The sequence below is a fragment of the Bacillus timonensis genome, from assembly GCF_004799755.1.
Classification (GTDB): domain Bacteria; phylum Bacillota; class Bacilli; order Bacillales; family Bacillaceae_L; genus Ferdinandcohnia; species Ferdinandcohnia timonensis_A.
In genome coordinates, this window is sequence record NZ_SLUB01000017.1 from 1 (window position 1) to 57,671 (window position 57,671).

Annotated in this window: 43 protein-coding genes and 1 pseudogene (1 of these 44 running past the window's edge); 41 read left to right on the forward strand and 3 right to left on the reverse strand. The window is 40.9% G+C overall.

Annotated elements, in window-relative coordinates:
- A partial coding sequence (locus E1I69_RS11075; RefSeq protein WP_207308538.1) for an IS91 family transposase occupies positions 1-534 on the forward strand: 534 nt, incomplete at its 5' end.
- Positions 535-853: 319 nt separating this feature from the next.
- Here E1I69_RS11075 and E1I69_RS11080 read toward each other — a convergent pair.
- Positions 854-1,738, reverse strand: coding sequence for a LysR family transcriptional regulator (locus E1I69_RS11080; RefSeq protein ID WP_136379679.1), 885 nt, complete (start codon positions 1,736-1,738; stop codon positions 854-856).
- 173 nt (positions 1,739-1,911) lie between these two features.
- Here E1I69_RS11080 and E1I69_RS11085 point away from each other — a divergent pair, with 173 nt between their 5' ends.
- From E1I69_RS11085 to ftsX, 37 genes and pseudogenes are all read left to right on the forward strand, one after another.
- Positions 1,912-2,736, forward strand: coding sequence for a sulfite exporter TauE/SafE family protein (locus E1I69_RS11085; protein ID WP_136379680.1), 825 nt, complete (start codon positions 1,912-1,914; stop codon positions 2,734-2,736).
- 186 nt (positions 2,737-2,922) lie between these two features.
- The gene (locus E1I69_RS11090; protein WP_136379681.1) at positions 2,923-4,086 is read left to right on the forward strand and encodes a galactokinase; all 1,164 of its coding nucleotides are present in this window, start codon (positions 2,923-2,925) and stop codon (positions 4,084-4,086) included.
- Positions 4,087-4,178: 92 nt separating this feature from the next.
- The gene (galE, locus tag E1I69_RS11095; RefSeq protein WP_136379682.1) at positions 4,179-5,168 is read left to right on the forward strand and encodes a UDP-glucose 4-epimerase GalE; all 990 of its coding nucleotides are present in this window, start codon (positions 4,179-4,181) and stop codon (positions 5,166-5,168) included.
- A gap of 10 nt (positions 5,169-5,178) precedes the next feature.
- Positions 5,179-6,666 carry a UDP-glucose--hexose-1-phosphate uridylyltransferase gene (gene galT, locus E1I69_RS11100; RefSeq protein ID WP_136379683.1) on the forward strand — a complete coding sequence of 496 codons (1,488 nt, stop codon included), beginning with the start codon at positions 5,179-5,181 and terminating at the stop codon, positions 6,664-6,666.
- A gap of 12 nt (positions 6,667-6,678) precedes the next feature.
- Complete coding sequence (locus E1I69_RS11105; protein ID WP_136379684.1) at positions 6,679-7,710, forward strand: aldose epimerase family protein; 1,032 nt, start codon at positions 6,679-6,681, stop codon at positions 7,708-7,710.
- 334 nt (positions 7,711-8,044) lie between these two features.
- Positions 8,045-9,031 (forward strand): LacI family DNA-binding transcriptional regulator, encoded by a 987-nt coding sequence (locus E1I69_RS11110; RefSeq protein WP_136379685.1) that lies wholly within the window; start codon positions 8,045-8,047, stop codon positions 9,029-9,031.
- A gap of 209 nt (positions 9,032-9,240) precedes the next feature.
- On the forward strand, positions 9,241-10,233 hold the full coding sequence (locus E1I69_RS11115) for a LacI family DNA-binding transcriptional regulator (RefSeq protein ID WP_136379686.1): 993 nt from the start codon (positions 9,241-9,243) through the stop codon (positions 10,231-10,233).
- Positions 10,234-10,394: 161 nt separating this feature from the next.
- Entirely contained in the window at positions 10,395-11,666 is a 1,272-nt protein-coding gene (locus tag E1I69_RS11120; RefSeq protein WP_136379730.1) for a sugar ABC transporter substrate-binding protein, read from the forward strand.
- Between the two features lie 99 nt (positions 11,667-11,765).
- Positions 11,766-13,022: a carbohydrate ABC transporter permease gene (locus tag E1I69_RS11125; RefSeq protein WP_136379687.1), complete on the forward strand. Its 1,257-nt coding sequence runs from the start codon at positions 11,766-11,768 to the stop codon at positions 13,020-13,022.
- A gap of 3 nt (positions 13,023-13,025) precedes the next feature.
- Complete coding sequence (locus E1I69_RS11130) at positions 13,026-13,877, forward strand: sugar ABC transporter permease (protein ID WP_136379688.1); 852 nt, start codon at positions 13,026-13,028, stop codon at positions 13,875-13,877.
- A 91-nt stretch (positions 13,878-13,968) separates the two neighbouring features.
- Complete coding sequence (locus E1I69_RS11135; RefSeq protein ID WP_136379689.1) at positions 13,969-16,041, forward strand: beta-galactosidase; 2,073 nt, start codon at positions 13,969-13,971, stop codon at positions 16,039-16,041.
- Between the two features lie 696 nt (positions 16,042-16,737).
- Positions 16,738-17,898: pseudogene (locus tag E1I69_RS25455) on the forward strand (arabinogalactan endo-1,4-beta-galactosidase); the annotation flags it as partial.
- 21 nt (positions 17,899-17,919) lie between these two features.
- Entirely contained in the window at positions 17,920-18,897 is a 978-nt protein-coding gene (locus E1I69_RS25460; protein WP_431731877.1) for an Ig-like domain-containing protein, read from the forward strand.
- Positions 18,898-19,575: 678 nt separating this feature from the next.
- Positions 19,576-19,926: a hypothetical protein gene (locus tag E1I69_RS11145; RefSeq protein ID WP_136379690.1), complete on the forward strand. Its 351-nt coding sequence runs from the start codon at positions 19,576-19,578 to the stop codon at positions 19,924-19,926.
- A 67-nt stretch (positions 19,927-19,993) separates the two neighbouring features.
- On the forward strand, positions 19,994-20,272 hold the full coding sequence (locus E1I69_RS11150) for a hypothetical protein (protein WP_136379691.1): 279 nt from the start codon (positions 19,994-19,996) through the stop codon (positions 20,270-20,272).
- 79 nt (positions 20,273-20,351) lie between these two features.
- Entirely contained in the window at positions 20,352-21,572 is a 1,221-nt protein-coding gene (locus E1I69_RS11155; protein WP_136379692.1) for a hypothetical protein, read from the forward strand.
- A gap of 11 nt (positions 21,573-21,583) precedes the next feature.
- Positions 21,584-22,372 carry a hypothetical protein gene (locus E1I69_RS11160; protein ID WP_136379693.1) on the forward strand — a complete coding sequence of 263 codons (789 nt, stop codon included), beginning with the start codon at positions 21,584-21,586 and terminating at the stop codon, positions 22,370-22,372.
- A gap of 36 nt (positions 22,373-22,408) precedes the next feature.
- Entirely contained in the window at positions 22,409-22,786 is a 378-nt protein-coding gene (locus tag E1I69_RS11165; protein WP_136379694.1) for a hypothetical protein, read from the forward strand.
- A 41-nt stretch (positions 22,787-22,827) separates the two neighbouring features.
- Positions 22,828-23,286 (forward strand): DUF5085 family protein, encoded by a 459-nt coding sequence (locus tag E1I69_RS11170; RefSeq protein WP_136379695.1) that lies wholly within the window; start codon positions 22,828-22,830, stop codon positions 23,284-23,286.
- Complete coding sequence (locus E1I69_RS11175; RefSeq protein WP_136379696.1) at positions 23,279-23,743, forward strand: DUF5085 family protein; 465 nt, start codon at positions 23,279-23,281, stop codon at positions 23,741-23,743. Before E1I69_RS11170 ends, E1I69_RS11175 begins: the two co-directional genes overlap by 8 nt.
- 55 nt (positions 23,744-23,798) lie before the next feature.
- Entirely contained in the window at positions 23,799-28,409 is a 4,611-nt protein-coding gene (gene essC, locus E1I69_RS11180; RefSeq protein ID WP_136379697.1) for a type VII secretion protein EssC, read from the forward strand.
- The gene (locus E1I69_RS11185; protein ID WP_136379698.1) at positions 28,402-28,653 is read left to right on the forward strand and encodes a methyltransferase; all 252 of its coding nucleotides are present in this window, start codon (positions 28,402-28,404) and stop codon (positions 28,651-28,653) included. The genes essC and E1I69_RS11185 overlap by 8 nt, the downstream gene beginning before the upstream one ends.
- A 159-nt stretch (positions 28,654-28,812) precedes the next feature.
- Complete coding sequence (locus tag E1I69_RS11190) at positions 28,813-29,505, forward strand: hypothetical protein (RefSeq protein WP_136379699.1); 693 nt, start codon at positions 28,813-28,815, stop codon at positions 29,503-29,505.
- Positions 29,506-29,509: 4 nt separating this feature from the next.
- A complete protein-coding gene (locus tag E1I69_RS11195; RefSeq protein WP_136379700.1) occupies positions 29,510-30,913 on the forward strand; it encodes an Mbeg1-like protein in 1,404 nt (467 codons plus the stop codon).
- Between the two features lie 24 nt (positions 30,914-30,937).
- Positions 30,938-31,129 (forward strand): hypothetical protein, encoded by a 192-nt coding sequence (locus E1I69_RS11200; protein WP_136379701.1) that lies wholly within the window; start codon positions 30,938-30,940, stop codon positions 31,127-31,129.
- A 907-nt stretch (positions 31,130-32,036) separates the two neighbouring features.
- The gene (locus tag E1I69_RS11210) at positions 32,037-32,339 is read left to right on the forward strand and encodes a WXG100 family type VII secretion target (protein WP_116353249.1); all 303 of its coding nucleotides are present in this window, start codon (positions 32,037-32,039) and stop codon (positions 32,337-32,339) included.
- 40 nt (positions 32,340-32,379) lie between these two features.
- Positions 32,380-32,682: a pore-forming ESAT-6 family protein gene (locus E1I69_RS11215; RefSeq protein WP_116353248.1), complete on the forward strand. Its 303-nt coding sequence runs from the start codon at positions 32,380-32,382 to the stop codon at positions 32,680-32,682.
- 290 nt (positions 32,683-32,972) lie between these two features.
- Entirely contained in the window at positions 32,973-34,229 is a 1,257-nt protein-coding gene (locus tag E1I69_RS11220; RefSeq protein ID WP_136379703.1) for a DUF6382 domain-containing protein, read from the forward strand.
- Between the two features lie 17 nt (positions 34,230-34,246).
- A complete protein-coding gene (locus E1I69_RS11225) occupies positions 34,247-35,014 on the forward strand; it encodes a PP2C family protein-serine/threonine phosphatase (protein ID WP_136379704.1) in 768 nt (255 codons plus the stop codon).
- Positions 35,015-35,266: 252 nt separating this feature from the next.
- Complete coding sequence (locus E1I69_RS11230) at positions 35,267-37,210, forward strand: serine/threonine-protein kinase (protein ID WP_136379705.1); 1,944 nt, start codon at positions 35,267-35,269, stop codon at positions 37,208-37,210.
- A 58-nt stretch (positions 37,211-37,268) separates the two neighbouring features.
- Positions 37,269-37,856 carry a hypothetical protein gene (locus E1I69_RS11235; protein WP_136379706.1) on the forward strand — a complete coding sequence of 196 codons (588 nt, stop codon included), beginning with the start codon at positions 37,269-37,271 and terminating at the stop codon, positions 37,854-37,856.
- A 174-nt stretch (positions 37,857-38,030) separates the two neighbouring features.
- Positions 38,031-42,929 carry an Ig-like domain-containing protein gene (locus E1I69_RS11240; protein ID WP_242634582.1) on the forward strand — a complete coding sequence of 1,633 codons (4,899 nt, stop codon included), beginning with the start codon at positions 38,031-38,033 and terminating at the stop codon, positions 42,927-42,929.
- 757 nt (positions 42,930-43,686) lie between these two features.
- On the forward strand, positions 43,687-48,390 hold the full coding sequence (locus tag E1I69_RS11245) for a lamin tail domain-containing protein (protein WP_136379708.1): 4,704 nt from the start codon (positions 43,687-43,689) through the stop codon (positions 48,388-48,390).
- Between the two features lie 192 nt (positions 48,391-48,582).
- The gene (locus tag E1I69_RS11250) at positions 48,583-49,449 is read left to right on the forward strand and encodes a YitT family protein (RefSeq protein ID WP_136379709.1); all 867 of its coding nucleotides are present in this window, start codon (positions 48,583-48,585) and stop codon (positions 49,447-49,449) included.
- Positions 49,450-49,504: 55 nt separating this feature from the next.
- Entirely contained in the window at positions 49,505-49,849 is a 345-nt protein-coding gene (gene cccB / locus E1I69_RS11255) for a cytochrome c551 (RefSeq protein ID WP_136379710.1), read from the forward strand.
- Positions 49,850-50,248: 399 nt separating this feature from the next.
- Positions 50,249-50,935: a cell division ATP-binding protein FtsE gene (gene ftsE / locus E1I69_RS11260; RefSeq protein WP_136379711.1), complete on the forward strand. Its 687-nt coding sequence runs from the start codon at positions 50,249-50,251 to the stop codon at positions 50,933-50,935.
- Positions 50,925-51,818 carry a permease-like cell division protein FtsX gene (gene ftsX, locus E1I69_RS11265; protein ID WP_136379712.1) on the forward strand — a complete coding sequence of 298 codons (894 nt, stop codon included), beginning with the start codon at positions 50,925-50,927 and terminating at the stop codon, positions 51,816-51,818. Before ftsE ends, ftsX begins: the two co-directional genes overlap by 11 nt.
- Positions 51,819-51,981: 163 nt before the next feature.
- On the opposite strand, the gene E1I69_RS11270 is transcribed toward ftsX, so the two are convergent.
- Together E1I69_RS11270 and katA are read right to left on the reverse strand one after the other, a co-directional pair.
- Positions 51,982-52,398, reverse strand: a complete 417-nt coding sequence (locus tag E1I69_RS11270) for a Fur family transcriptional regulator (RefSeq protein WP_136379713.1) — start codon at positions 52,396-52,398, stop codon at positions 51,982-51,984.
- 88 nt (positions 52,399-52,486) lie between these two features.
- Positions 52,487-53,947 carry a catalase KatA gene (katA, locus tag E1I69_RS11275; protein WP_136379714.1) on the reverse strand — a complete coding sequence of 487 codons (1,461 nt, stop codon included), beginning with the start codon at positions 53,945-53,947 and terminating at the stop codon, positions 52,487-52,489.
- A 326-nt stretch (positions 53,948-54,273) separates the two neighbouring features.
- Between katA and E1I69_RS11280 the strand changes: the two genes are divergently transcribed.
- The 3 genes from E1I69_RS11280 to E1I69_RS11290 all read left to right on the forward strand — a co-directional run.
- Complete coding sequence (locus tag E1I69_RS11280) at positions 54,274-55,896, forward strand: catalase (protein ID WP_136379715.1); 1,623 nt, start codon at positions 54,274-54,276, stop codon at positions 55,894-55,896.
- Positions 55,897-56,130: 234 nt separating this feature from the next.
- Positions 56,131-57,504 carry an ABC transporter substrate-binding protein gene (locus tag E1I69_RS11285; protein WP_207308539.1) on the forward strand — a complete coding sequence of 458 codons (1,374 nt, stop codon included), beginning with the start codon at positions 56,131-56,133 and terminating at the stop codon, positions 57,502-57,504.
- A 125-nt stretch (positions 57,505-57,629) separates the two neighbouring features.
- A protein-coding gene (locus tag E1I69_RS11290; protein WP_136379716.1) for a carbohydrate ABC transporter permease crosses the window boundary here: on the forward strand, positions 57,630-57,671 show its 5' end (the start). 900 nt of this gene lie beyond the right edge of the window; 42 of the gene's 942 nt are visible here — the first part of the coding sequence; its start codon is at positions 57,630-57,632; its stop codon lies off the right edge, out of view.

Here is a 57,671-nt window from a genome sequence, read left to right on the forward strand (position 1 = left end):
AATCAATTACACTTTTACAATGAAGCTGAAAAATACAAAGATCCAAAACAGTTTCAGAATTTGATCGACCAGTGTTATTCGGTAAATTGGTATAGTTACACGAAACGAACATTTTCAGGTCCATTAGCGGTGATAGAATACCTCGGTCGCTATACACATCGTATCGCCATAACAAATCAAAGGATTCAGTCGGTCACAAATCATACAGTAACCTTTGGTGTGAAGGATTATAAAAATAATAGCCAGAAAAAGCAGGTAACCTTAAGTTCGGAAGAATTTATTCGCCGGTTTTTAATGCACGTTCTTCCCGTTGGATTTGTGAAAATGAGGTACTACGGATTACTAGCTAATCGAGTCAAGAAAGGTAAGCTATCTCGTTGTAGAAAACTTTCCAAAAGCCCTTTATATAAATCAATATTCGAAGGATTAAATTTCACAGAGATTCTTTCTATTATTCTTGGTAAAGATGTCACACTTTGCCCAGGTTGTAAAAAAGCCCATTTAAAATCAGTTCTACCAGGAGATTCTTCGTGAGTGTATCAAACAGAATATTTTCAAAAAAGCCTCTTAGTTGGGGAGGGGGAAGTTATGCCCAAAAGTAATATAGAGAAGACAAATGGACAATGATCGCTGTAAAAATGAACTAAAAAGAGTTCAAACTCCGAAGGAGGCAAAGATTGAATTCCCATAGGCCGGGGACCGCGACTTCATTCTTCTTGGGCAATCAAAAATTTTGCGTATAAGAACTAGGAATGAATCTAAAAGAAGGCACAACGAGCGTAAATAACCGCTAGTTGTGCCTTCTTTCGCGCAAAACTTCCGATTGTCCCCTTAGAGAACCGTCCCTCTGGTTCTACTGATTCCGGATAAAATCGACAAAATGCTGCAAGCCTATTTTGGGGAAGCGATGTGGTTTTTGCACCATCCATAGTGCACGCGTGAGTGAAAAATCGGTCACATTGATTTGACTTAATGTACCAAGTTCAAGTTCCTTTAAAACGGTAATCTTTGGGAGAATGCTGATTCCCAGGCCTGCTTCAACGGCACTTTTGACAGATTGAATACTCCCGAGTTCCATTTCACTCTCAATGTCGTCAAGGATTCCATATTCACGAAGGTAGTTCTCAACAATCAAACGTGAACCGGATTCTGGCTCCCGCCAAATCATTTTTTCCTCAACCAATTCACTTATTTCTATCGTTTTGCGCTGCTTCCAACGGTGTTCATTCGAAGTCACTAAAATAAGCTCATCTTCGGCAAACTTTTCAATAGTTAAAATCGGATTTTCCACATGACTTTCCACAAGCGCGATATCGATTTCGTTGTTTTCTAGCATAGCAATCATATTTGGGGTATTTCCAATCGTAAGACTGAACGTTATATGCGGATATCCTTTTTTTATCATTCCTAAAATTTGAGGCAATAGATATTCACCGATTGTTAAGCTTGCGCCTATATGTAAATTCACTTCTTCATTGCCTGTCATTTTTTGAACCGCATCAAATGATCTTTTGATATTTTCAATCACTTCTTTCGCATATGGATAAAGGACTTCCCCGGTCTTTGTTAGTTCAAGTCTACCACCGTTTCTCTCAAAAAGTAGGGTCCCATACTCATTTTCAAGCTGGCTTATTTTTTTAGTCACAGCTGGTTGAGAGATATAACTCATTCGGGCAGCAGTTGTGATACTACCTTCTTCAACCACGAGGCAAAAGAGTTTAAGATTCTCAATGTTCATGGTATCACCCCTTTCAATAGTAGCTTTTAATTTCATTATATAAGAACGGGTACGTATTATTCTACATCGTCAGCGATATTACGTTTTGTTATGCCCTATTATACATTGTTATTTTACTAAAATTAGAAAGTTTGATAGGTTAGTAGGGAGTCATACATAGGGGGAACGTAATTATGGATATTGTAACAGGCGTTTTACTTGTGGCCATCGGGATATTTGCCGGCGGCTATGGGGCCATTGTAGGGGCTGGGGGAGGCTTTCTATTTGTACCGGCACTTTTGCTTCTCTTTCATGTCGATCCCATTATTGCCGCAGGAACAGGACTAGTCATTGTATTAATTAACTCATTATCAGGTGTATTTGGATATGCCAAACAAAAACGGATTGATTACCGAACAGGAATCCTATTAGGGATAGGTGCGTTCCCGGGAACATTTATCGGTGTAAAACTTCTGCAATCCTACTCTTCTACCTATTTTTATTTTTTCTTTGCGAGTGTACTCGTCTTTTTAGGATTGTTTTTAGTGATAAAAAATACGAATCTGCTTAAAAAGAGGAATGTAATTAAGGAAGCAAAAACTGAAGCTGCAGCAACTGGGGAGTCAATCAGTAACATCACCTTTAATCCCCAGTCAGCCACAAGATTACAAGCTAAATGGCTGATTCCGCTCGGTTTTTTCATGGGAATTCTCTCAAGCTATCTTGGAATTGGCGGGGGCTGGATGCTTGTCCCGATATTGGTGTACATCTTTCGTGTACCAACCCATATCGCAACCGCAACCTCCATTTTTTCCCTATGCCTGTATTCATTTGTTGGTGTTATTCTTCAGGTCTGGCACGGGAATATCGACTGGATGATTGTTGCATTCGGAGGAGCGGGGATCATCGTGGGCTCACAAATAGGCGTCATCCTCTCACAAAAAATCCCAAGCCGAGTCATCATGCAAATGCTATCCTTTTTGCTGATTGTGATAGGGTTTCGTATGTATTTTCATTGAACCACAGGGACGGTTCTATTGGTCCCTTTGGTTCTTTTTTTGCGTGGGACCACGAGAACCGTCCCTGTGGAACCTAAATTTATACATCGATAAATTTTTAGTAAAAATTTAACTGAAATTTGTTGACGCATTTTACTCAAACCTCTACAATAAAGATAGACACAATAGTATTGGAGGCAAACTACCATGGATCTCAAGCAACTATCAGATAAATTTACTGCAATTTTTAACGTAAGCGATTACAGAAGCTTCTTTGCGCCAGGACGTATTAACCTCATTGGGGAGCATACCGACTACAATGGTGGTCATGTGTTCCCGGCATCCATCACAAAAGGGACCTATGCGCTTGCTAGAAAGCGCGAAGACAACAAAATCAGAATGTACTCAATGAACTTTGAAAACCTTGGGGTAATTGAGTTTGACATCAATAATCTTGACTACAACAAAGCTCATGATTGGGCGAATTATCCGAAAGGCATGCTTCGTTACCTCAAAGAAAAAGGCTATGACATCCCAACTGGTGTGGACGTGCTTTTTTACGGGAATATTCCAAACGGCGCGGGTCTTTCTTCATCAGCATCCATCGAACTCGTATCAGGTGTAATGTATGAAAAACTATTCGATCTTGAAATCGGCCGCGTGGAGCTTGTAAAAATTGGCCAACTTGTGGAAAATAAGTTCATTGGTGTCAACAGTGGCATAATGGACCAATTTGCCATCGGAATGGGTAAAAAGAATGCAGGAATTTTACTAGATTGTGATACATTAAAGTATGAATACGCACCACTGGAACTTGACGAGCATCTCATTTTAATCATGAACACAAACAAGCGTCGTGAGCTTGCGGATTCCAAATACAATGAGCGTCGCAGTGAGTGTGAGCAGGCACTTGCCCAGCTTCAAAAAGCACTTGATGTTCAAGCGCTTGGTAATATTTCGAGCGAACAATTCGAACAGCACAAGCATCTAATTGAAAATGAAACACTAAAAAAGCGTGCGAAACATGCGGTATATGAAAATGAAAGAACATTAGATGCACTAAAAGCGCTCAAAGCGGGTGACTTAACAGAATTCGGCCGCTTACTCAACGCATCACATACATCATTACGTGATGATTATGAAGTAACGGGCAAAGAGCTTGATACTCTCGCAGAAACAGCATGGGCGCAAGATGGTGTGCTTGGTGCGCGCATGACTGGTGCCGGCTTCGGTGGTTGTGCGATTGCCCTTGTCGAAAAAGAAAAAGTGCAACAAATCATCGAAAACATCGAAAAAATCTACGAAGAAACCATCGGCTACCCAGCTTCTTTCTATAAAGTAAGCATCGGCGATGGCGCAAAAGAATTATAAGAGGGACACAGGGACAGGTTCACTGTCCCACTTGACTATCTAATTGGGACGAGGGACCTGTCCCCTTGTCCCAACAAAGGAGCGATTCTAGTATGAGTATTTTAGTTTTAGGTGGAGCAGGTTATATCGGTTCACATGCCGTTTATCAGTTAATTGACGCAAACGAAGAGGTTGTGGTTGTTGATAATCTTCAAACGGGCCACAAGGGGGCGGTTCATCCGAAGGCGAAGTTTTACCAAGGGGATATTCGTGACCGTGCCTTTTTACAATCTGTCTTTGAAAATGAAAACATTGACGCGGTGATTCATTTTGCGGCAAATTCACTTGTTGGTGAATCAATGGTCGACCCATTAAAATACTACGACAACAATGTGTACGGAACACAGATTGTACTTGAAACCATGAAGAACAACAACGTGAAATACATTGTATTCTCATCAACAGCAGCAACTTACGGTGAGCCGAAGCAGGTGCCAATCACGGAGGACATGCCGACGGTTCCAACAAACACTTACGGCGAAACAAAGCTTGCGATGGAAAAAATGATGAAGTGGTCTGAGATGGCGCATGACATTAAGTTTGTGTCTCTTCGCTATTTCAATGTGGCAGGTGCGCGTGCAACTGGTGAAATCGGTGAAGATCATGATCCAGAAACACATCTCATCCCAGTCATTTTACAAGCGGCTCTTGGAACTCGTGAGTTTATCACGATTTTTGGTGAGGACTACGATACTCCAGACGGCACATGCATCCGCGACTACATCCATGTGGAGGACTTAATTAACGCACATATTTTAGCATTGAAATACCTCCAAAATGGTGGGGAGAGCAACTATTTTAACCTTGGAAGCAATAGTGGTTTCTCTGTTAAAGAAATGGTTGAAGCCGCCAAAGAGGTTACTAAACGTGATATTCCTGTAAAGCTAGGTGACCGACGTGCGGGTGACCCAAGCATTCTTATCGCTTCCTCTGGAAAAGCAAAGGAAGTATTGGGCTGGGAGCCAAAACGTACTTCAATCAACGAAATCATTAAGGATGCGTGGAACTGGCATGTAAACCACCCAAATGGGTATGAAAGCTGAGGGGATCAACATGAATATTTACAGAAGCGTACAACAGCTAACAGAGCAAGCGATCAAAGTCGGTCTTATTGAAAAAGAAGATAAAATTTATGTTCGCAACCAGGTGCTTTCTTTGCTGGGTCTCGAGGACTTCGTGCCGACCGAACATGTATCACCTAAAAAAGACATTCCAACTTTGGTCGAGGATGTAGTAGAGTATGCGTGTGGAAATGGAGTCATTGAGGATTATTTTGATGCAAAAGAAATTCTCGCGAGTAAAATTATGAACACGATGATTCCACTTCCGTCCGCGGTGACGCGTCATTTTTATGACCTTCATGAAAAAGACCCGGCAAAAGCGACGAACTATTTTTATGAGTTAAGTAAAAATAGCAATTACATTCAAATGAAGCGAATCGAAAAAAACATTGAATATAAGGTTGCAACGGAGTATGGCGAGTTAGATATCACGATTAATCTTTCAAAGCCGGAAAAGGATCCAAAGCAAATTGCGCTTGAAAAAGAGACGAAAACGACTGGTGAGAAGTATCCAAAGTGCTTACTGTGTGTGGAAAATGAAGGCTATGCGGGTCGCATCGGGCATCCGGCTCGCTCCAACCACCGCATCATTCCAGTTCCGCTTGGAGGGGAAAATTGGTATCTCCAGTACTCACCATATGTGTACTATAACGAGCATTGCATCGTGCTTTGCGAGGATCATCGGGATATGGTAATTAGCAAGGATACGTTCGCAAGATTACTTGGTTTTGTTGAAAAATTTCCGCACTACTTCCTTGGTTCGAATGCGGACATCCCAATTGTTGGGGGCTCCATTTTAACCCATGATCACTACCAAGGTGGAAATTACGAATTCGCGATGGCAAAAGCCGAAGATGCGATGACATTTACGTGGGATCGTTATGAAAAAGTCGAATTTTCAACGGTAAAATGGCCGATGTCAGTTCTTCGTCTAAGAAGCAGTGACATGGAATCATTAGTTGAAGCAGGTGACCATATTTTACAAGCGTGGCGTCAGTATAGCGACCCTGATGTTGACATCATCGCGTTCACCGGGGATACCCCACACAACACGATCACACCAATTGCTCGGAAACGAAATGGGAAGTACGAACTTGACCTTGTGCTTCGCAACAACCGTACAAACGACGAGCATCCACTAGGCATTTTCCATCCGCATGCTGATGTGCACCATATTAAAAAGGAAAACATCGGTCTCATCGAGGTAATGGGATTAGCGGTACTTCCGGCTCGACTCAAAACCGAGCTACAAGAGGTCGAAAACTACCTAATAGGTGAAACAAATTCGGTCAACCCAATTCACCAGGAATGGGCGGACGAACTAAAGGTGTACAACCCAACAAAAGAAAACGTTCACGAGCTTGTGAAGCGTGAAGTCGGTAAAAAATTCATGCGCGTCCTTGAAGATGCTGGTGTGTATAAGCGCGATGAAGCGGGTCAAGCGGCGTTTAAGAGATTTATAGACCATTTTACGAGTTAGGAGATTATGAAAATGGAAGTTAACACACATTTGTACGGAACGTTTGAGAATCAAGAGGTCCAAGCTTTTACATTGAAAAATGACCACGGGCTAAGCGTGACCTGTATTGATTACGGCTGCATTATCACGGAAATTATAGCACCTGACCGAAATGGTAATTTAGAAAATGTCGTACTTGGTTTTGATGATCTTAACGGGTATCTTACTGATACAAGTTATCAAGGTGCCATTGTTGGTCGTACCGCAGGTCGTACTAGAGGCGGAAAATTTGATTTAAACGGAACCACTTATTCCCTTGATCAAAATGAAAATAACAATCATATCCATGGTGGAGTAAAAGGGTTCAGCAAGGTTGTGTGGGATTCACGGATTATTAATGAAGAAAATAGAGTCGGAGCTGAATTTACGTATGTGAGCGAGGACGGTGAAGGGGGCTACCCTGGAACTGTCGAAATGACTGTAACATACACACTCAACAACGATAATGAATTTGTGATTACGGGGAACGGAACACCTGACACGGACACCATTTTAAACATCACAAATCATGCGTATTTTAATCTATCAGGAGACGTGAAAAATGACGTTCTTGATCATGAGCTTACGATAAAAAGTAGTAAGTTTCTTGAACTGGACGAAGATTTCCTTCCAACAGGTAAACTGCTGGATGTCGCTGGAACAGTATTTGATTTTCAAAATGGTCGTAAAATCGCAGACGGCCCCAATTCAAAGGATGAGCAAATTGCACTCGTCGGTCAAGGCTACGACCACCCATTTTTACTAGATGAAAAAGTAGTTCAACTTTACGATGAAGCATCAGGTCGCCAATTAGTAGTAGAAACAAACCAACCGGCAGTCGTCGTTTACACAAGCAACACGCTAAAAGGCTTCAACATGCGTGGTGGCGAAGCCCGACCATACTTAGGCGTTTGCCTAGAAACACAAGGACTACCAGACGCAATCCATCACCCAAACTTCCCATCCGTTGTAATTAATAAAGGTGAAGAATATCGATGGGAAACGAAGTATACGTTTTTAACTTAGGGACCACAGGGACGGTTCTCTTGGTCCCTAAATCCAAAATGAGTTTGTTAGAGGCAAGATAACGTGGGGTAGACGCAAATGTGGCGGGGAGACGCAAAAAAATGTATTTCCGACGCAAATATTCCGTGTGTGACGCAAATCCGTCGGGGAAGATGCAAATAAAGAGTTTACGACGCAAATCCACTGGAATTGACGCAAATGTTGTGTTTTTGACACAAATATCATGCCAACGACGCATATCCGGTGAAACCAACCCTAATCTGTCACGGAATATCCATTATTCCCACCACACAGCAATGTGCAATTCAACAATACCCCAGAAAGAAGGTGAACCATGGCGACGATTAAAGATATCGCAGAAAAAGCAGGTGTCTCGATTGCGACAGTATCAAGGGTGCTCAATTATGATGCCAGCTTGTCCGTCAGCGACGACACGAAGAAGAGAATATTTGAGATTGCAGAGGCGCTGTCCTATAAAAAACGTTCTTCCAAAAAATCTTCTTCTGCACGGATTGGGATTCTCCTTTGGTACACTGAAAAGGAGGAGCTCAATGACCTTTATTATATGTCGATCCGGCTTGGAATCGAGCAGCGCTGTGAACAGCAGGGCATCCAGGTGGTAAATTTTTATAATAGCATTGAGAGCATGAAGCAGGAGGATCTTCAGGGAATTATCGCGGTTGGTAAGTTCAGCACCACTCAAGTCGATGAACTATCAAAAATGGCCGAGCATCTCGTGTTCGTCGATTCAAACCCTAACGAAGATGTCTACGATGCGGTTGTGATTGATTTTGAAAAAGCAACGCGAACGGTGCTGAAGCATTTTATTCAAAGTGGCCATACGAATATCGGTTATTTAGGTGGTCGCGAGGAGTACAAAGACCACTCTGCGGAAATCGAAGAAATCCGTGAAAAAACGTTCAAAACATATCTTAATGAAGCGAATCTATTAGATGAAAGTAACCTTTATATTGGTCAATTTACGGTTGATGATGGCTACAGGTTGATGAAGCAAGCGATCGAAGAAAAAGGCGAAGCGCTTCCTACAGCCTTCTTCGCTGCTAATGATCTGATCGCTATTGGTGCATTACGTGCGCTAAATGAAGAAAAAGTCGACGTGCCAAACCGAGTGAGCCTCATTGGCGTCAATGACATCAGTGTTTCTAAATATGTGTTTCCACCGCTGTCAACGGTCAAGGTCCATACTGAAGTCATGGGTGAAACCGCCGTCGACACGATCCTCGAGCGGATTGCCGGAAGACAAATCGCGAAAAAGATATTCATCACCACAAACCTTATGATTAGGGGTAGTAGTAAATAAGCTGTCGAGAAAGTCTCGGCAGCTTTTTGACGTTCGCTGAAAACATTCCTCACTCTATCGCCGGGACCAAGAGAACCGTCCCTCTGGCTCCCTAGTAAAATATTTTACTAAGCCCCCTTTATCTTCTTAGGAAAATATAGTAAAATGTAAGTAAAATATTTTACCTTGTAAAGCTCAACAAATAATAAATCTATATAGAGGTGTATCCAATGGCGACGATTAAAGATGTAGCATTAAGAGCGGGTTTTTCGATTTCGACGGTTTCTCGTGTATTAAACAACGATGACAGCCTATCTGTACCAGATGAAACGAGAGAAAAGATCTATGAGGCTGCGGACGAGCTTAACTACCGCAAGAAAACAGTACGACCGATTGTAAAAAACATCGCGTTCCTTTACTGGTTATCTGATAAAGAAGAACTGGAAGACGTGTACTTCAAAACGATGAGAATGGAAATTGAGAGACTGGGAAAGGTATTTAATGTTGAATTGATGACCTATAAGGTCTCTGAAGGAATTGATAAAATTCCAGACAATATCGAAGGGTTTATAGCGGTTGGCATGTTTCCGGACCGCGATATTGAGGCGCTGCGCAGAAAAACACAGAATGGAGTATTCATCGACTTATCACCAGATCCAAAACATTATGATTCTGTTCGCCCAGACTTGGTTCAAATCACCAAGGAAGCGATTGATATTTTCATGGAAAGTGGGCATGAGCGAATTGGCTTTATTGGTGGAACCTACCATAATCCAAACACCCATGAGGAGGACATGGATATACGTGAACAAACCTTCCGTGCATATATGCAGGAAAAAGGTTTACTAGTTGAGGACTACGTTTTTACCCATCGTGGCTTTTCAGTAGATAACGGCTACCAGCTTATGACAAATGCAATTAAAGCTCTAAAAGATGACCTGCCAACAGCCTTTTTTATCGCTGCTGATCCAATTGCGGTTGGCTGTCTGCAAGCTTTAAATGAGCATGAGATTTCGATTCCGAATCGCGTCAGTGTGATTAGTGTGAACAATATTAGTGTATCGAAATATGTGTCACCACCACTTACCACCTTTCACATTGATATAAAAGAGTTATGTAAAAATGCAATGCAGCTATTGCTAGAAAGAGTGGTAGAAAAACGAAAACTAAGTAAAACGTTGTATATCGGATCTGAAATCGTCATGAGAAAAAGCACAAAATAAACCAACGAAACATTTTTGTCACTTTTTCGTAAAATATTTTACCGAATTTAGTAAAAAATAGTTTACTAGTTTTTTGTAAAATGATATATTATAAGTGTAAAGCGTTTTCATTAATAAAAAGGGGGAAACGCAAAATGACGAATAGAAAGGAAGTAACATCGATGAAGTATAAAAAATATTTAGGTATTGTTGGTACTCTTGCCTTAAGTTTTTCTCTAGCTGCTTGTGGACCTCAGGATAGTGGCGATCAAAGTAAAGCTCCAAAGGATGATGAAAAGACGAAAGAACTGATCGTTTGGGAAGATATTGAGAAAAGTGCTGGTATTGAAGATGCAATTGCTAAATTCGAACAAGAGCATGGCGTAACGGTAAAAGTAGTTGAAAAGCCTTACGCACAACAAATCGAAAATCTTCGTTTAGATGGACCAGCTGGGACAGGCCCAGACGTTTTAACAATGCCTGGTGACCAAATTGGTACTGCAGTTGTTGAAGGTCTAATTAAAGATTTAGATGTAAGTGAAGACGTTCAATCAATTTATACGGAATCAGCTATGCAATCACAAATCGTGGATGGAAAAGTTTATGGATTACCTAAAGCAGTAGAAACGACAATGCTTTATTACAATAAAGATTTAATATCAGAAGAAGAACTACCACAAACTCTTGAAGAATGGTATGACTACTCAAAAGAAGTAACAGATGGTAAAAAGTTTGGTTTCCTAGCGTTATTTGACCAAATCTACTATGCACAAGGTGTTATGAGTGGATACGGCGGTTACATTTTCGGACAAGACAATGGAAGTTTTGATGCGCAGGATATAGGGTTAGACAACGAAGGTGCGATCCAAGGTGCAGAATTCATTCAGAAGTTTTACTCTGAAGGCTTATTCCCAACAGGAATCATTGGTGAGCAAGGAATTAACGTACTAGAATCCCTATTCACTGAAGGAAAAGCAACAGCAATTATCTCTGGACCATGGAATATCGATCCGTTTACTAAAGCTGGTGTAAACTATGGTGTTGCAAAATTACCTTCTCTAGCAAATGGTGAAAACATGAGTGCATTTGTAAACGTAAAAAGCTACAACGTAAGTTCATACTCTAAAAATCCTGAGCTTGCACAACAATTTGTTGAGTTCATTGCAAATGAAGAAAACTCAAAAACTAGATTTGAAATTACGAAAGAAGTACCAGCTGTAAAAGCGCTTGCTGAAGATCCAGCTGTTACTGAAAGTGAAGCTGCACAAGCGGTTGCTGAGCAATCTCAATTCTCTGAATTAATGCCAAACATTCCTGAGATGAATGAGGTTTGGACGCCTGCTGATGCCGCACTTCAAACAATTGCAACAGGTAAAGCAAAACCTGCTGCAGCGTTGAAGCAAGCTGCTGAAACGATCAAAGGTCAAATTGCAGCAAACCACGGCGGTAAATAAACTCGTTCATTTTCATAAAAATAGCGTAAATGGTGTCAAACAAACGCTTGTTTGACACCATTTATATATAAAGAGCGCTAACATAAAGAGGTGAAACCTATGAAACATCGTAAAGTAGCCACGCTGCTGTCAATCATACCGGGCTTTGGACAATTTTATAACAAACAGTGGATTAAAGGCCTCCTCTTTCTGCTACTAGGTGTATCGTTCTTCGCAGTGTTCAAAGACCTCTTAAATATGGGATTTTGGGGATTGTTTACATTAGGAACTGAAGTACCACGAGATAATTCGATGTTCCTATTGGCAGAAGGAATTATTGCGGTTATTGTTACCGCTTTCGGATTAGGGGTTTATTATCTTAATCTCCGCGATGCTTATAAAAATGGAGAAAAACGTGACATGAATTTGGCTCCGAGCACATTGAAGGAAGATTACCGAAATCTAATTTCGCAGGGGTATCCATATGTTGTAAGTGGTCCTTCCTTATTCATCCTGATTTTTGCCGTGATTTTTCCGATTTTATTTAGTTTCGCTTTAGCTTTTACAAACTATGACCTCTACCATTCACCACCGGCTAACTTAGCTGACTGGGTGGGGTTAGATACATTCGCTAAAATTTTCACCGTCGACATTTGGCGAGCAACATTTTTTGATGTGTTGGCATGGACTGTGATTTGGACACTTGTGGCTTCCACACTTCAAGTTGCACTCGGTATTTTCCTTGCCATTTTAGTCAATCAAAAAGAAATCCGTTTTAAAAAGTTTTTCCGTACGATTTTAGTTCTACCTTGGGCTGTACCAGGGTTTGTTACGATTTTGATTTTTGCGGGATTATTTAATGATTCATTTGGTGCAATTAACAATGATATTTTAGCCTTTTTCGGAATTGATCCGATTCCTTGGTTAACAGATGCAGGTTGGACTAAGGTTGCCCTCATCGTTATGCAAGGATGGTTAGGCTTCCCATATATTTTCATTGTCACAACTGGGGTGCTTCAATCAATTCCAGAGGATTTATATGAAGCAGCAACCATTGATGGTGCATCGATTTTTGCGAAGTTTAAAAATATCACGATGCCCATGATTCTACTGGCAATGGCACCAATTATTATTACGCAATTTACATTTAACTTTAATAACTTTAATATTATTTATCTTTTCAACGGCGGTGGCCCAGCAGTTCCTGGATCAACAGCGGGTGGAACAGATATCCTCGTTTCTTGGATTTACAAATTAACGATGCAGTCCAGCCAGTACTCACTTGCGGCCGCATTAACGATTTTACTATCTGTATTCGTTATTGCAATTGCGCTATGGCAGTTCAGACGGACAAATTCATTCAAGGAGGGGGCTTAATTCATGAAAACTAATATGAAGCAAAAAAAGTTCTCGCGCCTCCTTTTTTCTTATTTAATCTTAGGGTTTATGACGGTCATAATTATCTATCCCCTCCTATGGACAGTTGGGGCAAGTTTTAACCCAGGTAATAGTCTTGTCAGTACATCGATTTTTCCTGAAAATCCAACCTTGGATCATTACAAGGAATTGTTTGCAGGCAAAGATAGTTTGCAATATGGAAAATGGTATTTAAACTCATTAAAAATTAGTGTTTTTACGATGATTGGAACTATCTTAAGTGTTTCATTCACTGCCTACGCTTTTTCACGATTTCGCTTTAAAGGTAGAAAAAATGCTTTAACCCTATTCTTACTTTTACAAATGATACCGCAGTTTTCAGCCTTGATTGCATTATTTGTCCTTGCGCAAATTCTTGGAATGATGAACAACCACTGGCTGTTAATCCTTCTCTACATCGGTGGTCAAATTCCAATGAACACGTATCTGATGAAGGGATATATGGATTCAATTCCAATGGATTTAGATGAAAGTGCAAAAATTGATGGCGCGAGCAATACAAGAATCTTTTGGCAAATCATTATGCCATTATCAAGACCGATGATCGCCGTTGTCGCAATGAATGGTTTTACAGGTCCGCTTGGAGACTTTGTCTTGTCTTCAACCATTTTACGAACACCTGAATCATACACATTGCCGATTGGGTTATACAATCTCGTCAATCAGGTAATGGGTGCAAGCTACACAACCTTTGCGGCTGGAGCTATTTTGATTAGTATTCCAGTTGCCGTCATCTTCCTCATGCTCCAAAAACACTTTGTAAGTGGACTAACTGCAGGTGGAACAAAGGGTTAAGTGGGAAAAGGGGACAGGTTCCTTGTCCCATCGCAAGCTTGAAAAATGGGACAAGATCCCGCACAACTATTGAAGGTAAAGGGAGATAGTTATGTACAATCAACTTAAGAATAAAACATTTGTCACGAAAGCAAAGCACATGCTCCATGGCGGAGATTACAATCCAGACCAGTGGTTGGATTATCCAGACATTTTGGCTGATGATATTAAATTAATGAAGCTTTCTCACAGCAATACATTTTCTGTTGGGATCTTTGCGTGGAGCACGCTTGAGCCTGAAGAGGGTGTTTACAACTTTGAATGGCTTGATCAAATCATCGATAACATTCATGGCATCGGTGGAAAGGTGATTCTGGCTACACCAAGTGGGGCAAGACCTGCTTGGATGTCACAAAAATACCCGGAGGTGCTGCGTACGAACGCAGCCAGGGTCAAGCAATTACATGGTGCAAGACATAATCATTGTTTTTCTTCACCCGTGTATCGTGAAAAAACACAACAAATGAACCGCAAGCTTGCGGAGCGATATGGAAACCATCCAGCTCTCATTATGTGGCATATTTCCAATGAATATGGTGGGGAATGTCATTGTGACCTCTGTCAGGATGCATTCCGCAATTGGTTAAAAGAAAAATACAACCATGATTTGAAGGCGCTGAATGATGCATGGTGGGGACCATTCTGGAGTCATTCGTTTACTGATTGGTCACAAATTGTATCACCATCTCCAATCGGAGAAAACATGGTGCACGGTCATAATTTAGATTGGCGCCGCTTTGTTACCGACCAAACGATAGATTTTTATAAAAATGAAATCGTGCCTATTCGTGAGTTAACTCCAGAAATTCCGATTACGACGAATTTTATGGGAGATACGCATGATTTAATCCCATTCCAAGGGCTTGATTATAGTAAATTTGCAAAGCACCTTGATGTCATTAGCTGGGATGCGTATCCTGCGTGGCATAATGATTGGGAAAGTACTGCTGATTTAGCAATGAAGGTTGCTTTTATTGATGACCTTTATCGTAGTCTAAAGCACCAACCGTTTTTACTGATGGAATCAACACCAAGCGCGGTGAACTGGCATACGGTAAACAGAGCGAAACGCCCAGGCATGCACATGCTTTCAGCAATGCAGATGGTTGCACACGGGTCTGATAGCATCCTGTATTTCCAATGGCGTAAATCTAGAGGTTCCTCTGAAAAATTCCATGGAGCCGTAGTGGACCATGATAATAGCTCGGAAAATCGTGTATTTCAAGACGTGGCAAAGGTTGGTCAAACACTTGAAAAGCTTTCAGGTGTTGTGGGAACGAATCGTGCCGCTGAAGTGGCATTCCTTTATGATTGGGACAACCACTGGGCATTAGGGGATGCGCAAGGCTTTAGCAATGATACAAAGCGTTACCCACAAACGATGCATCAGCATTATCGTGCCTTCTGGGAAAAGGATATTCCGGTAGATGTGATTACGAAGGAACATGATTTTTCTTCCTATAAATTACTTGTGGTCCCAATGCTCTACCTCGCAAGTGAAGAACTAATTGCTCGTCTGAAGGATTACGTGAAAAATGGTGGCACATTAGTGATGACCTATATTAGTGGTCTTGTAAACGAGCATGATTTAACGTATTTAGGTGGATGGCCAAGTGATTTGCAGGAAATTTTTGGAGTGAAGCCGCTTGAAACGGATACATTATATCCGGCTGATCGAAATCGTATCACATTCAAAGGCAAGTCCTATGAACTAAAGGATTATGCGACTGTTCTTGAGGTGAACGACGCGAAAGTGGAAGCTGTGTACGAGGAAGATTTCTATGCGAACACACCAGCGGTTACAAGCCGTGAGTATGAAACTGGAAAAACCTATTACATCGGTGGTCGACTAGAAGATGACTTCCAACGTGATTTTTACGAAGCAATCATGGAGGAACTTTCAATTACGTCTGCTGCAGACGTGAAGCATGGTCGTGGGGTTTCTGTTCAAGTGAGACAAGCTCCAGACCGAGACTACATTTTTGTCATGAACTTCACAGAAGAATCACAACAGGTAAACTTTGAGTCAGAGGTTACAGATGTTATAACAGGTGAAACATTACATGGGGAAGTTATGCTTGAAAAGTATGAAGTGCGCGTTGTAGAAAAAATGAATACCAAGTAGTCACCTTTGGTGGCTACTTATGCATCATTAAACTATCACTAAGAAGAATTAGTGATAGTTTTCTAGAATAATAATGTAAGCGTTTACTGAAGTAAGAGAGGAGAGAGGGAAGTGAACAAATATAGACGACTAGTAGCTGTATTAGCCGCGATTGTTCTACTTTGGAGTATGAATTCGAGTTTTGGAATGACCGCTACATCCAGTGGCATTATTAATGGTGGTTTTGAATCAAATTTTTGGGATGATGGCTCTTGGACTATTGAATCAGCAAATGCAATTGACGTCCAGCATTTCGCGTATTCGGGTGACGCTTGGATGACACCGTCGGAAGGAGACTTTGCATTGAAGTATTGGGTGAAGGACACAGCAACAGAAGCTCAAGACTTTGCCGTTCAACAAACATTCCCGGTATTATCAGCGGGTACATATACCTTAACCGTTCAATCTATGGGTGGTGAAGGTGCCGATGTTGGGAAGGTAACACTTTTTGCGGGGGAGGATATGAGTGAACCTGCGCCAACAACTGGCTACAATAATTGGGGAAAGGTTAGTCTTGATTTTGAATTAACCGAAGAAATTAAGGACTTCGTTGTAGGGGCAAAAGTAGAGGGTGCGCCGAATGCATGGGGGTACTTAGACAATTTTACACTTAGTAAAAAAGGGGCGGATTCTGAGGCCCCAGAGCCGGTACAAGCAGATATTTTTGTGAAGCGAGTAGATGGGGTAAGTGAGGATTTTATAAAAGGTGTTGATGTTTCTAGTATTCTATCTTTAGAAGATAGTGGTGTTACTTTTTACAATGAAGCTGGAGAAGTTCAGGATATTTTTACGACATTACATGATGCGGGTGTGAACTATGTCCGCGTGCGAGTTTGGAATGATCCTTATGATGCAAATGGAAATGGCTATGGAGGCGGCAATAACGATGTCGCAAAAGCGATTGAAATCGGAAAACGTGCTACTGCGAATGGCATGAGGGTTTTAGTCGACTTCCATTATTCTGATTTCTGGGCAGACCCAGCCAAACAGATGGCACCAAAAGCATGGAGGAATCTAAGTTTCGAGGATAAAAAGGCAGCACTTTACACATTTACAAAGGATAGTCTACAAAAAATGGTAGATGCGGGTGTTGATATCGGTATGGTCCAGGTGGGGAATGAGACAAATGGTGGGCTTGCTGGAGAATATGATTGGGTGAAAATGAGTGAGCTATTTAATGAAGGAAGTCGTGCTGTTCGCGATATAGATTCGTCGATTTTAGTTGCGTTGCATTTTACAAATCCAGAAACGTCAGGTAGATATGAGACAATCGCTGAGACACTTGATAAAAATGGTGTTGATTACGATGTGTTTGCAAGCTCCTACTATCCGTTCTGGCATGGTACCTTATCAAACTTAACGAATGTCTTACAAAATGTTGCGGTAAAGTATGGGAAAAAGGTAATGGTAGCTGAAACCTCCTATACGTATACGGCTGAAGACGGGGATGGGCATGGGAATACTGCCCCGAAAAGCTCAGGTCAAACACTAAATTATCCGATTACGGTTCAAGGACAAGCGACTGCTGTTCGTGATGTGATTGAGGCAGTTGCGAAGATTGGAAATGCAGGAATTGGGGTATTTTATTGGGAGCCAGCATGGTTACCGGTAGGTTCACCAGAGAACATCGAACAAAATAAACGACTTTGGGAAAAATATGGCTCAGGCTGGGCAACTCGCTTTGCAGCTGAATATGACCCACATGATGCTGGAGAGTGGTATGGAGGATCAGCTGTAGATAATCAGGCATTATTTGATTTCACAGGTAAACCACTGCCGTCCTTAAATGTATTTAAATATGTAGAAACTGGGGCGGTTGCACCCATTCAAATTGATGAAATGAAGGATATCAATGTAACGGCAATTTTAGGAGAATACATTTCCTTACCTGGAAATGTGGAAGTTACATACAATAACGGTGAAAAAGGGACTGTTGCTGTAACATGGAATGAAGCAGAGTTGCAGCAAGCGATTGAAAATGGTGTCGGGGCATATGTAATCAATGGACAGGTTGAAGGTGGAAAGTCTGTTAAAGCGCATCTTACAATCAAGCCAGAAAATTTTGTGATCAACGCAAGTTTCGAGGACAATGACCGAAGTATGTGGGAGGTCATCTATCCAGAAGGTATCGAACCGCACGCAAGCTTCCAACAAAAGGCATCTGATGCGAAGACGGGAGATTACTCCTTACACTTTTATTCAGGAACGGGTGTCAATTTTAAGGTACAACAAACCATTACAGGTTTAGAACCAGGTTATTATAACCTCTCTATGTTCATTCAGGGTGGCGTTGCAGGAAATCAAGACATGTCTATTTTCGCTACTACTAGTGAAGAGGATTACCTTGAGACCACTTCTGTGAACGGCTGGGTCAATTGGAGTAACCCTGAAATTGAAAAAATTCTTGTTGTGGATGGCACCATCACAATCGGCGCAAACATCAAGGCTGACGCAGGTGCTTGGGGGACGCTGGATGATTTTTATCTCTATCGTGTTGGAGAATATGAGGTTGTGGAACCAGAGAATCCGGATGATGACAAAGATCAACCTGGTCACACGCCTGGTAATAATAATGGGCAAACTCCAGGGAATAATGGAAAGCCACCTGTAAAACAGGGCGATCATGGCGAATCGCCAAATGAGAACAACAAGCAAGCCCAGCCTAACAAGGACAACAAGCCAACTGATGGAAAAGTACTACCTAAAACCGCAACAAACTATTACAATACATTGCTACTAAGCTTAACGCTTCTGACAATAGGTACAGCTGGTGTAATTCTTTATAGAAGCAAATCAGCTAGCAAAAATAGAAAATAGATTACAAAAAAACCTAGTCCCACGACTAGGTTTTTCTCATCTTATTTAATAGGAAAGAAAGAGTATAAAAATCCCTGCATGAGCCGCGAAAATCCGTAAAAACATAGTCCAATCCTCTTATGATTCTTCTCGTGCCATTTTATGCCTGTTTACTCTAGAAACGCCTAAATGACAAAAAATGGACCCTCTTTTACAAATCTATTACTAATTTTCTGTATAACAGATTTTTCATTTCTCATGAGGTGAAAATGCTTACAAAAATAAAAATCCCTCTTTTATTTGTCAAGTTAAATTTATGTTACGAGGATTAATGATAAAAGGACTTTTTTCCTATGAAATGTAATAAAGTGCTTCAAGAGGCTTGAATTCGAGATATTATGTCGAGGTTTATCAACATTCTTCTGTTATACGAATTTGCCAAAGGTACTAGTTAACTAGTACACCTTAGGTAGTAAGCGAGTCCGAAACAGCCGACAATTTGTAGAAAAATGTAGACAAAACAGGTCTTTCGTATGAAATGGTATGTTATCAGAATATTTCGGATAAATTGACCTAAACCTAAATATCGGGTAATTTTTAGTATATATTTGGAAAAAATGTGAACGAAGTATGTAATTTTTGCCCTGTAAATGGGCATTCCACTATATAAAACTTATTTACGATAAGCAGGTGATCTTTATGGGAATTAATGTTTCTGCTGCAATTTCACAAGCCAACCAACTTCGCAACTATGCCTCACAACTTCGTAATCTAAAAAGCTCTCTAAATGGGTTTAAAGGAAATATCAACTCGGCCTGGCAGGCGACAGAGGTCCAGTATATCAATCAAGCAATTGCGGAGATCAATCGTGAGCTTAATCAGATTGCCTCAAAGCTTGATTCAGTCGCACCAGACATCATCTCAGTTGCAAACCAAATCAAACGTGAGGAAGAGGCAGCTGCTCGTGCAGCAGAGGAGGCTAGAAGGAAGGCTGAAGAGGAAGCGCGAAACCGAGCTAAAATGAATGGACCATACCCACGCTTTTATTAGTAGGATGATAGGTTCAAAACTATGTCACTTTCATCCTATCGGAAATAGGGCTAAATGGGAGATATCGATGAGTAAACTAAATAAAGAAAAAATTTTTCCTTCGGTTTTGTTATTTATATCCTTTTGTGTAGCTACTTATTTTACAATTGATAATTTCCTTTTTATTTATAATTATCGAGAGGAAATGAACTTCGGATTATGGGCTTTTTTAGGAGTAACATTATTTTTAATGTGGTTAAGTCTTCTGTTTTTTAAACAACTTATCAAGGTTTTTTCGGCTAAAACGTTTAAAGAACTTTACAAAGTTTATAACCCTTATAACCCATTTAACCCTTTTAAATTCTAATAGTTGTGATGAACGAAAACTAGAAGAAACAAGTGTCAGTTAACCAACCGAGGAACACATGATAAAGGAGAGGTCGACTTTGTCAGTAATTAAAATAAAAACAAATTATGTCTTAGATACGAATCAACATTTAACCAGTGCGTCTACTAGGCTCTGGTCCATCAAAATGGATTTATCTAGTGTCAGGTACTCGATTGATAGTCGCATTACATCGAGACAAAATATTGCAGGAAGACTATCAGAGGCCTATCAAAAAGCTTCAGAAGTACAAAATAAAATAAAACAGGTAGAGACCTTTATCCAGCAAGCAGCACAACGGTATAACAGTACGGAAAATAAAGTGTGCAACCAGGCAAAAGATATCGTTGAAAATAATGGCTGGAAATATGACCTTGCTCGTAACGCGACAATCGGTGCGGGGGCTGCTCTTCTTAATTCCAACAAACTATTACGAGTTGGAAAAGGACTCCAGTTTCATATGTACAAGAAAAATGGAAAGACCTTTATCAAGCTGATGGGAGACAAAATTAAAAATCTTAGAGATTTTGAGAAGTACTACGGTCTTCTTAAGGAAGGTCTAGGTGGAACAGCAAAGTGGACGCGTGATTATGTAACAAACCTTGTGAATAAAGGGATCCCTCTTTATCAAGTTGGAAACCCGGGGAAGTATTATAGTAAAAATGCGAGTAAGCTTATAAATTCCAATTTTGAAGCGTTCGATGATGCTATCAATCGTATTGATGATCCATTCCATAAAATTGCGGGTCGAACATTTGTTGATGAAATGAAGGTTTGGGAAAGCTTTACAGGTTGGAAGGATGCAACGAATGTTACAAAATTCGGTAAGGGTCTAGGGGTTTTAGGTATCGGTATCGATGTCTATAGCAACTTCAATGACAACCTTATGGAAAATGGAAAGTTTAATCCAACAGCTGAAAATATTAAGGAATTTACTGTTGATACGACCGTCGATATCGGCGCTGGTGCAGCTGCAATGGCTGCCGGTGCTGCCGCAGGTTCATTTTTCCTTCCTCCTGCAGGTACCATCGTGGGTGCTGTTGCGGGTACGGTCGCTTATGGAGCCATCAACTGGAAGGTATTTGGAGACAAGAGTATTGTTGATCTCGCGAAAGATGGAGCAAATGCTGTCGTTGATAAAGCGGTTGAATGGGGCGGAGAAGCTGTAGACTTCATTGGAGATACGGCCAAAGATATAGGAAAAGGAGTAGGCGAAGCAGCTGAAAAAGTAGGCGATTTTGTCGGTGGTATCGGCAAAGCATTAGACGAAGTATTTTGGTAGGAGATGAAACCATGATTAAAGCAGCAAAAGAAGAAGATTTAATCAAGATAAAAGAAGTTGCACAAACAAGACTCAGACCTGATAAGATTACAGGATTCTTTTGGTTGACTCTCATTTTTAGTGGAATCATGCTTGGTTTTACTTCATTAGCTATAAAGGAGAGTCCTGTCATCACGAATTCAATCTGGCCGACCATTTATAAAATTGAAATGGTTTTGTTTATCTTAAACGTCGTTGTTGCACTATTTTTTACACCTGAAAAGAATGCGTACCGTTATCAACGGTTGCAAGCTGTTCTTCTAAGTTTTTTTGGCTTTAAACTATCGATTGATTTCTTCCCTTTTTATTTCCTTGCTGCGGAGGATAAAATGGCACCAGGTTACATGAGTACAATCGGGCTTATTATTCTAGTAGGTGGGCTTATATTGACTGTATATGCAACACTACGAGCGTTTAAACGAGTACAACAGGGAGAGTTCCGAAAAGACGGAAACGGACTCTATAATTTTAAGGAATCAAAATCACAGGTAAGCATTCCGATTATCTTTGGAGCAGTCATGATCGGTGGGGCTATCATTCAACTCGCATCAGATGCTCAAACGGCCGTTTCTAGCATGATTGGTGTTTTGTTTGTCTTACTTCTTTGTACAGTACTTCAATACGCTATTGCGTTAGTGTGGCCGGAATTTCTAATTCTAACGATAAGTAAATTTCAGTTCGAATCATTCCGTGTACCATTGAAAAAACGAAAGAACTTAAGTCAAAAGGTACATACAAAAGGTGCGAAGGTGAAGAAGTAGTACCCCCGCGTTTTGATTCGGAAAGGCGGTCTGTTTTTGAAATATATAAGTAAACCCATTCAATTTATATGTTTGTTCTTTGCGGTGATTTTTTATATTGAAGTGCTGGAACAAATCTATCAAGGGCAGATTATAGGCGGCTTTATTCTGTTAGTGATCCTGCTTCTAGTAACTATGTTGATCTTAAAATGGATCAGTAAATACACTGTTTCGTTTTTTGGAATGTTCTTTGTAAATGGGATGTTAACCTTAATTTCATTCATTCTCATACTTTATATCGTGTTTTTTATAACGGGCAGACGTACATTCAGTCAGACCGAAGGCCTTATTATTTTATTTATTGGAATGCTACCCATCATCTTTTGGTGGAACTTTAATATTTTAGAAGTGTTTAGAAAAAAGGAACGAAAATGAGTTCGCATAATCGGGAGAGTTAGAAAGGGAGGGTTCGATTAATGAAAGTGAAAAGAAGTCCTGTCACCTTTCAAAATGTGATTAGTACGAAAGCAAGAACTAAAATAAATGAATGGCATCAAACCGCAAAGGAATTTCGAAATGCCATTCTTCGAAACGACTTGTATAGTATAGGGCCAATTATTTATCGCGTTTCCAATTTTTCGAAGGAGACGCAGGAAGCAGACTATACGTTTTTCATACCGGTTAATGCACCAGTCAAGATGGCTGACAATGACCGCTTTGAATTTACAAGTGTCCTAGAGTTTGAGGATGGTTTAAGTTTCCGACATGCTGACTTAGACGAAGACATCGAGATTGCTTATGACCTACTTCGAGAGGCTGCACATGCCAACGAACTCGAGTTAGAGGAGCCATTTTACAATATTTATCTGGATGTGTACGGTTCAGGAATCATTGATGTGTATGCGCCAATTGTGAAGGTGGCTGAACATGATTAATCCACATGATTCGATCCGTTTTACAAATGTGATTTCAAAAAAGTTTCGGTTTCATTATCACGAAATGAATACGGTCATGAACGACTTTTTTCGGGATGTAGCAAAGTTTGGTGTCACGATGAAAGGACCATTCTTTTATTCTATCAACAATGTACCGATGGATGAAATGGTCAATGCCGAATTGTTTATGCCGATTCGTGAGGATACTGCACCAGCAAAAGAGAATTTTGAATTTCACAGCTATTTTAGCATCGAAGATATGGCTTCGATTTGTTTACATAAGGAATTCGAAAAAAATACACAGGTGGCATACCATATGTTGCTTACTTACATTGAGGAATCAAATTTACGACAAGCAACCCCTATTTTTCATGTGGTTTCAGGGGATGAGAATTTTAGATACATGTTTATTAAAATTGGCTACGCACCAAAGGTTTCAGAAAAAATAACTAATTGATGTTTCTAGCGATAGGCAGGCACCTTACGCTTTTGTTATAAGGGAGAGATTCACTTTGATATTAACTCTATTTGATCGGGAAAAGGCTTTTACATTTGTGCTGCCTGAGCGCGTGACAGGACGTTACATTTTAACGTCTGAGGATACGCACGGAAGAGCAGCGGATATGATGGCGATTGAGGCGGAAGACGGAAAATGGTTTTTGAAGTCTAACAAATCTGCGTTTCTGATGAATGACAAGCAAGAGATCCTTGTCAAACAGGAAATTGAGCCATTTAAAACATACACGATTTCCCGCAATCATGATGCATCTGCGCTTTTATATGTGGAGCCACCGACGAGCGATCGAAATGAGTATACAAAGCACGAGGTGACGGGAAGCAGCATTCGCATTGGTCGTGGCAATGACAGCCACATCCGGTTTTCGAATAAGCTCGTCTCCAGCTCCCACTGTGTGATTCAGTACGATGCACAGGGTCATGCCGTTATCCATGACAACAACAGCTCGAACGGAACGTATGTTAACGGAGAACGTGTGAAGGAAAAAGTCCTATCAACCGGTGACGTCATTTACATCATGGGGCTAAAAATTATCTACAATGGCAAGTTGCTTTCGTTGAATAATCCACATCAATTGGTATTTTTAGACCGCAATGCCTTCCGTCCGTTTGAGGTGCAAAAGCCAATTATTGAGGACGAAGAACCACTTGACGATTTCGAAACTGAAGAAATTAATGACGATCTCTTTTATCGTTCGCCACGGTTTAAGCGGGACATAAAGAGGACGGAAATCAGAATCGACCCGCCACCTCAACAACGAGAACTCGATGAAACGCCATTGATGTTCATGATCGGACCATCGCTCACAATGGGGATGGGTTCGCTCTTCATGGGGTTGTTCACGCTAAACAACGTGATGTCACGGGGCGGGAAATTCACGGAAGCCTTGCCGACATTGATCATGTCATTCAGTATGTTGATCGGAACCGTTCTATGGCCGATTTTAACGAAGCGTCATGAAAAAAAGCTGCGCATCAAGCATGAAGCAAAACGTCAGAAAAAATACTCGAAATACATAGAAGAAATGGGTCAAAAAATAGAAGACGAATGTGTCCGCCAAAGTGAAATACTTCATGAAAACCATGTGGCTCTGCAAAATCTCATCTCCCGAATTACGATGCGCAAAAGAAATCTCTGGGAGCGGGCGATTGGGCAAGACGATTTTCTCAAGGTTCGCCTTGGCATTGGGGATCTCCCCTTGAATGCAGAGCTCAAGTACCCTGAGAAAAAATTCACACTGGAGGACGATAATCTTCAGGATGAGCTTTATAAAATGGTGGAAGCACCGCACATTTTAAAACAGGTACCTGTCACTTTAAGCTTTGTGGAGGAATATGTCAGTGGAGTCATTGGGCGTCGCAGTCGTGTACAGGATTTTGTGAAGGGACTTATTTTTCAATTAACCGCCTTACACAGCTATGACGAGCTCAAGCTTGTGTTCCTTTACGATAAGGATGAAGAAGAGTACTGGAAGTTTACAAAATGGCTCCCGCATGTGTGGGATGAGGGGATGCAGATTCGCTTTATCGCAACAGATGCGACCGAGGTGAAGGAGCTTTCTGCTTATTTTGAAAAAGAAATCACAAATCGTGCGGCAATGGATGAAGAGCAATTAAAGGATCTTGACCAGCATTATTTGATTTTCTCAATGAGTAAGTCGCTGGCGTCAAGGGCTGAGATGTTTAACCTCCTTTTAGAAGAGAAAAAGAATATCGGGATTAGTCTTGTCACTCTGTATGATGAACTCAAGAATTTACCAAAGGAATGTACGATGGTTGTCGAGCTCGCGGACGACATGTCCAAGATTTACGACAAGGACGATATTTCTGGGTCATACACTGCGTTTGATGCCGAATTTTACGAGCGTGACGATGCCGAAGAGGTTGCGATTCGCTTAGCGAATATTCAGCTTGCATCCTCTGTTGAGGCATACACGCTACCGGATATGATTACCTTCCTTGAAATGTTTGGAGTCAGTAAAATTGAGCACTTGAACGCACTAACTCGCTGGAAGGAAAACAACCCAGTGCTCTCGATTGAAACACCGATTGGGGTCGACACGATGGGTGAGCTATTCAAGCTAGACCTCCATGAAAAATATCACGGTCCACATGGACTGATTGCAGGTATGACAGGGTCTGGTAAATCTGAGTTCATTATGACATTTATTTTATCGCTTGCCGTGAACTATCACCCGGATGAGGTTGCGTTTATATTAATCGACTACAAGGGTGGTGGAATGGCGAATGCCTTTTTAAATCTGCCGCACCTCGCTGGAACGATTACAAACCTTGATGGGGCAGCTGTAAAGCGCTCATTAATTTCGATTCAAAGTGAGCTAAAGCGTCGCCAGTCCATTTTTAGTGAGACGAGTCGACGGATGAATGTAAGTAATATTGACATTTATAAATACCAAAAGCTGTATCGCGAGGGGCAAGTATCAGAGCCACTCCAACATTTGTTTATGATTTCAGATGAGTTCGCCGAGCTTAAAACCCAACAGCCAGAGTTCATGGAACAGCTGGTGAGTGCGGCTCGTATCGGACGAAGCTTAGGTGTCCATTTAATTTTAGCGACACAGAAACCGTCTGGTGTCGTAGATGATCAAATTTGGAGTAACTCAAAATTTAGAATCAGTCTGAAGGTACAGGAAAAAGCAGATAGTATGGAGGTCATCAAGCGACCAGATGCAGCCGAGCTTTCACAAACCGGCCGTTTTTACCTGCAGGTTGGCTATAACGAATTGTTTGAACTTGGTCAATCCGCATGGGCAGGAGCACCATATTATCCAGCTGAAAAAGTGGAAAAACACGTGGATGAAAGCATAAGCGTCATTGACCACCTTGGTCGCGTCATCAAGAGTGCGAAGATCGACCGTAGAACGATGGTGAAAAATCCACCGAAACAAATTGATGAAGTAACCAATTACTTAGAAAGTCTAGCAAAACAGGAAAATATCACGGTGAAGCAGCTATGGCTCGATCCGATACCGGCGAAGATTTATTTGGATCAATTAGTTGAAAAATATCCTAAAGCAACAACGAATCGCTTTGAATTGAACCCTGTGATCGGGGAGTATGATGATCCGGCGAACCAACGTCAAAATGTGATGAGATTACCAATCACGCAGGATGGCAATACTATCATCTATGGGGTTGCGGGAAGTGGGAAGACAACTTTTGTTGCGTCCATCATGTACTCACTCATGGAATCTCATACGCCTGATGAGTTAAATGCGTATTTACTAGATTTTAGCTCGGAAACATTAAGCTGGTTCCGTGAAGCGCCACATGTCGGGGATGTTCTTTTATCCCATGACAGTGAAAAGATTGATAATCTCTTTAAAATGATGAATAGCGAGATTGAGAGACGGAAAAAACAGTTGTCCAATTACGGTGGAGACTTGCAGACATATAACCGTTTATCAGAGGATGGCCTGCCATCGATTGTGATTGTGATTCACAACTATGCAGCGTTTTCTGAAATGTATGAGGGACACGAAGAGACGATTTCGTACCTCACTCGTGAAGGGACGAAGTACGGGATTTATTTTATCGTCACAGCTGCCCATACAGGTGCAATTCGCTACCGCTTGATGCAAAACTTCAAGCAACTGTATGTGCTTCAGCTCAATGACACGTCCGAATATTCAGCGGTTCTCGGAAATGTCGATGGCGTATTCCCATCAAAGCATAAGGGCCGAGGTATTTTCAAGGCTGACGGTGTGTATGAGTTCCAGGTTGCTCTTATTACTGAGGGTGTCCATGACATGTACCAATACATCACCGATTACTGTCGCCGTTTGCGTGACAGTTGGGGCAAGAGTGCTGCGAAGCGAATTCCAGTCTTGCCAGAAAAAGTCGATATCGAGTATCTGCATGATGAAATTCGTTACAACAAGTCTCACAAACTACCGGTTGGGGTGGAAAAGGATTCGCTTGCCGTGACCTATTTCGATTTCGGTCAATACTTTGTGAATCTTGTGTTGGCTAGCAGTAGTGAGGCATGCACAGGCGTGATGCAGGGAATTTCTGAAATCGTTCATGATAATGAGAAAAATGAAGTCGTGGTGCTCGACCCGAATGAGGAACTCATCCGAGTCGGAGGAAAGCATGTGTCAAATGCAGCCGAACTTGAAGAGACCATTGTTTACTTGTTTAACACCTTGGTGTTCCGTAACAACACAACGAAGGATGCAATTGAAGAAGGTGCAACACCACCAGAATTTGAACCAATTTACTGTATCATTCATTCCTTCAATGACTTGATGATGCTGTTATCAGAGGATGGTCAGGATAAGCTGAAGGTATTTTTAGAACGAATAGACGGGCTCAATGTATTTATGGTTATCTCCGATCGCGCCGATTCCTTGAACTCATTCGCATTCGAGCCTTGGTTTAAAAAGCAGGTTTCATTAAGCGATGGAATCTGGGTCGGAAATGGCATTACTGATCAGTATTTAATGAAAGTTTCAAAAGTCACAAATAGCATGTATCAAGAAATTCCAGAGGACTTCGGATATGTGCTAACAAAAGGAAAACCAAAGTTAGTTAAACTTTTGACGGGTTCGAAGTCTCGTGAAGAGGAGGCGGTTTACCATGGATAAAGTGCTGGTCGAGGTGTTTATTCCAGCCTCAGGCGAATCCTATGACGTCTTCATCCCGGCCCAAAGCAAGCTCTATGAAGTTGCATTTTTACTCGCAAACACCATGACAGAGCTCTCGGGCGGCTACTTCGTCGCAACCGACACCACAGTTGTCTGCGACCGCGAAACCGGTACGATCTTTGACATCAACCAAACCGTGGAAGAATTAGGATTTTCAAACGGGAAGAAATTGATGCTGGTGTAAGTTGGAATTGGGTCAGGGCAGCAAAATCAACCATGTGGCAACAGACATTTTTTATAAGGAATCAAAGTCTTTAAGTAAGGAAGGTGCCAAATGAGGGTACAAAAGAGGGTAGTCTTATTCCTTCTTCTATTCATTCTCATAATAGGAGGAACAGGGTGTATGAGTTCAAGTAGTGCGAGTACGGAAGAGAAAATCGTGAAGCATTTAGAAGAAAAGTATAAGGAAGAATTCGAACTGGAATCCAAAAAAGAAGGTAGTGAAATCTTCGCCAATATGTATGGAGGAGATAAGGCCTTGGTTTATCCCGAGGGGAAACCAGAGCTTGTTTTCTTAGCTGGTGAAGACAGAGACAATAAGGAAGAATTTTACGACACCTATCTCCTTTCACGCTGGTCAAATGAACTTGATGCAAAATTTAAGGAACAAATTGAAAGTGAATTTAATGACGATATTGATTACAAGTTCTTACTCAATATAGCGGATAAAAAGTATGATGCGAGTATGAAGGATCTCTCTTTCACTGAATATGTTAACGAAAAGAATAGTGATGCTTTGGTTACATTGAAAATCGCAATCAAAGTTTCAGAGAAACCAGATCTCGAGAAATATTCCACTGCCATTTTAAATGTGTATAAGGCACTTGATGCATTACAGGTCGATATGTATGGGGTTTCTGTAGGTTTTGTAGAGGAAACAGACATTCTTCCTGATTATATGAGAACGGCAAATTACAATAATATACCTTGGACAAATTTAGATGCAAAAGTCTATGGAACCATAGTATTCGATAATACAAGGGATATTCAAACACCAGAAGATGTACTCGATCGTTATAAAGATTTGGAAGGGTGATTAGATGTCACTGACAAATTTAAATGACGAGGAAAAGAATATTTTATTGATGCTCTCCTATCTAGATCTGCCTCCAGATGCTGACGTTGAAGGGAAAAGTATGGAACAGATATGGAATATAGCTAATAAAATCCCTAACAATGGTGGAAAGGTCAGATACGAAAAACTAGAGGAATTTTTTAATACGAAGTATGATTCCTCTGCCCTTTCAGATGTTCATTTAAAGCAATATCAGAATTTTAATCCCAACGATGGGAATAACTCAAGTGGTAGATCCTCTTCTGGTTTCGTCGGATACGCATGGGGCGATAGTCAGGACAATGCATCTGCGGTCTTTAGAGGTAGTGAAGACATGAAGGACCAAGCTCACTTTGATACGGATTGGATATCAAACTTTGAGGCGGGTGTTGGGATTGAAATTCAGCAACAGCGAGAAGCAAACGAGTTTTATCAGCAATTCGTTAAGGGTGTAAATGGAGAAATATTATTGCTTGGCCATTCAAAGGGTGGGAATTTAGCAACATATGTATATGTCAATAATTTAGAAGATAAAGTCGGGGCTTATGTCCTTAATGGTGCACCGATATATTGGTATAGCTTAACGAAGGAGCAAAAAGAAGCATTACTCGGGGACAGATACATGTTTGTCGTTTATGAAGGGGACGTTGTTTCTCAAGCTGGCTATGCACCTTATGTAGACAAAATAGTGAAAATTGATAAAGACGCTCTCGAATATCTCGGTGAGATGAAAGATCCTTTCTATCCTCACTACGAAACAAGTGTTGAATTCAACGATAAAGGTGAGTTCAAACACTTCGAGGAAGGTAGTTCATTAGTCCGCGATGTATCAAGTACCATCATGCTGAAATTAAGTAAACTTATCGAAGTAGTTAAGGCTACTTATCCAGTAGCAAAGGCAATAGCGGATGCAACGATTAGAGTTATACACTCGATAAAATCGGGTATTGAGGCTGCGGCTCACTTCATTAAGGAACAGGTTATAAAATATGCGAAAAAGGCTATGCAAGTTGCGATTGGGACTGTGAAAGCCATTGGCGATTACTTTGATAATTTGATCAAAGATGTAACCTCATTTTTTGTGAATGTCATTAAAAAACTAGGGGGTTACTTCCCAGTAGAACCTTATCTTAAGGTCAATATCGACAGGCTCTACTACTATGCACAAAGGCTTGAAGCGATAAAACGGAGAGTCAGCGTGCTTAATGACAAAATTGACTCCCTGTACTGGGAGGTTGACCTTCTAGACATCCGTCATGTGTTGAGCGCTGATATCTTAACATCGTTCTCTTACAGGCTCAATCAAAACATTAACTACCTAAATGCTGCTGCCCGATTGCTTGATTCAAATGAAACCAAGCTAGTCGGGAAGGCAAGGATTATTCGATAGGAGAAAAGTAAAGGAGGTACCCCCATGAAGCCTCATGTGCGACGGAAGATTAATAGCATTATTTCTGAAATCAATGCAATTTCTCGTGAACTCGATGAAATTTCGAATGGTCTAAATCGAGAATTCAAGGGGATTGGCTCAACCAAAAGTGCATCCAGCCTTCAAAGTGCAGCTGACAAATACCGAAGGGTCGGCTATAACCTGAGAAGGATATAAGTTTTGAAGCTAGCAGACTAGCAAACTAGGAAAATTGCACCTGTTTTGCTAATCGTTTTTGGAGAAATGGAATGAATCCAAGGTATGCGTGCCTGATTACTAGCGGTTTGACTGAAAAAGGTAACGCAAAGAGGATAATCGTACCCGATTGGCAGAAGTTTGGATGAAAAAGGTAACGCAAAGAGGATAATCGTGCCCGATTGGCAGAAGTTTGGATGAAAAAGGTAACGCAAAGAGGATAATCGTGCCCGATTGGCTGAAGTTTGGATGAAAAGGGTAACGCAAAGAGGATAATCGTGCCCGATTGGCAGAAGTTTGGATGAAAAGGGTAACGCAAAGAGGATAATCGTGCCCGATTGGCAGAAGTTTGGATGAAAAAGGTAACGCAAAGAGGATAATCGTGCCCGATTGGCAGAGGTTTGGATGAAAAGGGTAACGCAAAGACGTTAATCGTACCCTATTTGATAGATTTTGAGGAAAAAGAGGAACGCAACGCCAATTTTCGTAATCGATCCGAGTTTGTTACACGAGAAATGGGTACGAATTCCCGACCTGAAGACCTTTTAGATAGTCCATTTAAAAAAAGAAATAAAAGCAGGGTAGCGGTCTATCAAAGGGCTAATGTTAACAGAATGGTATCCGCAACCCCAGTTATCGGTATATCGGGGACCAGAATCGCAGGCGTGGTAATCCGTATCGGTTATCGGTATATCAGAAGATGTCCGGAATCGCATGTGTGATATACCGCAACCAGACCTAGCGGTATACCTGGCCTGAAACGCAGATCCGATATACCGCTAGACCCTTGCACGGCCTCAACTCCCGTGCACCAACACGAATCCAAAGTTCTCTCGGCCTCAGCCGAGTTAACTCATACATATTCCAATTTAAAGGAGGTGAAAACACAATGGCACGTTCAATTACAGTTGATCCAGCGAAATTAGAAACTTCCGCTACTCGCATTGACCAACAATCTGCGGACTATGAGAGACTTTACAAGGCTCTTTACACAGAGGTTGAGGGCATGGGTGCAGCATGGCAAGGTACTGATAACATGGCATATGTTTCTCAAATCAAGGGCTTCATGGATGACTTCCAAAAAATGACGAACTTGATGAGACAATACTCTGAATTCTTAAAGCTTAGTGCAAAAACATACCGTGAAACACAAAACGAGGTAGTAAACCAAGCACGTCGCTTAACAAACTAATCTCGATACCTAGTAATCTACCAAAAAAGGAGGTGCCACCATGGCAGTTGATGGAATCAAAATTTCCCTTGGCGAGGTTAGTAAAACCGCTGGCCAGATCCGTAACCTAAACCAACAGCTTTCTACGGCATTAGAAGACATCAAAAAGGAAATGAACGGCTTAGCCGCTACATGGAACTCTGATGCTTCTAATACAATTCGCGGAAACTTCAATGCATTGGCTCCACGCTTCGAGGAGTATCGACAAGTCATTGATAGCTACGCAAAATTCCTAGACAACACAGTTACAAACTACAACGCAGCTGAAACAGCAATTAACAATAACGCGAGCGCATTTAAATAATCCATGAGGAGGGCAATTGGCCCCGCCGGTTGTCCTCATCTAACTTTATTCAGCGAAGTCCTTAATCGAGGATGCCAAAACTATTCAATTCAGTTGGGTTCAACCCTGACTGAATAAAGTTAAAGCCTCCGGCGGATGCCACGATTTTTCAAAGGAAGTTTCTCGCTAGTAAGATCAAAGACTAAGAACGCCGCATCCTGTGGCAACGTCTTTGTGACCCACATCGTGTGGGCCTAAAATCGGGCGCAAATACGCCAAGGCGCATTTGATAAACAATGGGAGTGCAAGAAATGATCAAACATGTTGATTTACATATTGAAAATTACGGTGTTTCGAAATTTATCTTTTACAAGGTGCCATCTGAGATCCGTGTTGATTTTACGGAAGCCGATAAGTTAAAAAACAACAAGGTTCCAGGGCTTTTACCATGTGTCGTGATTAATAAGGGCGATGAAGCGTACTTTCGCTACGACCTAGTGTCTGAAGTAACACTTGCACAAAGTTCAACAAACCAACTCACCAAAGAGCAGCTCCACTCATTTTTCACCAATATTATCGAATCATTGATGGAGGCCGAGCGGCTTGGGTTGAATGTGAACAACTTTGTTTTTGATGAGAACTACATCTTCATTGATAATTTTTCAAACAGATTAATTCTACTGTACATGCCAATTAAAAATAATATTTTTGAAAAGGTATCAATCCGGGAATTCTTCACCAACTTCTTACACTCCCACTCCTATGATGAAAATGATGACCTCACCTTTTTTGTGCGATTACATAATTATTTTGCGGCATCAAAGGAAATCAATTTATATGCGCTTCAACAAAAGCTGCATGAGCTGTTGGTGAATAAGCCGGCTTCACCTCAAAGTTTTACTAAGCTGCCGATCCAGGATGAGGAACCTAGGACACCCAATTACTATAGCCCTGGTAGTGAAATTAAGGGGTCCGAAGAAAATGGCGTTATCACATCCGAATACAGCAGTAAAAGGTCTGATAAAAAGAAAAGTCAAAAGCTGGAGATTGAGGAAGAGGTTCAGTACAAGCGAATCACACGAACCGAGCTTGGTGAAGGAAATTCCGTATTAGCCGGTGGAACCTCCATTAACATTAATCCGAATGTAGGTAGCCCGATTTCATTCGACACAGATGAGCCAGAGGAGGAAGAGGGTACAACCGTCCTCACTGCTTACAAGGAACATGAAGAGGAAGAAGGAACAACAGCACTGGGTGTTGGCACGAGTTTCCATCAGCAGAGCCCTTTCCTCCTTACAGCCACTCAAGAAAAAATCATGGTGTCGAAGAAAGTGTTTAAGATCGGGCGTGACCCACAACAAACAGATTACACATCAAAAAATAAAGTCGTTGGGCGCGTGCACGCAGAGTTGATTACCGAAAACGGAGAATACTTTATCGTCGACAAGGAATCGCGAAACGGCAGTTATGTAAATGGCATCAAGCTTGTTCCGCAAAATAAGGTAAAAATTAAGCATGAAGATAAAATCAAGCTTGCAAACGAGGAATTTGAATTTAGGCTCTTTTAAAGATGGAGGTGAAAAATGTGGCGTTCATACATGCATACCACACGGATGTTGGAATTAAGAAAAAAATAAACCAAGATGCCCTGCTCGTCAAGACGGCCAAAACACCAAATGGGTATGTCGGGATCTTCGTGGTCTGCGATGGAATGGGTGGGCTCTCACACGGAGAACTGGCGAGTGCCACGGTCGTTCGGGGTCTCTCAGATTGGTTTGAGAAGGAGCTACCAGACCTGCTTCACTCGGATCAACAAGATGAGGACATCCGCGAAGCACTCGAAGCCTGCATCACGGAACAAAATGAAAAAATCCTAGAGTACGGAGATGAAACAAATGCCCAAGTTGGAACAACGGTGACGGCACTTCTCATCATTCGTTCACATTACTATATCGTACATATCGGCGACAGCCGCGCTTATCAAATTCAAGATCGGGTGACAAGATTAACGAATGACCAAACCTTAGTTGCACGTGAGGTGGAGCGCGGAAACATTACACCCGAGCAAGCCTTAAAGGACCCGAGGCGCAATGTGCTTTTACAATGTGTGGGTGCAACAAAGGAGCTTGAGGTTGTCATCCTGACCGGTGAGACCGAACCGGGAACCGTGTTCTTGCTTTGTACAGATGGTTTTTACCACAAAATCTCAGATGCGGAGCTACTCGAGGAACTCCGACCAAACCCATTTTTAAATGAAAAGCAATTAAAATACAAGGCAATTAAACTAGTCGATTCCGTAAAAGAACGGAAAGAGGTAGATAACATCTCTATCGTTCTTGCGCATGTCGTGTGAAGGGCCAGATTTCGGTGCCTTGAAAATTTGACTTCGAAAATAGTTTTCGGTGTCTAGCTCCAGCGCCTAGCCCCTCGAGGTCATAAGCCAATCTGTCAAGAAGGATAAAATGCATCCTTCTCGCCAGCTTTTCTTATGCTTGTCGGACTTGCACAGGAAGTGCTGACATCGACGTTTGCCACAGGACGTGGCAGTAGTTAGGCGATGTTCCACTTCAAGTCGCTTGCGCTTTTCAATTTTGGAGGAATTACGTTGATTAAAATCGGAAGTTTTATAGATGATAGATACGAAATATTGAAGGAAATTGGCCGAGGTGGGATGAGTATTGTCTATTTGGCGATGGACAACCGGCTGAACAAGTCTCTCGTCGTCAAGGATATCCGCAAACGCGACAATAGCAACAATGAGCTTCTCATCAACAGCTTAGTTGTCGAAGCGAATATGCTGAAAAAACTCGATCACGGCGCGCTTCCGAAGATTTACGACATCATCGAATCGGAGGGCGACATTTATGTGGTGATGGACTATGTCGAAGGTGAATCGCTCAAGCAGAAGCTGAAGCGGGAAAAAGTGATTTCCGCAAAGCTTGTGATTAACTGGGCGAAGCAGCTGGCTGAGGTGCTTCACTATTTACATACGAGAAAGCCGCATCCGATTATCTACCGCGATATGAAGCCAGATAACATCATGCTCACACCGGAAGGAAAGATTAAGCTGATTGACTTCGGGATTGCGCGGGAATTTAAGGATGAAAGCCTGACAGATACGACCAATCTCGGTACGAAAACCTATGCCGCTCCCGAACAACTTTCGGGAAAGCGGACCGATGCCCGAACCGATATTTATAGCTTGGGCTTGACACTATACCAGCTTATCACTGGAAAAAGTCTTGCAGACCCGCCTTATGAGGTACGGCCAATACGTCAATGGGACCCGACTTTACCGGAAGGGCTCGAGCATATCATTTTAAAATGCACCCAGGCTGAACCAGAGAATCGGTACCAGTCATGTGAAGAGCTTCTATATGATCTCGAAAACATCAACAAGCTCACTGCTGGCTACCGTAAAAAAATGATGAAGCGACTCTATCTCTTTTTAATACCAGCCGTCTTATGTCTTGGTTTTTCAACGACATCTGTAATGGGTTATCAAGGTATGAAAAATGAGCAATTCCAGGATTACATGGGGCTTGTTAATGAATCTAGTATTGCGTTAATTGAAGGTGATGATACCGAGGCAATTAAGTTGCTGGAAAAAGCAATCAAGGTTGACAAAGGGCGCGCATCTGCCTATAACAACCTGCTTGACGTCTATATCAATCGAAATGAAGTCGACACCGGCCTCTCAAAAATTGAGTCCTATGTGAATGACGAATATGGGAACATCCATAAAAACAGCGAAGTTCTTTTTAAACTGGGGATGACGTATTTTGACCGGAAACGAGATTATCCTGTGGCGCTGAAATATTTTAAGCAGGTGAATGAAAAAGAGATACCTGACGCGACCTATTATATGACACTTGCGACAACATTGGGCGGGATGAATATCGATTATGACCAGTTCTCTACGAATCTCTTGGAGTTTGAGTCTTATAACGATAACCTCCCGAACAACGCTAAAAAGGTAGATAACTATAATTCACTTGCGAATATTTACATTTCGTATAAGGGACAAATCGCGGATGCCAATACAAAGGCGATTACAGTCGTGCAAAAAGCGCAGAGAGTTCTTGAGTTAGCTCCAGACGAGCAGCTCCAACTAAAATATGAGATTGAATTTGAGCAAAAGCTTGCCCAGGCTTTTTATAGTCGCGGTGTAAATTCAGGGGAGGATCAGATTGCTGCCCGTGAGGATTTCGAACAGGCGATTGAGCACTACAACACACTGCTCGAGTTGAATGTGCCGAACAGGGAAGAAGTTATGGTCAATATCGGCGTCAATTATCAAGAGATGGGCGAACATTCCCAAGCAGTCGAGCAATTTGAAGGAATCATTGAAGAATATCCGAAAAGCCTGAACGCGTATGTAAAGCTTGGCAATCTGTTGCTTGATATTGAGCAAGGCAAACTTGAAGATCAGCGAAACTACAGCAAAGCAAAAGAAGTCTTTGATAAGGCAGGCGCACTTGAAGGTGCTAAAGACAACGAAGCCTATAAAAAGCTTGCCAGACGCATGGCGAATTTAAATATCACATAGTGGGACACAGGGACAGGTACATCGTCCCATTTCCCGGTAATGAAAGGGGGGCTCTCGTTTGGAATATCAAATCATGTTTTATGGGGGATTAGCGGGCGCGTTAATAACGCTCATCATCTCAATTATCGTCTATATGAAACTACAAATCTCTCAAGTTTTTGCGGACATTACAGGAAATCGATTTATGAAAAAGAAGAAAAACGACCGCATTTCCCTTGAAGCTCAGGAAACAAAGAAAACAACCAGTGAAATCAAGCTTCGGAAAAAGGAGGTTCCAGTTGCGGCATCGGTAGAGGACACAGCCCTCATGAGCCAGGAACTCGAGCCTACCTCCTTGCTAGAAGAAACAAACATCGCACCCACTGCGTTGCTGGCAGAAAGTAATTCAGCAGAGGAGACGTCACTATTGCAGGAAACCTCGCTTTTATCAGAGGAAACGGCCCTTTTACAGGATGACGATGAGACAACATTGCTAGTGGATGACAACGAAACATCGATTCTCCTTGAAGGTGATGGCGAAACAGCCATCCTCACAGAACCAGAGGAAGAATCCGATTTCGCAATTGAAGTGGACGTGATGATTATTCATACAAATAAAGTGATTAACTTTATTCAGCAGAAGTCTTCTACTTCTCTAAGAGGATGAATGAAAAAATGGGTATACAATCCAGTCTGGGTCAAAATCTGACTGAATAAAGTTAAAGCCTCCAGCGGATGCCACAGATTTTCAAAGGAAATTTTTCGAGCAGGCTCGAAAAAATCTGGGCGCAAATACGCCAAGGCGCATTTGATAAAAAAGGAGCGTAGTAAAGTGATAGCAATGATCTCAAAAAGCTACCGAAAAAACAAATCGGTTTTCTGGATCCCGATCGCGATTGTGCTGGTGTTGTCGGTGTTGTTTTTGAATTTAACAGTTTTTTCTTCGGATGCACCACCGGAGCGTATTGTTACTTTTGAAAACAAGACTTGGAATATATCTGACCAAGTGAGTGAACCTACCTGGAAAACGAACTCAAGTAATATTGAGTTTTCTTTGGATTTAAGGAAAGATTATGAAGCATATGTAAAAAAACTAAACGACGAAAATAAGCTTGCGGAGACCACAATTTCTAGACCATTTAATGTTGTTGCTACTTATAATGGAACTGAGATAGGTAATATTAATTACTCAGAAAGTGAATTAGAAGGAGAAAAAGGAAAGTTTCTTGTGGATTTTCCTATCTCAGCCAATGTTGATGGGAATCTTGAAATCAAAATTGACTTTTCAGGTAATGCATGGGGAATCCCTACAGAAGCCAACACAGATTTTACGATAGAGAGGGACGTAACCCCACTTACAGTTGTAGCTGAGTACTTAGATAAAAACGGAGAGTATCAACTTTTTGATCCGCTTCTTGAAGAACAATTATTTGAACAGGACACAAATATTAGATTTCGAATTATTGGAGAAGATTTTACATTAAATAATGTAGTAGTTAAACAAAAAAAGGATGAAGGAACTGAGGAAGAAATTCTATCAGACAAAAGTGTTTGGGATGTGGATGGAGAAACTGGAAATACCTTATCTCCAAATAAATTTATTAATGAAACAGGAAATTATATATTTACAGTTTCAGCGGTAGATAATATAGGGAATGTAACTAATGAAACATTTAAGGTTGCTTTACGAAAACAAGATCCAGAAATAAGTTTGCCAGAAACAAATTTCCCAGGTTTTTATTCAGGAAATGTGGAAGTAAAGGTTAACAATGATATAAAGATTAACGATGCATATGCGGATTTTGGAAATGGTAAAACAGAAAAATTATCAATTAAAAGAAAAACAGCATCGTTAGTAATAGCAGAAGAAGGTGTGTATAATTTAAAAATTATTGTTGAGGATAGGAAGGGCTCAAAAACATTAACAGTTAATAGTTTTACAATAGACACTACCCCGCCAGAATTGGCATTACCAAATGTAATTGATAATGGGGCATATAAAGAATTAACTAATATCAAGCTAGAAGAAACAGATAAAAATCTCGATTTAAGTAAAACTGAAGTAATAGTTACTGGTCCAGATAAAAATGAGAAACTCACGAATGATGATCTATATAAAGACTTGAGTTTTACTTCCGAGGGAGATTATAAGATTCAACTCATTGCACAAGATTTAGCAGGTAATACGACAAATACGCAACTACAATTTACTATTGATAAAACACCACCAGCACTTACTATTGAAGGTATCAAGGATGGAGGGTACTACAAACCAAATACAAGTGCGATAGTCTCGGTTGAAGATGTAACCCTTAATCCAGAAAATATAGATTTAGATATTTATAAAGGAGCAGAACAATATAACGACAATTTCAACCTAGTGTTTGAGAATGAAACTGAGATTAAAGTTGTAGCAAAACCGACTTTTACAGAAGCAGGAATATACAAGATATCTTTAAGTGCAACAGACCGTGCAGGAAATCAAATATCATATGAAAATCAACCAGTTACCATTACAATAGATGACATGAAGCCTCAAGTCTATGTAAAGAAACCTATAAAAGATGGAGAAAATACTACTTGGGAAGATGTTATTAATAGGGAAGTATTTAGTGGACCACAGAATTTAGAAGTATCAATTACTGATGATTATCTTGAAAGTGCTGAAGTAATTATTAACCAAAATGGTTCCGAAATCTCAAAATATAATCCTGAAATAAATGGGAATGTAGCAACGGTTCAACACGAATTTAAAGACGACGGGGTATACGACATTATCGTTACTAGTACTGATAAAGCAGGCAATAGTAATGATGAGTATAATTTGACAGTTATTATTGATAAAGATGAAAAACCATCTTTTGAAATTATAGGTGTTGAAAATGATCAACATTATAGTGAAACCGAGAAGGAAGTAACTTTTAAAGTTAAGGACTTTTCATTAAACCCAACACTGACAAAGTTAAAAATTACAAGGATAAATGGTTCGGAAAAAGAAGAAACAGAAGTTGGTTATGAAGATTGGTCATTTTTCGATCAAATTTTATGGTTGGTACGAGGGGAGTATGTTCACACGTTTAACAAAGAAGGGACATACACACTTCTGTTAGAATCAACCGATTATAATGGAAATACCAGTACCCAAACAATATTGTTTACGCTTGACTGGTCGCCTCCCGAGATAAAAATCGATACAGATATTAAGGACGGCTCTTACGTCCAAAAAGGCAAACAAGTTAGAATCAAAGTTAATGAACTAAACTACAAAACAAATAAAGTGGACGTTATTGTTACTAGAGATGGTGAAGGTTATAAGGAATTTGGAGAATGGAACAACGAAGTAGAGGGTTATGTTCTATCACACACATTTAATCAAGACGGAAATTACATTATTGAGGTAAATGCTGAAGATAAAGCTCTTAATCGTGCGGTTAAAAAGACATTAGAATTTACAGTAGATAATAAAGAACCTGAAATAGAGATTGTTGGAATAGATGAAGGTAGTTACTACAGTAATAGCCAAACAGCAACAATTAAAATTAAAGAGCTAAATTTTAACAAAGACTTGGTAAGTGTAGATATTAATGGATCCCAGTATAAAATTGATAAATGGATAAAATCTAAAGATAATATATATTCATATGATATTCCGTTTAACAATGATGGGGATTATATTTTAACTATCCATTCAAAAGATGATGCTACAAATAGTGCAGAAAAGAAAATCAAATTTACGATCGATAAGAACCCACCGGTAACGAAAATCAATGGTGTAGCTCACATGACGAATTATAAGTCTGATAGAAATGTAGAGTTTATAGCGAGCGATACAAATCTCGCTGGAACTTCATTACACGTGACTAAAAATGGTAAACCATTTGATGTGGGTTCACTTACGAAATCTGGTGGAACTGCAAGTTTAAATTATAATTTTAATGAAGAAGGCAGCTATGTCCTAAACTTCAATGCAACTGACAAATCGGGCAACAAAACAACACATGACGAAATTGCGTTCATCATCGACAAAACCAATCCGGTTGTGAAAATTGACGGTGTCGATCATCAGTCATTCAACCCAACTGGCAAGCGGGTAACCGTTTCTGTTGATGAGTTGAATTTTGGTACTAACTATGTGCTGCTGTCTGTAACAAAGGATGGCAAGGTATTTAACATCGGGACATGGCAAAACAAAAATAAGCTTTCAAGCCTAGGCTACAATTTTAATGATGATGGCTTGTACACAGTCGCGATTAGCGCAGAGGATAAAGCGGGTAACGGTCCAATTGCTGCGAACAAGACATTTACAATTGATACAACAAAACCGACTATCGAAATTACCGGTGTTGAAAATGCAGCACATTATAATGTCGATAAGCCAGTTAATGTAGTGATTCGTGATGTGAACCTTGATGTGAATCGGATTACCGTGACACGAAATGGTCGAGGATACAATGCAGGGGGATTTGCGGTAGCGAATCAAACAGCACGACTCAGCCATAATTTTAGTCAGGAAGGTGACTATGTCATCAACGTTGAAGCGATTGACAAGGCGGGCAACCAGTTCAGCAACCAGATTGCTTTTACAATCGATAAAACAGCTCCAGTTATCACACCTAAGTTTAAAGGTCAAAGCCGTGTGATCAAGGATGGCGAATATATTAATGAAGTATTCACACCGGAGTTTGCTCTTGACCAAGCTGACGATACCATTGTTTCCGTAACGATGAATGGTTCAAATGTGACAGACCGAATTCCAACGGCTTCACTTGAAATGACGTACAAATATAGTGTTCTTGCACGAGATAAGGCAGGAAATGAATCAACGATAGATATTAGTTTTATCCTTGATACGACTAGGCCGACGCTGAATATTACAGGGGTAATCGACGGGTTCTTCAACAAGAATCAAATGCCGACTGTTACCTATTCAGATCGCTATCTCGATACAAGTCGTACGAGAGTTACCTTAAATGGCCGCCCATTTGTGAACGGGTTGCAGTTAAGCGATGAGGGAGATTACATTTTAAAAGCCGAGATTTATGACTTGGCAAACAATGTGTCATCTCGAACAATCGTATTTACAATTGATAAAACAGCTCCAGTCATCAAATTTAAGGAAGCTATTTCAGAACAGTATTTCAAGGAAAGCTTGCTTCCAGAGCTGTTGATTGAGGATCTAAATGCGTATGATATCATTTCACAAACCTTGAATGGTCAGCCTTATAACTTAGGCGACCCAATTGAGGAAGAAGGAAAGCACGTGCTCTTCTTCGAGGTGAAGGATAAAGCAGGCAATATTCAGCAACTAAGTGTGGAGTTTATTATTGATAAAACGCCGCCGAAAGTGAATTTTGAGGGTGTGAAGAAAAACGAAACATATCGGGACCCGGTGACCCTTTCAATTAGTCTTGATAACCCAAGTGATTCACTTAAGTCTGTAAAAATCAACGGAGAACTCTTCACTGGCGATGTAAAAGAGGTAAACGGTACGAAAGTGGTTACTGTTACACTTTCTGATATCAATAAATACAAAGTTGAAGTGTTAGCTTTTGACGACGCAGGGAACGAAAATAATGAAATCGTTGAATTCGAAATCGTTGAAAAAAGCGTACTCGTTAAGTTTTACGAGAATAAAACGTTATTTGCGGGCACGATGGTCGGACTTGTCGGTGCTGCAGCAGCAGGTGCTGTGGCCCTCCGACGCAATATTATCCGCAGAAGAGATGAGAAGGATATGTAACAAAAATGTAGGCATTCGCTGTTGGGCGGATGCCTGTTTTCTATTATCACACTTTTCCTACTAAGAATAGGCCTATACATTAATTTGCTACATTATCAAAGCGACATTACATGGGATATTTTTGTAGTTGAATATGTGAAAAGTGGTAATGTACCCTTACAGTCAAGCCCCCGCAGAAGTGAGGGAATGAAAAAGCGTTAATCGTACCCTCATAGTCAAGCCCCCGCAGAAGTGAGGGAATAAAAAAGCGTTAATCGTACCCTCATAGTCAAACAACTGAAGGATTGGGGGTATGAAAAAGCGCTAATCGTACCCTCACAGTCAAGGGCTCGAAGGAGTGAGGGAATGAAAAAGCGTTAATCGTACCCTCATATTCAAGCACGGAAGAAGTGAGGGTATGAAAAAGTGTTAATCATACCCTCGCAGTCAAGCGACCATTGGAGTGAGGGTAAGTATAGTCAATAATTGTGCCCACGTAGGCAAATCATGCCTTAACATACGAGCAATGGCACGAAATGCTAGACACCGTTGGAGTAGTGGCTGCTTCAGTGGAGGTATAAAATCATAACCCGAAACCAAAGATGACTTTTACAGTCGTCTTTTTTAGTAGTAAATAGGAACTATTAACGCAACATAATATGAGTCTTAGTTCCTATTCCTTCCAATTTTATTATAATTTTTACCTTAAGTTTACAAGCTATTAACAGAGTACAGATAAGATTTACATGAAGGATAAAAATTGCGGGAGGAACGCGAGATGATTTTAGGGAAACGAGTGAGAAACAAGCTGAAAAAAGGATTGATTGTCCTTTTCACCCTTACCATTTTACTGTCCAATGTAAGTCTTGCATTAGGACCGAAAATGGTATTTGCGGAGGAAAAACAGTCGATCAATTCAGCACTGGAGACACAGAGCCAACAATCTGAAGATCTTGGGGAGGAATCGCCTCCACAAAAACCTACCGACCAGACTGAAACTGAGGCAATCGAAGAACCTGAAGCGCAGACAGACCCAGCGACTCAGGAACAGCCTAAAACCGAGGAAGAATCGCTAACTGAAGAGATGCCACAAACCCAAGAAGACACAACGACCGAAGAGGCACCACCAACTCAAGACGCAACAACTGAAAAAGATTCACCAACCCAAGACAACACAACAATTGAGGAGGAAACTCCGCCGGCACCAACTGGCGAGGCAACACAACCAACTGAAGTGAACACGGATCAGCTTCAACATCTTCTTATTACTGAAATATCACCGAACTCAAAGGGGGCTGGAACCGACTATTACGAGTATTTTGAGCTTTACAACAACACCAATCAACCGCAAACATTAACAAATTACACATTTACATATCGTTATACCGACACAGGGAAAGACTTGCTCTTTCAAATCCCGGCAACAACAATTGAACCGCAGGAAACATTAGTTTTTTGGTTTAATAATGGCAACAAAACACTAGCTGATTTTAACGCGAATTTTGGAACCAATTTACCTGAGGAAAAAGTCGTCCAGTTTACGGACACCTTCCCTGGGTTTGCAAATGGCGGCAACCGTGCAATCGTCATCAAAAATCACCAAGGAGCTGAAATCATTTCTGCTAGCTATCTAGCGGGGGAAACGGATAACGCAGGGGCTGTTGTCGAATATAAATATCCGCTTTCAGGAACGGAAATGGTGAAGCACCAAGTGCTCGCACAGCCAACTCCAGGTGATATTCAGCAAGCACAGGTTCCGGAAACTCCGGTTAATCTTCCGGATGTTCCTGAGGACACAGAAGCACCCGTGATTAAACATACACCTGTTACAAGCAGCAAGCCTTTGACGCCAGTTCAGATCGAGGCAAATGTAACAGATAACATCACTATCCCATCAGTGACGCTTTTTTATAAAAGCGGTGACACGAAGGATTTCACGGCGTTACCAATAAGTCCAAACAATGAAAACTATTCAGCAGAAATCCCGAATTTTCATGTATTTGAGGATATCACCTATTATCTCGAAGCAAGTGACGGTGTAAACACAGAAAAAACCGCTGAATACACGATTCAGGTCGTGCAGTCAGAGGTTGATTTTTCAAAAGTCCCGCCTTTGCTTATAACTGAGCTTGTCCCTGATTCAACGAATGTGGGGTCAGCTGATGGCTATGAATTCATCGAAATCTACAACAACAGCAGTGAAGACATTGATTTTAAAAATTATAAAATGTACTACAGATACGGTACAGACCCAGGAACCGATGTTGTCTGGCCGTCCGTCCCAGAGGATGTGGTGATTCCAGCAGGGGAAACGCTTGTCTTATGGATTATCAATACGCAAAACGGTGAGAAAACCGTCGCTGATTTTAACGCAAACTATGGCTCTAATTTGGTTGAAAACAAGAATATCGTTCGCATTTATAGCGATGGGATGGCAAATGGCAGCATGCGTGGACTAGTGATTGGAACGAACACACATAAAGAGATTTCGGTCGCTTATTACAATGATGAGCCGAACGTAGATGATACCTTTGCGAATAAGGGGATCGTCTATCTCTATCCAACGGATAAATCCACTCTTTCAAAAAAGGTGGGCATCCTGGATGCGACTCCAGGTAGAGTTGAAGGCTTCCAAGTACCAAGTCAGCCTGTCCAAATCGAAGCAGACACAGTCCCGCCAACGATTGACAATCTGACGAAAACCACAGAAGTGAACCAGAAGGATAATATCAATATTGTCGCAAACGTAACAGACGACAAGGAAGTCAAATCTGTTCGTTTGTACTATAAAATTGATCATCAGGATGAATACAGCGAGGGAATTTTACAAGAGAATTACGATGATCTCCTTTATCATCACACCATTTATTCACCTGATTTGATTGGACATAAGTATGTGGATTATTACTTTGTTGTTTCTGATGGAACAAATGAAGTAAAAAGTGAGAGCTATCGTGTAACCATTACAAATGATCTTGATGACTCAAGCCTGCGACTCAATCTAAAAGATGAAGAAATGCTTCGTGGGGAAAAAATCATCAAGGCGACTTCCGCAGTAGACACACCAGATAAAATGAAGCTGTTGATTGATGGCAAGGAAGTAACGGAGGGCATCTACCCGTCCCTTGAACACACGGCGTATTTTGCTTTTGAGGTAAATGGGCTGAATACGTATTTCCAAAACGCCGTTACGATGGGTGAAGAAGTTTTATATGTCATGGATAAAGATTGGCTCACACAATGGAAAACCTTCAGCATTCCAATCGAACCAGAGCGACTTCCAGTTGGCGATACGACGATAACCGTTCGTTCCGGCAATAAGGCATCACCATTTGATCTAGAATCCGCAGAAAACCGTGATGACTATGATCTACGAAATGTACGTCTAGTTCTTGCAGATGGAACGGTGATCAAGGACCCGAACTACAGTGATCCAGCACGGATCCTGAAAATGAACGACAATAATCCATTCGTTGATTTTACATTTACGATTACTGAACAGGAAGCACACTCGCTTACTTATAAGTGGGATACGACCTCTGTAAAAGATAAAAAGCACAAGGTCCTCGTTAAGGATGCAGATGAAGAAGTTAGCGCGGAGGTTTTAGTTGACAACACCGCACCTGATATAAAAACGAATTTGAAAAAGAAAGCATACAAAGGTGCTTTTATGATTGATGTTGATGTGAAGGATAAGCTTTCAGGGGTTGACCAAGTAACAGTCACCTTAGATGGCAAGGAAATTCAAGTTCCGTATGAAACAGCGTCCTCCAAGCTTGAGGGTGGGAAACATGAGCTTAAGGTTGTGGCAACGGACAAAGTAGGGAATCAAAAAGAAGAGGTTTTTCATTTTGAAGTTGCTGATGAAAATCCATTGAAGCCAGAGTTGGTCTCACCTAAAGCAAATGCTCAGGTTGACGGTGACCCGGTTTTACAGGTAAAAGTAAAAGACCCAACGAAGGATCAGTTAGATGTCACGTTTTATGAGGCGTATCAATACGATGTGAATTCAGGTGTAAAAGGTTTTAAAAATGCAGGGGACTTTGAGCCGCCGAAAGAAATGATTCCTGAAGGGGAAACAGCGTTTACGAATGAGGATAACTCACTAGTTTCAAAAGCAGATGGCAAGTATTTGGTATCTGATTCGGATACACAATTCCCTTATCATCGATTTGATGTGACAGTAGATGCGTCACTTGACGATAAAGACCGTATCGAGCTTTTATGGAAAGGGAATTCACTTGAGGGTAGAAAGGTTTCGATGTACGCCTGGAACCACCATACAGAAAAATGGACATTAATTGACGATAAGGTAGCGGGAAAAGAGGACTTTGAACTCACCGGTGAAGTTGGAGTGGGCGACTTTGTACGTGATTCGAAAATAAATGTAATTGTCCAAGATGAAATTCCAAGCTCACCAGATGAATATGACTATACCTTCGTTTGGATGTCGGATACACAATTTTATTCAGAGAGCTATCCGTATATTTTTGATCGACAAACAGAATGGATTGCCGAAATGAAGGAGAAGCTCAAAATTAAATATGTCTTTCATACCGGTGATTTAGTGAATAAATCATCACAGGACTACCAATGGAAGAACGCCGATAGAGCGATGAAGGTACTTGATGACAATAACATCCCATATGGATTTCTCGCAGGAAACCATGATGTGGATCAAGTGAGTAATGATTACTCCCAGTTCTATAAATATTTTGGGGAAAATCGATTTAAGGATAAACCTTATTACGGTGGTTCCTACCTTAATAATCGCGGTCATTATGATTTAATTTCAACGGGGGGCAATGATTATATTATGGTGTACCTCGGTTGGGGAATAACGGATGAAGGTATTCAGTGGGTAAATGATGTGCTAGCTGCACATCCGGATCGCAAGGCCATTTTAAGCTTCCACGAATACTTACTTGCGACAGGCACTAGACATCCATTAGGTGACAAGCTCTATAACGAAATTGTGGTTCCAAATAAAAATGTGATCATGGTGTTGAGTGGTCATTACCATGAGGCACAAACGTTAATAGATGAAATTGATGATAACGGAGATGGTGTACCAGATCGTACTGTGACCCAAATGCTAGCTGATTACCAGGCAGGACCTGAGGGTGGCCAAGGCTTTATGAGACTGTTACATTTTGATCAAGACAATAATCGCATTGTGGTTAATACGTATTCCCCTTATCTTGATGATTATTATTACTACAACCCAGATGCGTATCCTGAAAAAGATGAATTTGTAATTGATATGGATTTAGCACCAGTCACAAAACGAGTCGCAACCGATTACTTTTCAGTAAATGTCTACACGGGCCATGTAATCGGCACTGACAAGGCGAAAAGTGGAAAAATCGCTGAGGTAGTATGGAAAGGGTTAGAAAAAGGCCGTTCCTATTCATGGTACGCTGTAGCCGAAGATAAATACACGGGTCGAACAATTTCAGATATTTGGACTTTTCGTAAATAAACACGACGAAAAAAGAGTCTGAGATGGCTCTTTTTTCGCTTTCATGTTCATTTTTGTAATAATTATTCATACCTCGTTACAAACTAATCTTGTAGGTGTATATTTTGTTGCTTTACCACGTTATTTTGTTGGCGTTTACTTGCTTTTGAACCCATGATATACTGCCATAGGCTAATAAACGGAGGTATTTTCATGAATAGAAGAAAACGTCAGCACGAAGTACATCCAACACTTCAAAAGGTAAAGGAATACATATATATACTGCTTGGATCAGCCACGGTGGCTCTCGCTTTCAATCTGTTTTTATTACCGAACAGGGTAGCCTCTGGCGGTGTTAGTGGGATTAGCACGATCCTGTACTCCCTCTTTGGTTGGGAAGCTGCCTATGTTCAATGGGCTTTTAATATCCCTCTATTTATCGCAGGTGTCATTTTTCTTGGAAAGGTTTATGGTGCCCGAACGTTAATTGGCACTCTATTTCTACCATTTGTAGTTTACCTTTCGAGAAATATGGAACCTGTAACACTCGACCCATTGCTTGGTGCTTTATTCGGTGGGAGCGGAGTAGGCCTAGGACTCGGCATCACATTCCGGGGTAATGCGTCGACAGGCGGGACAGACCTTGCCGCTCAAATTGTTCACAAGTATACAGGAATCTCCCTAGGAAAATGTGTCGCCTTTATCGATGGTCTGATTGTGGTAACTGCTACGATTGTGTTCGATATTGAGAGTGGACTTTATGCATTGATTGGACTTTTTGTCACAAGCAAAACAATTGATTTGGTACAGGTTGGTCTAGGTAATTCAAAAATGGCTCTCATTATTACGAACCATCAGGATGAAGTGAGACAGGAGATTTTTGACAAATTGGACAGAGGGGTAACCAAGCTTTCGGGCTATGGGGGATACACCAATGATGAGCGTCCTATGCTACTGTGTGTGGTTGACCAAAAAGAGTTCACAAAATTGAAACAAGTGGTTCAAAGTGTTGATACAACTGCATTTGTCATCGTTATGGACGCTGCAGAGGTAGTAGGAGAGGGTTTTAAAAGAGCGTAAAAGGGGTATAATAGAAATTGTATAATGGAAAATTTTATTACAGGGGGTAAATTCTGTGAAACGTAAGCTATTTGGATTTTTACTAGGAACTGCGCTTGTTTTTGCTCTAGCAGCATGTGGTGGTGGGGACGACGACAATGCAGCTAACGAGCCAGCAGGCGATAACGGCGGTGCTACTGCTGTAAATGCAGAGGAAATCTACCAAAGAAACTGTGCTTCATGCCATGGTAAAGACCTAGCAGGTGCTGGAAATTTCCCAAATCTTCAACACGTGGGATCTAAATATTCTAAAGACGAAATTGCTGACATCATCGAAAATGGACGTGGCGCAATGCCAAAAGGGATCATTCAAGGTGAAGAAAAAGACGCAGTTGCTGAATGGCTAGCTGAGAAAAAATAATATTTTTAGTATGTAGGCCTTCCGGATGAACCGGAAGGCTTTTAATTTGGAAAAAGTATGTAAATTACATCCAGAGAATACCACATTCCTCACTACCAATATTTGCACATCCCCACTTGAATCCTATCTCTATCGCACCTTAACTACCATGAAATGAAAATGTAATATTTTTAGTCGTTTTTTGACGAATAATGATGTTATAATGAAAAAGGTAATGAAATCTAGTTGATTTTGTCTTATAATTTCTAGTTGCATAGCTTAAGAGGGGCGCAAGTATGTTCAGAAGGGACATGAGCGCTTCTATTTCCATTTAATAGATTACTAATTAGTCCACACAATATGTGATAGGTCTTAATACCCGAATAAGAGTGATAAAAAAACGATAATAGGTGATTCGTAATGATAGAAATGAAGGATGTCTATAAAAAGTATCCGAACGGCGTCATGGCCGTTAATGGAATAAATGTAAAAATCGATCAAGGTGAATTTGTGTATGTCGTTGGTCCAAGTGGAGCGGGGAAATCAACGTTTATTAAAATGATGTACCGCGAAGAGAAGCCAACTAAAGGATCAATCATCATAAATGGCATCGACCTTGCTAAATTAAAAGAAAAAAGAGTTCCCCTGTTACGGAGAAATATTGGGGTTGTATTCCAGGACTTCAAGCTTTTACCGCGATTGACTGTATACGAAAACGTAGCATTCGCACTTGAAGTAATTGAAGAAAACCCAAAGAATATCAAGAAGCGTGTGATGGACGTGCTTGAACTTGTTCGTCTTAAGCATAAAGCACGATTTTTACCAGATGAATTATCTGGTGGGGAACAGCAACGTGTGTCGATAGCACGTTCCATTGTAAACTCTCCAGGTGCGCTCATTGCGGACGAGCCTACTGGTAACCTTGACCCAGAAACATCATGGGAAATCATGAATATTTTTGAAGAAATCAATTTCCGTGGGACGACCATCATTATGGCAACGCACAACCGTGAAATTGTAAATACTGTTAAAAAACGTGTAATTGCGATTGAAAGTGGAAAAATTGCGCGTGATGAAGTAAGGGGTGATTACGGCTATGAAGCTTAACACACTCCGCCGTCACTTTAGAGAAAGTTCAAAAAACCTCGGGCGTAATGGATGGATGACATTCGCATCTGTCAGCGCCGTGACCGTAACCCTCCTCCTTGTAGGTGTATTTTTAGTCATCATGATGAACTTAAACAGCATGGCGACATCACTTGAAAAAGATGTCCGTATCAGTGTACTCACAGACTTAACGTCAACAAAGGAACAACAAGATGCCTTAAAAGCGCAAATTGTAAACATACCTGAAGTTTCAGAAGTGACATTTTCATCTAAAGAACAAGAACTTGAAGAAATGATTGAAAGCTTTGGTGAAGACGGCAAAGTTTTTCAATTATACGAGCAAAGCAACCCACTTCGTGATGTGTTCGTTGTAAAAACAAAGAAACCACAAGATATCATGAAGGTTTCCGATCAGATTGAGAAAATGGAATATGTCTATAGTGTAAATTATGGGAAAGGCAAGGTCGAAAAGATTTTTAGTACCGTTGGCGTTTCACGTAACGTTGGAATCGGGCTCATCATTGGTCTTCTTTTCACCGCCATGTTCTTAATTTCAAATACAATTAAAATAACGATTTTTGCAAGACAAAGAGAAATTGAGATTATGAAGCTAGTTGGGGCAACAAATGCGTTTATTCGCTGGCCATTTTTCCTAGAAGGCTTGTTCCTTGGAATTCTTGGTTCCATCATTCCAATTGGGATCATCCTCGGATTCTATAATTTCTTATATGATTTGATTCAACCACAATTGAGTGGTACATTCCTCGAGCTATTGCCATTTAATCCATTTGCATTCCAAGTAACGGGGCTGCTGCTTCTTATTGGGGCATTTATCGGTGTATGGGGAAGCTTAATGTCCGTTCGAAAGTTCTTAAAAGTATAAGTAAAAGCACACCTTATTGGGTGTGCTTTTTTGCGCTTTGGATCCATTCTATCCCGCAAGAATGGTTTTGGTATTCTTTAGTTTCATCCCGCATTTGCAGCTTGTGCTATGTTTGAGAATTTTGATTTCCGTTTTACATATTGGACATATTTGTTTTGGCATCTTAATCATCACCTTCTTTTCTCTGACACGATTGACAAAGTCCGTACACTTCCATCTGATGTGAGTTTATTTTAAACTGGGTAAGCTTGTTCGCAACATCCTCAATTTGAGTAAGCGTCGGGTAGTTAAAATCAATAATATCCCCACATGCTTCACATAAAATATGGTAGTGATTTGGTTGATTGGTAAGCTCATATTTGCTCAATCCATTGCCATATGGCAGTTCTTTTAAAATTCGTAGTGAAACAAACAGTTTGACATTGTTATAAATGGTGGCAAGGCTAATATGTGGGATTTGACGATGAATCTCCTCCACAGTTGGATGGCCTTTTAAGGAAAGGATCGTCTGTAAGATTAATGTTCGTTGAGGTGTAATGCGTAATCCGCGTTCTTTTAAAAAGGGTATGAGTTCTTGCATGAGTAACAACCTCTTTTATTGATTTTTAAAAGAATAGGTATCCGAATAGAGGATACCTATACTATGTGAGAATAAAATGAAACGAAACTTATTTTGCTACAACTTCACCAGGTACTGTTAGTCCAAGACCTTCTGCGATACGGGTTCCGTATTCTGGGTCAGCCTTGTAGAAGTGGCTGATCTGACGAAGCTTGATTTCCTCTAACTCCACTGGCTTCATTGAAGCCACTATTGTGTCAATAAGACGGGTACGCTCTTCCTCGCTCATTAAGCGGTAAAGGTCACCAGCTTGTGTGTAGTGATCATCTTGATCATAAGCTACACTGTCCGCAATGCCTTCAACAGGGAATGCGTGCAGTTTCGCTTCTGGCGCTTCTTTTGGACCACTAAAGCTATTAGGCTCGTAATATACTGAGCTACCACCGTTGTTATCAAAGCGCATTTGACCGTCGCGTTGATAGTTGTTCACGTCCACTCTTGCACGGTTAATTGGTAATGCTTGATGGTTCGCACCAACGCGGTAGCGATGTGCATCGTGGTATGCAAACAGACGACCTTGAAGCATTTTGTCAGGTGATACATCAACACCAGGTACTAAAGTTCCAGGAGAGAATGTCGCTTGTTCAACCTCTGCAAAATAGTTTTCAGGGTTGCGATTTAATACCATGCGGCCCACTTCAATTAGCGGATAGTCTTTTTGTGACCATACTTTCGTGACATCGAATGGATCGAAACGGTATGTATTCGCATCCTCCAATGGCATGATTTGCACGTAAAGCTTCCAAGCAGGGAAGTCCCCTTTTTCAATCGCATTGAACAAATCCTCTGTATGATAATCCGGATTTTCTCCAGCAAGTTTTGTTGCAACCTCGTTCGTTAAGCACTTCACACCTTGCTCAGTGCGGAAATGGTACTTAATCCAAACGCCTTCACCATCCGCATTTGTCCACTTAAAGGTATGGCTTCCATATCCATGCATATGACGCCATGTTGCAGGAATCCCACGATCCCCCATTAACCAAGTTACTTGGTGTAGAGACTCAGGAGAATGAGACCAGAAATCCCATACTGCTGTTGGGTTCTTTAAGTGTGTTTGGGGATGGCGCTTTTGTGTATGGATAAAATCAGGAAACTTAATCGCATCACGAATAAAGAAAATTGGAGTATTGTTTCCAACGATGTCGTAATTTCCTTCTTCTGTATAGAATTTAACAGCAAAACCACGTGGATCACGCGCTGTATCAGCAGAGCCATTTTCCCCAGCAACTGTTGAGAAACGGATAAATAAAGGAGTGCGATTGCCAATTCCATTAAAAAGCTTTGCTTTTGTATATGTAGATACATCATTCGTTACTTCAAAATAACCGTGTGCTCCACTACCTTTCGCGTGAACAACACGTTCAGGTACACGTTCTCTATTAAAATGCGCTAATTTTTCTAGCAGGTGTACGTCCTGGATTAGTACTGGTCCTCTTGAGCCAGCTGTGATTGAGTTTTGGTTATCTCCAACTGGAGCTCCCCAACTTGTTGTTAATTTATTAGTAGTCAACTAGATCACCTCTTGGGAGTATTTTTGAATATGTATATTATAATAGCATCTATAAAATAAAAATCAATACCTTTTTATAATAATTATAATCTAGGGTAAATTCACAATCTAAAACAACGATAAATAGGTGTATAATACCGATATTCCGCTTAATAACTATGCTTTTTTCTAGTTGATTTTTATTTAGTGAAATCTACTTATTTTCAATTATAACTTTTTTTGAGTTGTATTTGAGAATCAAAAGCTACTATCTTTCTCCCATTACATAGAAAAAGGAACAATTGGAAATAATTACGTTGATATTTGAATTTAGGAGGGAATAAGACATGAAGGATAATCAGCATCATGGAAACGTAGAAGGAGTGGGAGGACCTCACGATGACCGCTTAGGCACTGGGGAATCTGCTGATTCGTTAACAAATAGGCAGGGACACCCGGTTACGGATAATCAAAATATCCGAACGGTTGGGAATCGTGGACCTTCCACATTAGAGAATTATGATTTTATTGAAAAAATTTCGCATTTTGACCGTGAACGAGTTCCAGAACGGGTGGTTCACGCAAGAGGGGCAGGGGCGCATGGATATTTTGAAGCGTACGGCAAGGTTGGAGACGAGCCAATTTCTAAGTATACTCGCGCCAAGCTCTTTCAAGAAGCAGGTAAAAAGACTCCGGTTTTTGTGCGTTTTTCAACGGTTGCAGGTGCAATGGAATCTCCAGAAACCGCACGAGATCCGCGCGGGTTTGCAGTCAAATTTTACACGGAGGATGGGAACTGGGATTTGGTCGGCAATAATCTAAAAATCTTTTTCATCCGTGATGCGATGAAGTTCCCTGATATGATTCATGCGTTTAAGCCCGACCCGGTCTCTAATCTATCAAACCCTGAAAGAATGTTTGACTTTTTAGCTAGAACCCCTGAAGCCACACATATGGTAACCTTCTTGTTTTCGCCATGGGGAATTCCGGCGAACTACCGACAAATGCAGGGATCTGGTGTTAATACATATAAATGGGTGAATAAAGATGGAGAGGCGGTATTGGTAAAATACCACTGGGAGCCATTAAAACAAGGAATCAAAAACTTAACGCAAAAGGAAGCCAATGAAATTCAAGCAACAAATGTAAGCCATGCAACCCAGGATTTATACGAAGCAATTGAGCGTGGCGATTACCCAGAATGGGAGCTTTGTGTTCAAATCATGAGCGACGAGTATCATCCTGAACTTGATTTTGATCCGCTTGATGATACAAAGCTATGGCCAACAGATAAGTTTCCATTTTTAAAGGTTGGTAAAATGGTGTTAAATAAGAACCCTGAGAATTATTTTAACGAAGTCGAGCAAGCGGCCTTTGGAACAGGTGTACTCGTGGATGGACTTGATTTTTCTGATGATAAAATGCTCCAGGGAAGAACATTCTCATATTCAGATACGCAGCGTTATCGTGTCGGATCGAACTACTTACAGTTGCCAATTAATGCACCGAAAAAGCGTGTTGCGACAAATCAGCGCGGTGGCCAAATGTCCTACCAGGTGGATGTACCCCCGAGCGGAAATCCACATATTAATTATGAACCGTCCATGCTTGGTGGATTGAAGGAAGCGAGACAAGAGGGGAAGATTCATGAGCCTCAATACAATGATAAGCTAGTGCGTGAAAAAATTGACCGCCCTAACGATTTTGGACAAGCAGGTGAGACGTATCGCAGCTTTTCAGATGCCGAGAGGGAGGAACTCATCGGTAATCTGGTGGACAACTTAAAGGTTTGCCACCCAGATATTCAAAACAAAATGATAGAGTATTTCACAAATGCCGACGAGGATTACGGTCGACGTGTAAGAGAGGGTCTAGCCAATGCTGCAGACACTACCAATACAAGCTCTGCAGCAGCAAATGAAGCAGTCGAAAAATCGAAAAACATGGGCCAAAAAACAGACGGATATTAAAAAGAAAGCATCGATCTTCTTGGAGGATCGATGCTTTGTTTTTGATACCTTGGGTGTATAACTTTCCGGAATCTCTAGGCATAACGAGGATTGGCATAATATAGGCCAAGCATCATAAAGTTTTGTCGCTTTCTAATTGTGACAAAATTTCGACATCTTAAGGGTGTTATGGTATGAACCTGCTGATAGAATGAATGTGAAAGCGTAATCAAAAAGATTTTAGGGGGAGATTCAATGAAGCGGTTTTTAAGTTTGATATTTGCAGTTGTTATGATTTCTTCAATGTTTTTAGCCGGATGTAGTGATTCATCGGGTACAGAGTCGAAAGAAGATTCTAAGGGTGGTAAGAAGCTAACGGTTGCCACAGTTAATAACCCAGACATGAAAATTATGCAAAAAATGACGGAACAGTACTTTGAAAAAGAATCTGGAATTGATGTTGAATTTGTTGTGTTACCTGAAAATGATTTACGTAAAAAAGTAACGGAAGATGTTGCTCTTGGTGCCGGACAATTCGACGTAGTTACAATTGGTACGTATGATGCTCCAATTTGGGCAAAGAATGGCTGGATTGATCCATTAACTCCAAAGTTTGATGAAATGAAAGAAGAAGAAAAGGCAGCATATGATCTTGACGATATTTTCCAATCATTAAAAGATGCCCTTTCCTATGATGATAACCTTTATGCTCTTCCTTTCTATGGCGAAAGCAGCTTGCTTTACTATAATAAAGAAATATTTGAACAAGCAGGAGTTGAATTGCCATTAACACCTACTTGGGATGAAGTGGCTGAGGTTGCAAGAACGATTAAAGACAAGACAGGACAGCCGGGTATCATCATTAGAGGACTTCCTGGATGGGGAGAAATGTTTGCACCTTTAAATACGATCATTAATGCCTTTGGTGGTTCTTGGTATGACATGGATTGGAATGCACAGCTTGATAATGACAATACGAAAAAAGCGGTGCAATTCTATGTAGATCTTTTACATGATGCGGGGCAGCCTGGTGCAACAAGTACAGGTTTCACTGAGGCATTAACATTAATGTCAACTGGTAAAGCGGCAATGTGGTATGATGCATCAGTTGCAGCAGGGTTTTTAAATAATCCTGATGATTCTCAAGTAGTTGGGAAAATCGGTTATACATTTGCTCCAAAGCAAGCGAAAGATAATAATGGTTGGTTATGGGCTTGGTCTTTAGCAATTGAGTCAGCAAGTAAAAATAAAGATGCTGCATTGGAATTTATTACTTGGGCGACAAGCAAAGAATATATTGAAAAAGTGGGCGAAACAGAAGGTTGGGTGGTTGCTCCTTCAGGAACTCGCCACTCTACTTATGAGAATCCGAATTATAAGGAAGCAGCTCCATTCTCAGATATGGTGTTAGAAGCCATGGAAAAAGCAGATTATGAAAATCCTACAGTAGATCCAGTTCCTTATAAAGGAATCCAGTATGTTTCAATCCCTGAATTTCAGCAACTGGGTACTGAAGTCAGTCAACTGATTGCTGCAGCAATTGCGGAACAAAAAACAGTAGATGAGGCTATGAAAGAAGCCCAAAAATTAGCTGAAAAAGTCGCTGTAGACGGTGGATATAAGAAATAATTCATAGATTACGTTTGAGAGGAGGGAGGTCTGTACTCCCTCCTCTACAAAATAAATTGTCTACGTAGGTTAATCAGGATTTGGGTACCAAGCCTGAAATTCAGTGAAAAACGAGGAGGGGAACGATGAAACCAGAAGGGGTTATCCAACCAAATTCAAAACTCAAC

Excerpts from the sequence above, each read along its gene's own strand:
- E1I69_RS11090 (WP_136379681.1), top strand. The coding sequence starts at position 2,923 with ATGGATCTCAAGCAACTATCAGATAAATTTACTGCAATTTTTAACGTA.
- ftsX (WP_136379712.1), top strand. The coding sequence starts at position 50,925 with ATGAAGCTTAACACACTCCGCCGTCACTTTAGAGAAAGTTCAAAAAAC.
- E1I69_RS11280 (WP_136379715.1), top strand. The coding sequence starts at position 54,274 with ATGAAGGATAATCAGCATCATGGAAACGTAGAAGGAGTGGGAGGACCT.
- E1I69_RS11150 (WP_136379691.1), top strand. The coding sequence starts at position 19,994 with ATGAGTAAACTAAATAAAGAAAAAATTTTTCCTTCGGTTTTGTTATTT.
- E1I69_RS11115 (WP_136379686.1), top strand. The coding sequence starts at position 9,241 with ATGGCGACGATTAAAGATGTAGCATTAAGAGCGGGTTTTTCGATTTCG.
- E1I69_RS11110 (WP_136379685.1), top strand. The coding sequence starts at position 8,045 with ATGGCGACGATTAAAGATATCGCAGAAAAAGCAGGTGTCTCGATTGCG.
- E1I69_RS11190 (WP_136379699.1), top strand. The coding sequence starts at position 28,813 with ATGAGTTCAAGTAGTGCGAGTACGGAAGAGAAAATCGTGAAGCATTTA.
- E1I69_RS11240 (WP_242634582.1), top strand. The coding sequence starts at position 38,031 with ATGATCTCAAAAAGCTACCGAAAAAACAAATCGGTTTTCTGGATCCCG.
- E1I69_RS11285 (WP_207308539.1), top strand. The coding sequence starts at position 56,131 with ATGAAGCGGTTTTTAAGTTTGATATTTGCAGTTGTTATGATTTCTTCA.
- galT (WP_136379683.1), top strand. The coding sequence starts at position 5,179 with ATGAATATTTACAGAAGCGTACAACAGCTAACAGAGCAAGCGATCAAA.
- E1I69_RS11270 (WP_136379713.1), bottom strand. The coding sequence starts at position 52,398 with ATGCAAGAACTCATACCCTTTTTAAAAGAACGCGGATTACGCATTACA.
- E1I69_RS11130 (WP_136379688.1), top strand. The coding sequence starts at position 13,026 with ATGAAAACTAATATGAAGCAAAAAAAGTTCTCGCGCCTCCTTTTTTCT.
- E1I69_RS25460 (WP_431731877.1), top strand. The coding sequence starts at position 17,920 with ATGAAGGATATCAATGTAACGGCAATTTTAGGAGAATACATTTCCTTA.
- E1I69_RS11085 (WP_136379680.1), top strand. The coding sequence starts at position 1,912 with ATGGATATTGTAACAGGCGTTTTACTTGTGGCCATCGGGATATTTGCC.
- E1I69_RS11125 (WP_136379687.1), top strand. The coding sequence starts at position 11,766 with ATGAAACATCGTAAAGTAGCCACGCTGCTGTCAATCATACCGGGCTTT.
- E1I69_RS11175 (WP_136379696.1), top strand. The coding sequence starts at position 23,279 with ATGATTAATCCACATGATTCGATCCGTTTTACAAATGTGATTTCAAAA.
- E1I69_RS11250 (WP_136379709.1), top strand. The coding sequence starts at position 48,583 with ATGAATAGAAGAAAACGTCAGCACGAAGTACATCCAACACTTCAAAAG.
- E1I69_RS11220 (WP_136379703.1), top strand. The coding sequence starts at position 32,973 with ATGATCAAACATGTTGATTTACATATTGAAAATTACGGTGTTTCGAAA.
- E1I69_RS11170 (WP_136379695.1), top strand. The coding sequence starts at position 22,828 with ATGAAAGTGAAAAGAAGTCCTGTCACCTTTCAAAATGTGATTAGTACG.
- E1I69_RS11195 (WP_136379700.1), top strand. The coding sequence starts at position 29,510 with ATGTCACTGACAAATTTAAATGACGAGGAAAAGAATATTTTATTGATG.
- E1I69_RS11105 (WP_136379684.1), top strand. The coding sequence starts at position 6,679 with ATGGAAGTTAACACACATTTGTACGGAACGTTTGAGAATCAAGAGGTC.
- E1I69_RS11210 (WP_116353249.1), top strand. The coding sequence starts at position 32,037 with ATGGCACGTTCAATTACAGTTGATCCAGCGAAATTAGAAACTTCCGCT.
- E1I69_RS11120 (WP_136379730.1), top strand. The coding sequence starts at position 10,395 with ATGAAGTATAAAAAATATTTAGGTATTGTTGGTACTCTTGCCTTAAGT.
- galE (WP_136379682.1), top strand. The coding sequence starts at position 4,179 with ATGAGTATTTTAGTTTTAGGTGGAGCAGGTTATATCGGTTCACATGCC.
- E1I69_RS11145 (WP_136379690.1), top strand. The coding sequence starts at position 19,576 with ATGGGAATTAATGTTTCTGCTGCAATTTCACAAGCCAACCAACTTCGC.
- E1I69_RS11200 (WP_136379701.1), top strand. The coding sequence starts at position 30,938 with ATGAAGCCTCATGTGCGACGGAAGATTAATAGCATTATTTCTGAAATC.
- E1I69_RS11160 (WP_136379693.1), top strand. The coding sequence starts at position 21,584 with ATGATTAAAGCAGCAAAAGAAGAAGATTTAATCAAGATAAAAGAAGTT.
- E1I69_RS11245 (WP_136379708.1), top strand. The coding sequence starts at position 43,687 with ATGATTTTAGGGAAACGAGTGAGAAACAAGCTGAAAAAAGGATTGATT.
- E1I69_RS11185 (WP_136379698.1), top strand. The coding sequence starts at position 28,402 with ATGGATAAAGTGCTGGTCGAGGTGTTTATTCCAGCCTCAGGCGAATCC.
- E1I69_RS11135 (WP_136379689.1), top strand. The coding sequence starts at position 13,969 with ATGTACAATCAACTTAAGAATAAAACATTTGTCACGAAAGCAAAGCAC.
- E1I69_RS11215 (WP_116353248.1), top strand. The coding sequence starts at position 32,380 with ATGGCAGTTGATGGAATCAAAATTTCCCTTGGCGAGGTTAGTAAAACC.
- E1I69_RS11080 (WP_136379679.1), bottom strand. The coding sequence starts at position 1,738 with ATGAACATTGAGAATCTTAAACTCTTTTGCCTCGTGGTTGAAGAAGGT.
- ftsE (WP_136379711.1), top strand. The coding sequence starts at position 50,249 with ATGATAGAAATGAAGGATGTCTATAAAAAGTATCCGAACGGCGTCATG.